Consider the following 56,741-nt stretch of genomic DNA (forward strand, 5'->3'; position numbering starts at 1 on the left):
GGGGGGCCGGGCAAGCGGCCCCCTTTGGCTCGCCGGCGAAGGCGAAAAGCGAATCGGGAAGCTCCACCGACAAACAGCTGAAAACGGGGGCGAGAATATCCACTTGCGACGAATGCCCCCGCCACCTCACGCCGGCTGCCCAGCCTCTTCCAGCTCCTCACCAATAAAGCCACCGGACTGACGCGCCCAGAGGCGAGCATAGACGCCGTTTTGCTCGATCAGCTCGGCGTGGGAGCCTTGCTCGATGATATTGCCGTGCTCCAGTACCACCAGGCGGTCCATCTGCGCGATGGTGGACAGGCGGTGGGCGATGGCGATAACGGTTTTGCCGTCCATCAGCCGGTTCAGGTTCTCCTGAATCGCTGCTTCTACATCCGAGTCGAGCGCCGAGGTGGCTTCGTCGAGAATCAGAATGGGCGCGTCCTTGAGCATCACCCGCGCAATGGCAATCCGTTGGCGCTGGCCGCCGGACAGCTTCACGCCGCGCTCGCCCACGTGGGCATCAAAGCCGCGGCGGCCCTTGGCGTCTTCCAGCTCGGTAATGAACTGATCGGCCTCGGCGTTGCGCGCGGCCAGGTGCATCATCGGTTCATCGGCATCCGGGCGGCCGTAGAGGATGTTGTCACGTACCGAGCGGTGCAGCAGCGAGGTGTCCTGGGTGACCATGCCAATGTGCTCGCGCAGACTGTCCTGCTGCACATCGGCGATGTTCTGGCCGTCGATTACCACGCGACCGCCCTCGACGTCATAGAAACGCAGCAGCAGGTTGACCAGCGTGGATTTGCCGGCGCCTGAGCGGCCGACCAGACCGATCTTTTCACCTGGGCGAATGTGCAGGTTGAGCTGCTCCATCACACCGCTGCCCTTGCCGTAGTGGAAGCTGACATTCTCGAACCGAATGTCGCCCTGGCTCACGACTAGCGGCGCTGCGTTCGGGCGGTCAAGTACCAGTTGCGGACGGGAGATAGAGTTGACGCCGTCCTGCACCGTGCCGATGTTTTCGAACAGGGCGGACAGCTCCCACATGATCCACTGCGACATGCCCCACAGGCGCAGCACCAGCGCGACCGCCACGGCCACCGCACCGACGCTGATCGAATCCTGCACCCACAGCCACAGCGCGAGGCCGGCAACGCCAAGCAACAGCAGGGCGTTGAGCACGTAGAGCAGGCTGTACAGGGTGGTGACCAGCCGCATCTGCTTGTATACGGTGACCATGAACTGGTCCATGCCCTCGCGCGCATAGGCCGATTCGCGGCGGGCGTGGGAGAACAGTTTGACCGTCTGGATGTTGGTATAGCTGTCGACGATACGGCCCGTCATGACCGAGCGAGCATCGGCCTGCACCTTGGCGACCTGGCCCAGCACCGGAATGAAATAGCGCATCAGCAGGATATAGCCGACCAGCCAGCCGAGCATCGGCAAGGTCAGGCGCCAGTCGGCAAAACCGACCAGGATCAGGGTGCCGATGAAATACACACAGATGTAGTTGAGTACGTCGATCAGCTTGATCACGCACTCGCGTACCGCCAACGCCGTCTGCATCAGCTTGGTGGCAATGCGTCCGGCAAACTCGTCCTGATAGAAGGCCATCGACTGCTTCAGCAGATAGCGGTGCACCAGCCAGCGGATGCGCATGGGGTAGTTGCCCATCAGTGTCTGATGGGTCATCAGGCTGTTGACGAAGATCAACGTGGGCAGGGCAACCAGCACCACAAAGGCCATGCCGGCCAGTTTCCATGCTTCTGTCTGCAGAAAGGTCTCGCGATTCTGCTCCGACAGCCAGTCGACAATGCTGCCGAGAAAGCCAAATAGCCAGACCTCGGCGATGGCGATCCCGGCCATCAGCAGCGAGGCCATGATGATGTAGGGCCATGCGCCCTTGGTGAAGTGCAGGCAGAAGGGCAGCAGCTTGCGTGGCGGCTCGCTCAGCTCTTCAATGGGAAACGGATCAAGACGGTTTTCAAACCAGCGGAACATGCGGCGGCCTGCGGAATAACGAGGGGGGAAGGCCGTGCATTATGAGCGCCAAGGCGGCGGGGCTCAAGCGGACACGGCAAGCCGTGTCCCTGAGTTTGAGAGGAGAGCCCGGCACACCAGGGACATGTCGTGTCCGGTGACCCGGCCCTTCCGAAACATCAATCCAGCGCTTGCAGGATCTTGTCAGCCAGTACACGGGAGCCGGCGGCGGTCGGGTGGATACCGTCGCTGATGATGTACTGAGCCTCCTTGCCGGCAAAGGCGGCACGCACATCAACAAACTTCACACCCATGCCCGGATAGGCCGCGGCCTTGTAGTTCATGCTGTAGTTGTTGATGTCGTGCAGATCGATGGCGCTGCCAACGGCGTTGTAGTAGCCGAGGAAGATGATCTCTTCGATGCCGTCGTTGCGCATCTTCTGCACCAGCGCGGCGATGCGGTTTTCCAGGTCGTTGAGCAGTGGCATGCAGGCGCTCAGCGACGGACGGCAGCTGTTGAGCTGAATGTCGTTGCCGCCGCCGTTGAAGATCACCGTGCGGATGCCGCTCTTGTCGGCGCGGGCGTACTGGTTTTCGACCGAGTACAGACGTGAACAGAGAATGTTGCCGCCGGTCAGCTGGCAGCCCGAGCGGGCGTAGGTGTCGATGTTTTCATCCAGGTCCGCTTCCAGGTTTTCGTGGATATCGCCGGACAGGGCGAAGATCGAGTCGCCGAGGATCATGGTGTCGGGGGAGCTGATCGGGTTGGTTGCCAGCGCTGGCAGGCTGAACACTGCGCTGAGGGTCAGGGCGGCGAGGCCGCGTTTGAACAACGTGTGCATGGATATTCCTTCTTTTTGTTGTGCAGGCCGGTCCCCGATAAGGCTGAATCTGGTATTGAAACAAAAGGAGACATTTTTGCGTTGTGCATCGCGCATCTTAGGCACAGAGGCGGGTTAAACAAGCACCCAAACGGGCGAGCACGGCGGGGAACTGCGTGCACCATTGCGGACGCGGCGCGGGCTTGATGCACTGCGCTGGTTCGCGGGCGGGCGTTCCGCTGGGCTGCTTTCGAATCAGTTTGTTTTTATTAAGTCATTATTTATCAATGTCTTATATGCGTTTATGGGGTTTTATTAAAAGCTGGCACGGCTGTTGCTGAACAGATTCGCAGGGCCGCTAGCGAGTCAGGCCCCTTGCTCAGGCAGCCGGCGCACAGCGCCCCAGCCGAGCAGCACAATTCGAGAATCCAAGGCAAAGGCGCCTGCAACTGGAGACAGTTGCAGGCGCCTTTTTTGTTGTCTGCCGAAAAAAAGCAGACCCGTGATAGAGGACTGGCCATGAATGCGTTCGTCGCCCCGATCAAGAAAGAAACGCTGATCATTATCGGCAATGGCATGGTGGGTCACCATTGCATCGAGCAGCTCGTTGAGCAGGGTGCACTTGCCCATTATCAGGTGCACGTGTTTGGCGAAGAGCGCCAGCGGGCTTACGACCGTGTCCACCTGTCGGAGTACTTCGGTGGGCGTGATGCCGAGTCGCTGGCGCTCTGCGCTGCGGACTATTACGGCGAGCACGGCGTGCAGGCGCATTTGCATGAAGCGGTGCTCGAGATCGACCGCGCGCAGCAAGAGGTGGTGACCGCCAACGGCCGCTTCGCCTACGACAAGCTGATTCTGGCCACCGGCTCTTACCCCTTTGTACCGCCGATTCCGGGCGCCGAGGGTAACTCGCGGCTGGTCTACCGTACCCTGGATGACCTGGATGCGATTCGTGCTGCGGCGGCTGGTGCGCGCCGGGGCGTGGTGGTCGGTGGCGGCCTGCTCGGGCTGGAAGCAGCCAACGCGTTAAAGTCGCTGGGGCTGGAAGCGCATGTGGTCGAGTTCGCGCCACGGCTGATGCCGGTGCAGTTGGATGAAGACGGCGGCGCGGCGCTCAAGGCGCGGATCGAAGCGCTCGGTGTTGGCGTACACCTGTCCCGCGCGACCAGCGAGATCGTTGCCGGTGAGGATTACGCCTATCGCATGAACTTCGCCGACGGCGAATCACTGGAAACCGACCTGATCGTCTTTTCCGCTGGCATCCGCCCGCAGGACACCCTGGCGCGCTCTGCCGGGCTGGCCGTTGCCGAGCGCGGCGGGGTGGTGATCGACGACGGCTTCTGTACCAATGACCCGGCCATTTTCGCCATCGGCGAATGTGCGTCCTGGCAAGGCCGGGTATTCGGTCTGGTTGCGCCGGGGTACAGCATGGCGCGCAATCTGGCGGCCAGTCTGGTGGGGCGTCCGCACGAGGCGTTTTCCGGCGCGGACATGTCGACCAAGCTGAAACTGCTGGGCGTCGACGTCGGCTCCATCGGCGACGCCCACGGCGCTACCGAAGGGTCGCGCAGTTACCGCTATATCGACGATGTGACCAACAGCTATCGCCGTCTGGTGGTGTCGGCCGATGGCAAGCGGGTGATCGGTGCGGTGCTGGTTGGCGACAACAGCTACTACGACACTCTGCTGCAGTACGCCCTGAACGGCATCAAGCTGCCGGCCGATCCGGCCAGCCTGATTCTGCCGGTCGGTGAGGGCGCGCCGACGCTGGGCGCCGATGCGCTGCCGGATACGGCGACCATCTGCTCCTGCCATAACGTCAGCAAGGGGGCGATCTGCTGTCAGGTCGATGCCGGCTGTACCGATCTGGGCGAACTCAAGGCCAGCACCAAGGCGGCGACCGGTTGTGGCGGTTGTGCGGCGCTGCTCAAGCAGGTGTTTGAGCACGAACTGTCGGCCCGCGGCGTCGAGGTCGACAAGAGCCTGTGTGAGCACTTCGCGCACACCCGTCAGGAGCTCTACGGCATCGTTCGCGTCGAGGGCATCGAGAGTTTCGAAGAGCTGCTGGCCAAGCACGGTCGTGGTCATCACGGCTGCGACATCTGCAAGCCGGCAGTGGGGTCGATTCTCGCGTCCTGCTGGAACCAGCCGATCACCGATCCGGGGCTGATTCCGTTGCAGGACACCAACGACACCTTTATGGCCAACATGCAGAAGAATGGCACCTACTCGATTGTGCCGCGCATCGCCGGGGGTGAGATCACGCCGGACAAGCTGATCGTGCTGGGGCAGGTTGCCAAGAAATACGACCTCTACACCAAGATCACCGGCGGTCAGCGTATCGACCTGTTTGGTGCCGAACTGCACGAGCTGCCCGATATCTGGGGTGAGCTGATCGAGGCGGGTTTCGAGACCGGCCACGCCTACGGCAAGTCGCTGCGTACCGTGAAATCCTGCGTCGGCAGCACCTGGTGCCGCTACGGCGTGCAGGACAGCGTCGGCATGGCGCTGACCCTGGAGGATCGCTACAAGGGCCTGCGCTCACCGCACAAGATCAAGTTCGCCGTGTCCGGCTGCACCCGCGAATGCGCCGAGGCGCAGAGCAAGGATGTCGGTGTGATCGCTACCGAGAAGGGCTGGAACCTCTACGTGGCCGGCAACGGCGGCATGCGTCCGCGCCACGCCGAACTGTTCGCCACCGACCTTGATGACGCGACGCTGATCAAGTACATCGACCGCTTCCTGATGTTCTACGTGCGCACCGCCGATCGCCTGCAACGTACCTCGGTCTGGCGCGAGAGCCTGGAAGGCGGGCTGGAATACCTGCAGGACGTGATCATCAACGACAGTCTGGGCCTGGGCGCCGAGCTGGAAAGCCAGATGCAGCTGGTGGTTGACCGCTACGAGTGTGAGTGGGCAAACGCCATCAGTGATCCGGAGAAACTCAAGCGCTTCCGTACCTTCGTCAACGACGAGCGTAATGATCCGGATATTCACTTCGTCAGGGAGCGCGGCCAGCGTCGCCCGGTCAAGGCTTCCGAACTGCACCTGATTCCCGTTGCCGAGGAGGCCGCGCAATGACCCGTTCCAGCACATCTTCGCAAACCGCTCTGCAGTGGCGCCCGCTGTGCGCCCGTGACGACCTGGTTACCAACTCAGGCGTGGTGGCCTGGCTCGATGGTGAGCAGGTAGCGCTGTTCCACCTGCCGAGCGAGAACCAGCTGTTTGCCATAGCCAACCGTGACCCCAAGTCCGGCGCCAACGTGATCGGCCGCGGCATCGTCGGTCAGCTCAAGGGTGAACTGGTGATTGCTTCGCCGCTGTACAAGCAGCACTTCCGTCTGACCGACGGCCAGTGCATCGAATACCCCGACCAGCGACTGCAAGTGTGGCCTGTCCGCCTGCAGGGCGATCAGGTCGAGATCGGATTGGCGGTCTGAAGCCGCCAGCCACACCGCGTTTCACTATCTGGAGAGTTGAATCATGTCTTACCTGATTCCTACCGAGTTTGTGACCAAGATGGTCGACTCCGGTGAGTCGAAAATCTTTATGTCGACCCGCGACACTCTGATCCGCGCCTACATGGCCGGGGCGATTCTGGCGCTGGCGGCGGTATTCGCCATCACCATCACAGTGCAGACTGGCTCGCCGCTGGTCGGTGCGGCCTTCTTTCCGGTCGGCTTTATCATGCTGTATCTGATGGGGTTTGACCTGCTTACCGGGGTCTTTGTGCTCTGTCCGCTGGCGCTGCTGGACCGTCGCCCGGGAGTGACCGTACAAGGCGTGCTGCGGAACTGGGGGCTGGTGTTTGTCGGCAACTTTGCCGGGGCCCTGACAGTGGCGGTGATGATGGCCTTTGTCTTCACATACGGGTTTTCTGCAGCGGCAGGTGAGGTGGGCGAGAAGATCTCCCACATCGGTGAGAGCCGCACCCTGGGCTACGCCGAGTACGGTCTGGCCGGCTGGCTGACGATCTTTCTGCGCGGCATGCTGTGCAACTGGATGGTCTCGATGGGCGTGGTTGGCGCAATGATCTCCACCACGGTGGGCGGCAAGGCCATCGCCATGTGGATGCCCATCATGCTGTTCTTTTATATGGGCTTTGAGCACTCGGTGGTGAACATGTTTCTGTTCCCCTTCGGCATGATCATGGGCGGTGACTTCTCCGTCATGGATTACATGATCTGGAACGAAATCCCGACTGCGCTGGGTAACCTGGTTGGCGGTCTGGCGTTTACCGGTCTGACCCTCTACACCACTCATGTCCGCACTGCACCCAGTCGCGCGCTCTGAGAGCGCGTTGGCTATGGCGATCTTGCAGCTGTCGCTGGGGCAGTGCTCCAGCGCCGGCCGCAAGGCGTTGAACCAGGATCACTGCACGGCGCAGATTCCTGACGGGCCGCAACTGACAGCCAAGGGCGCGGTGCTGGCGCTGGCCGATGGCATCAGCTCCAGCGTGGTCAGTCAGGAGGCCGCGCAGGCGGCGGTGAACGGCTTTGTGCAGGATTACTACTGCACGGCCGATCCCTGGTCGGTCAAACAGGCGGGGGAGCGGGTGATCAGCGCGCTCAACTCCTGGCTTTACGCCCAAAGCAGACGCAGTCAGTATCGCTACGACCGTGATCGTGGTTACGTCTGTACCTTCAGCGCGCTGGTGGTCAAATCCACCACGGCGCACCTCTTTCACGTTGGCGACGCGCGGGTCTATCGCGTTCACCGACGCAGGCTTGAGCAGCTCACTGTCGATCACCGGGCCTGGCTCGGTGAGCAGAGCCAGCTGACTCGGGCTCTCGGCGTTAATGAGCGGCTGGATATCGACTATCAGTCGCTGGCGCTGGAGGTGGGAGAGGTGTTCCTGCTGGCAACCGACGGGGTTTACGAGTTCATTGACCCGGCACGCGTCGGTGAGTTGATCGACGCCCATGACGGCGACCTGCAACGCGCTGCCGATGCGCTGGTGGCCGAAGCGCTGGCCAATGGCAGTGACGACAACCTGACCGCGCAGTTGCTGCGTATCGACAGTCTGCCTAATGGGCAGGCGGCGGAACTGCACCGCCAGTTTGCCGATCTGCCGCTGCCACCGGTGCTGGAACCGGGCAAGGTGATCGATGGCCTGCGGGTGATTCGCCAGCTGCACGCCAGCGCGCGCAGTCATGTGTATCTGGTGGAGGATCAGACGAGCGGCGCGCAGCTGGTGCTTAAGGCACCGTCGGTTGAGCAACAGCACGACCGGGTGCAGTTGGAGCGTCTACTAACCGAAGAGTGGGTCGCCCGCCGCATTGATAACCCTCACGTGATGAAGGCCGCGTCGGCAGGGCGGCCGCGCAGCTATCTCTATTGCCTGTGTGAGTACATCGAAGGCCAGACCCTGGCCCAATGGATGCGCGACAACCCGCAACCCTCGCTGGAGCGGGTGCGCGATATCGTCGAACAGATTGCCCGCGGCCTGCGGGCCTTCCACCGGCTGGAAATGCTGCATCAGGATCTGCGCCCGGCCAACATCATGCTCGATGCCGATGGTTGCGTGCGGCTGATTGACTTTGGTGCTGTGCAGGTGGCTGGTCTGCTGGAGGCCGGTGTGCAGCAGCCGAGCGCGCGTCTTGGTACCGCTCAGTACAGCGCGCCGGAGTACTTTGTCGGTGAGCAGGGCACCGCGCGCTCGGATCAGTTTGCGTTGGCTGCGATCACCTATCAGATGCTCAGTGGCGAGCTGCCCTATGGCGCTGAGCTGGCCCGAGCCCAGAGCCGCGCAGCCCAGCACCGGCTGCGTTATCGCTCGGTGCTGGACCCGCAGCGCAGCCTGCCGGCCTGGCTGGACCCAGTATTGCGCCGCGCGCTCAATCTGGACCCGTACAAGCGGTTTGAGGACTTGTCAGAATTCGTCTTCGAACTGCGTCAGCCAAGCGCCGCGATGCTCGCACAGGGTCGTGCGCCCTTGCTGCAGCGCAACCCGGTGCTGTTCTGGCAGCTCACCTCATTGGGGTTGGGGGTGGCACTGCTGGTCAGCCTGTTGCGCTGAATCGGCTCGCTTGAGCTGATGATCCCACGCCAGCACCGCGAGCGCGGCCAGTCCAAACCCGACGCCGACGGCACAGGTGCCGGTCCAGCCAGCATGACTCCAGGCACTGACGCCCAGTGCCGAGCCACTGGAGGCACCAGTGAAGTAGCACGTCATATAGACGGCATTGACCCGCGCGCGGGCCTGCGGCGCCAGTTGGTAAATCACGCTCTGGTTGCTGATATGCACGGCGGGGAGGGCGACATCCAGTACCAGCAGCGCGAGCAGGAAGCTCAACAGCTGCTCGCTGCCCAGATACAGCCCGGCCCAGCCGAGCAGTAACAGGCCGATAGCGGTCAGCGAGACGGCTTGGCCCAGGCCGCGATCAGACAGTCGTCCGGCCAGACTGGCGGTGATCACCCCGGCGACGCCGATCAGTCCGATCAGGCCGATCTGGCTGTCACTCAACCCGAACGGTGGTGCCGACAGCAGCAATGCCATGGTCGAGAACAGCGCGCTGACCGAGCCAAACACCAGACCACCCAGCAATGAACGTGAGCGCAGGCGAGGGTGTTCGGCGGCCAGTTTCAGCAGCGAGCGCAGTGTTGCCGCATAGCTCTTGGGAGCCGGGTTCCGCGCCTGCGGCAGCGCGCGCAGCAAGATGGCGGCCAGCAGCACCATCAGCACGGCGCTGACCTGGTACACCGTCTCCCAGCCGCCGAGCTCCGAGAGCAAGCCGGCCGCCGTGCGGGCCAGCAGAATTCCGGCCAGCAGGCCGCTCATCACCAGCCCGACGGCGCGTCCGCTGCGTAGTGGGTCAGACAGGTTGGCGGCCATCGGCACCAGTGTTTGCGCGGCAACCGAGAACACGCCGGTGATCAATGTACCGACAATCAACAGCGAAAAACTGCCGCCCCAGCCGCTGATCGCCAGCCCGGCTGCGGCCAACAGCATCAGGCCGACCGCCAGGCCGCGTTGCTCCAGCTTGTCGCCCAGCGGGACCAGAAACAGCAGGCCGAATGCGTAAGCCACTTGCGAGAGGGTAACGGTGGAGGCGGCCAGCCCTTCGCTGATATTCAGGGCACTGGCCATTGAGGACAGCAATGGCTGATTGAAATAGTTGGCCCCGGCGCATAGGCCGGTCGCGGTGGCCATTATGAGCAGCGTCGCGGTGGACAGATAGCTGTCGTGGTTCTCGCTCATGCCCTGTGCTCCTCGCTGGCGGGCAGGCAGGCAACCGCGTCGATCTCGATCAGCATGCCATCCAGTGCCAGACGCGGTACCGGGATCAGCGTGCAGGCTGGCGCCGGGTTGTCTCCGGCAGCTTTGGCCAGTGCGGCGCTGATCAGCGCCAGCCGGGCTTCGCTGTGATCAACCACCAGAACGGTCAGCTTGGCCACCTGGCTGAAGTGCGCGCCACCTGCGGCCAGGGCGTATTGCAGGTTGCTGAGGCAGTGCGTGAGTTGATCGGCAAAGTCGTCAGGCAGTCTGCCGCTGACGTCTTCCGCCCCCTGACCGGCGACGAACAGCCAGCGCACGTTGGTTGGTGTGAGCATGAGGTGGGAGTAGCCGTTGGGCGTTGGATCGTACAGGCCGGGTGGGTTGATTGCTTGCAGGGGCTGCGTGGGGCGCTGATCGGGCATGGCATCGAGTCCTTGGGTTGCGGTTGGGTGTGAGACCTGCGCACTCTAAAACCTGAGGTTAACTTGAGGTCAAGCGGGGGCGGTGTGAAATATGCACCAAGTTGGCGCGTCAGCAAGAGCCGACTACACTCGCTGGATACCTACAAGAACAGTGATGCCCGCAGCGCGGTGTGGTGCGGGGCAAGGAACGCCATGGCTCAAGACCTTTTTCTGTATGAAACCCTGTGCGAACAGCTGGCGGTGCGGATTCGCGGCGGCGGCTTTGCCCCGGGCGAGCGCCTGCCTTCGGTGCGGGCATTGAGCAAAGCCTTTGGGGTGAGCATCAACACCACGGTTCAGTCGCTGCGCAAGCTCGAACTGGACGGCTACATCGAGGTGCGCGAGCGCTCAGGAGCCTACGTACGCGAGCGTCTGCCAGCGAACGAGAGCACCGGTGTCGTCAGCCACTTTCCGTTGTTGCCGGTTGAGGTTTCGCTCAGCGAAGACATTTTGCGCTACATGGAGCCGCATACGTCCGAGCAGACGCTGCATCTGGGGATCGCCTTGCCCGATGCCAGCCTGATGCCCGTCGACCGCCTGATGCGGTTGTGGCGCGACAGCAGTCGGCGGCAGGCCCGTGTGCTCTGGGACTACAGCCACCCAAACGGTCTGCCCAGGCTGACGCGCCAGTTGTCCCAGCGCAGTATCGGTTACCCCTCAGCGATTCAGGAGCAGGACATTCTGGTCACCAATGGCTGCATGGAGGCCATGGAGCTGGCGCTGCGCGCGGTCAGTCGGCCGGGCGATGTGGTGGCTGTCGAGTCGCCAACCTACTATGGCACCCTGCTGGCGCTGGGGGTGTTGAACCGCCGGGTGCTGGAAATATCCACCCATCATCGTGACGGCATTTGTCTGTATACCCTGGAGCAGGCGTTTCGGCGTGGGCAGGTCAAGGCCTGCATTGTGTCGTGCAATGCGCAGAATCCGCTGGGCTTTGTCATGTCGCCCGAACGCAAGCAGCGCCTGGTCGAGCTGGCGGTCCGCTATCAGGTGCCGCTGATCGAGAACGACATCTGGGGCGATACGGCCTATGCGGGAGAGGCGTTGCCGGCCAAGGCCTTTGATCAGCAGGGCATGGTCATCTATTGCACGTCCTTTTCGAAAACACTCATGCCCGGGCTGCGTCTTGGGTGGGTGGCCGGTGGGCGGTTTCATGATCGTCTGCGCGAGCTGAAGCAGATCAGCAGTATCACCACTGCGGCCGCGCCGCAGTTGGTCATGGCGCGGTTTCTGGAAAGCGGTGCTTACGCCCAGCACCTGATTCAGTTGCGTGGCCAGCTGCAGCAACAGGCGCTGGATGCGCTGGCGCTAGTGCGGCAGTCATTTCCGTCCGGTACCTGGGTGCAGCCGCCTGAGGGTGGTTGTGTGCTGTGGCTCAGGTTGCCGGAGCGGCGTGATTCCCGGGATCTGTTTCAGCAGGCCCTGAACGATGGCATCCATATCTTTCCGGGCAGTGTGTTTTCCGTTGGGCCTCGGCATTTCGATTTCCTGCGCATCAATGTGGGTAGTCCGCTGACCCTGCAGGTACGGGAGAAGCTGTTACGTCTGGGTGAGTTGGCGACCGGGCTTGGGTAGAGGTGGGTATCTGTGCCAGTCAGATGCACCAATCTGTACCTGTTTTCGATCACGCGGGCCGCACTAGCATGGGGCGTTGCACTTAAGGAAGCACTGATTAATTCAACATGCCCTCTTGCGTTCAGGCTGGGCCGCATCCGGCTGCACATCGCGCCTTGCATCTGCACGCTTGAGCACTCGCAGAAAGCGTGTGGAATTGATCAGCGCTTCCGTGGAAGAACAAAAAGCCCACTGCCAAAGAGGGATGATTTATGGCACACCTGCGTAAGCTTGCACCCGTCTTTTCACTCAGCCTGCTGACCCTGGCCCTGTCCGGGTGCCTGAGCAGCGACTCCGATTCCGATGACCCGGTACGCCCCGACCTATCGCTGGGCGTGTTGTCCAGCGCGCTGGATCAGGTAACCGGTGATGACGTGCTGGTCACCATTGAGGGCGATCTGAATGTCATCGATGAGCAGCTCGACAACCTGGAACTGTGGCTCAACGATACCGAGATCGAGCCGACCCGGATGGTCGAGCGCAATGGCCGGATGGAGGTCCTGATCGAAGGGCTGACACTCGGCGAAAATCGCCTGGAGCTGCACCACAGCCGCTTCGGTGAGCTCTACAACATGACCCTGACCGCCTACCCGGAAACCGGTCCGATCTTCTCCGGTCCGCAGCAATATCCCTTTGTCTGTACCGTGGCGGCAGAGCTGGGTATCCAGCCGCTGGTGGACAATCAGGAAGGCGGCTTCCCGGTCTACGAGGGCGAAACCGTCGTTGGCTACAGCCGCGACTGCAGCATTGAGCCGCAGGTGCAGTTTCTCTACATGACCACCGAGGGTGAGTATGCCGAGCTGCCGGCTGATCGCAGCCGTCCGGCCAACATGGCCACCACGACCCTGACCGATGGCCGCGAAGTGGACTTTGTGGTGCGCCGGGAGGTAGGCACCCTCAACCGCTTTATCTACAGCTTTGCCACCCTGGCCGATCGCGCCGACGCCGATGATGCTGCCAGCACCGATCTGTGGAACGGTCGCCTGCTGTTTCACTTCCAGGGTGGTGTAGGTATTGGTCATAGCCAGGGCCGCCCGAGTGGCGATGCGCTGACGCCGGAGGTGCTGGGGTTGGGTTACGCCGTGATCTATTCCACGGGTACCCGGGCCAGCACGCACTACAACCTGCAGGTGGGTGGCGAAACCGCGCTGATGACCAAGGAGCACTTCGTCAAGCGCTTCGGCGTGCCCGAGTACACGGTTGCCATTGGTGGCTCGGGCGGGGCGATTCAGCAGTATGTCTACTCGCAGAACCATCCGGGGCTGATCGACGCGGGTGTGCCGCAGTATTCCTACCCGGATATGGTGACGCAGACCATTCACGTCGGCGATTGCGAGCTGCTTGAGTACTACATGGATGCCACCGATCGCAGCAACACGCGCTGGCAGACTACCGAGAACCGCAGCTTGCTGGTGGGTTTGCATGCCACCGACGCCTACGCGGATCCGCTGTATGACAACAAGCTGGCGCTCGGCTATGCCAGTGCCCCGGGCATGACCGAGTGCATCCCGGGCTGGCGCGGCCTGACGCCGCTGACCATGAATCCGAACTATGGTCAGGCGCCGTATCAGGACCAGATGCAGCCGCCGGAAATCATGGCTGATGTGCACTGGACGCACTTTGATGACCTGCGCAATGTCTATGGCGTGGACGAAGAGGGTGAGCCGCGCACGCTGTTTGACAACGTTGGCGTGCAATACGGTCTGCTGCCGCTGCGCCGGGGTGAGATTACCCCCGCCGAATTCCTGCGCCTGAATACGCTGGTGGGCGGCTGGAAGCAGCCCAGCGAAATGGTGCAGGAGGGCTCGCCGTTCCTGCCGCCGCACACGGCTGCCAACTTCGACCCATGGAGCAGCCGCAACATGAACCTCAGCGCCGACGGTATCGCGCCTGCGCCGCGTACCGAGGGTGACCCGCTGGCCATGAATGCGGCCTACGAGCAGGGCATCGTGTTTGACGGGCAGCTGAACATTCCGGTTATCGATTGGCGGCACTATCTGGAGGAGGTGCTGGACATGCACAACAGTCACCAGTCGTTCTCGTCGCGTCAGCGCATCCTCAACAAGATGGGCAACGCCGATAATCAGGTGATCTGGTTCACCGATGCCCGTCCCACCGATACCAGTGACCCGGAGGAGCCCGAGGCTCAACGTAACTTCGATCAGACCTGGATGGCGTTGGAGGTGCTGGATGAATGGTTGACCAACATCCGCGAAAACCCGGAGCAGAGTATCGGTGAGAACCGGCCGGCAACCGCGCTGGACAGCTGCTTTAATACCGACGGCAGCCTGATCGCCCAAGGTGACAGCGTCTGGGACGGTATCATCAACGAGCAGCCGGCGGGCACCTGTACCCAACAGTTCCCGACCTACACTACCTCGCGGATGGAAGCCGGGGCGCCGATTGAAGGCAGTATCTTCAAATGCGCACTGAAGCCGGTAGCGACGGCGCTGAGCGACGGCACCTATGGCACCTGGATACCGGATGCCGGTGAGGTTGAGCAGCTCAACGCGATCTTCCCGCAGGGGGTGTGCGACTACAGCCAGCCCGATCAGGGTCGGCCGGACAGTTGAGGTGATGTGGCGGTCGGGCCTTGGCCCGACCTGGCAAAAAGGGCGCCGCAAGGCGCCTTTTTTGTGCGCGCAATTTCCTTCAATACACAGCCGGCCATTTGCCGCAGCATGTCCTGACTAATGTAATGAGGGTGCATGATGCTGTCGCTGTGGTTGTCGATGTTGGCCTTTACCCTGGTGGGCTCGGTTGCGCCTGGGCCGGTTTGCGTGGTGACGGTCAGCAGCGCGGCGCGCGCCGGCATGCTGCGCGCCATGCCTTATGTGCTGGGTGCATCGCTTGGCTACGCGCTGATGGTGTTGCTGCTGGGGCTGGGGCTGCTCGGCAGCCTGGCGCAGAGCCCGGCAGTGCTGCAGGGGCTGGCCTGGGTCGGCGCGGTGTACCTGTTGTATCTGGCCTGGCGTATTGCGCGCGCCGAACCGGGGCTACCAAGAATGGCCGGGATTCGGGTGCCGGGCTTCTGGGCCGGCGCGCTGGCGCAGTGGTTAAACCCCAAGGCCTGGCTGTTTTCGTTATCGGGTTTGAGCATGTTTGTCAGCAACCAGGCGCAACCACTGGCGGTCTTCTGTATCCTGTCACTGGTGGTCTGCCTGTTCGGCGTTGGCTGCTGGGCGTTGCTGGGGCACCTGCTCGGTGGGCGTTTACCGGGTGCGCGGGCAATGCGAATATTCAATTTGGTGATGGCGCTGCTGCTGGTGCTCAGTGTGGTGCTGATTCTGTTGCCGTAACCGGTTTGAGGTGTGCATGTCGCAAGAGCAGTTTCTCCAGCGTAGCCCGGCGCTGCCGGTGATCGAGCTGCGGCAGGCTGATCGTTCGACAGCCTGTTATCAGGCGCACACCCACGACGAGTTTTCCTTTGGCGTGATCGATCAGGGTCATACTGCCTATCGCAACCGGCAGCGCCTGGAACGTATCGGTGTCGGTAGCATGGTGACGGTCAATCCGGGAGAGGTGCATGCCTGCAACCCGGCTGCCGGCCAGTGGTCTTACCGGATGCTGTTTGTTGATGCCAACTGGCTGGGCGCGCTGCAGCGTGACGCCTTTGGCGGTAGTGCCGACTATCAGTGTTTTCCAGACATTTGCAACCCGGCGGCCAGCGCCGAGTTTGATGCCCTGTTTGCCAGTTTGCGACGCAGCGATGGTGCGCTGGAAGCCGAAGGGCGGCTGGTCGAGATGCTGCAGCCGTTGTTTGCCCAGCAGCAGGAAGGGCCGCAAACCCTGCACCAGCGCGGTTTGCTGCGTGCTCGGGAATTGATCATGGATCGGCTCGGCAGCAACCTGCAGCTTGATGAGCTGGCCGAGGCGGCGGAGCTCAATCGTTACCAGCTGATTCGTGGTTTTAAGCGCCTCTATGGCCAGGCACCGCACGCCTATCAGCTGGATGCTCGGATCAAGCTGGCGCGTTCGCGCCTGCGAGCCGAGGCGGTCAGCCTCAATCACCTGGCGCTCGATCTGGGGTTTGCCGATCAGGCGCATTTTCAGCGTCACTTCAAATTGCGCACGGCACTGACACCGGGACAGTACCGGGCGTTTCATCAGACGGGTTGAGTCGTCGAGAGTAAAAACAAGACAGGCGCCGTAAAGGGCGCCTGTCTTGTTTGCAGCAACGTCAGCCCATTAGTTCACCGACAGATCTACTTCACGGATGTACAGGCGACCAGCATCGATGGTGGCTTCGTCGAGCATCTTTTGCTCCAGCACGCCGCCGGTGGACCAGGTGGCGAAGTCATCGTCGTTCAGGACGCCCAGGTGGCTGTCGTCGATGCGCCACAGGCCTTCCATCTTGTCGTGCGGGTAGTTGGCTTCAACTACCATGTCCAGCGCCAGTGTCTTGTCTACCGGATAGATGCCGACTGCAGCCAGGGCCTCCCAGCCACCGTCGAGCACGACTTCTTCCAGCGTCTTGCCGTTGATGGTCAGACCCAGATCCGGGTCCTGCACCATGCCGGGCTGCAGGGCGACGGTTTCCAGGTTGGTGCCGGTGGACAGGTCGATGCGGTAGACCTGTTTCTGTGCGTTGGGCGACACACCGGCCGCGCCGTTCGGACCGCCATAGAGGAAGCTGCCGTCGCGCTCGAGCACCAGGAAATCGGTACTGCTCAGACCGACCATTTCCGAGTTGGAGTTGGCGGGTTTTTCCTGCTGGTACAGATACTGGCCGATCTCGTCGGTCTCGAGATTCACTGTCACGATGCGGGTAATGGTCTGCGCGCGGACGGCCTTGGTCGGCAGGTCCATGGTGGACTGCATCAAGCCGACCAGGGTGCTTTCGTCTGGGGTGATGGCCAGGCCTTCCATGCCGCGGTTGGCGCGGCGATAGGCGTACTCTGCCGGAAGGTTAATGCGGGTGCGTGTATCGGCTGTGAACGGATTGATACGGTCGATCTCGCGGCCTTCAGCATCAAAGTGCACCATGTGCGGACCGTATTCGTCGCTTGCCCAGAAGCTGCCGCCGCGCAGTGCGACCAGGCCTTCGCCATCCAGGCCGTAGTCGTCGAGCTTGAGCGGATTGGTTACCGCATCGTAGGGCAGGGTGGGGTCAACCACGACCGGTGTACCATCCGGGTTGTAGGGCGTCTCACCGGTGCCGCCCAGCGCCGAGGTATTGGGCAGGCCGGTGATCAGGGTGCCGTCCGGGCGTTTGAGCTCAATGGTGGCCAATTGCTCGACCCCGCCGCTGGCGGTGATACGAAAGTGCCCGATACGTGGCGTGTAATCGGCGACCGGGAATGACTTGCCGGAGCCGTAGGCGCCACCGACAAAGTCGGCGTTGGGGCCGCGGTCGGTCATGGCGTAAAACTCACCCAGGTTGCTCGGGTGCGCGGTCATGGCCGAGCCGTAGCCGCCATTGCGCACCTCGAACGGCGCCATGGTCTTGCCATCGATCAGGTCATCACGCAGTATCGCGAAGGGCAGTTCAACCCCTTCTTGCGGGAAGGCAGCCAGGCGTGCTGCCAGCTCCTGCTCGGGGGTGATTGCAGCGTCGTCATCATTGTCGCTGTCGGAGTTACAGGCGGTCAGCAGCGCACTGCCCAGCAGCAGCGCAGAAAGCACTTTCCAGTTGGTCATGTCATCGTCCTTGTCATCGGCAGGGGGCCGGCGGTTGCCGGCGAGGTAGACAGGGACAATAAAGACGACAGGTGACAGCGCCGCGAAGAATTGATGACGGTTTGTGTGAGGCTATTTCAGACCCTAGGGTCTGTTGCCGTTTCGTTCGCCCGCCTGTTGCAGCCTGTAAAGCCGCCAATCAAGGAGCGAGAAGCGTAGCGTGGTCATTCCACGTGAGCGACGAGCCCCGTAGCATGGAGAACCGCGCAGCGTTCTCCGCCCTACGGCAGAGCCGCAATGCGCAGGCCCGCCGGGCCGTTGCTTATTGGGCCAGTTCGATATGCTCCGAATGAATCCGAATAACGCCCTTTTTCATCAAACCGCCAATGGCTTTTTTGAAGTTGCTTTTGCTGACGCCAAAGGCGTCGCTGATGGCCTCGGGGCTGCTGCGATCACTCAGGGCCAGGTGGCCACCGCTGGCGCGCAGGCGGTCGAGAATCTGCTGCTGCAGTAGGTCAGCGGCCTGGGTGCCGACCGGCTGCAGGCTGAGGTTGATCTTGCCGTCGGGGCGGATTTCGCGAATGTAGCCCTGCTCCTTGCGGCCGAGCTTGATTGGCCGGAAGGCCTCGTTGCGGTGGATCAGGCCCCAATGCTCGCCATTGATGATGGCCTTGTAGCCCAGATCAGTACGCTCGACCAGCAGCAAGTTGACCGCATCGCCCACCTGGTAGCGCGCCGGGGTCTTGTCCAGATAGCGGTCCAGGCGGGTGGTCGCCAGCACCCGGCTGGTGTGCTTGTCCAGATACAGGTAGGCGACGCAATACTGGCCTTCCTCCAGCGGCTTTTTTAGCTCGGCGAAGGGCAGCAGCACATCCTTGGGCAGGCCCCAGTCGAGGAACAGACCGACCTGGCTGCGTGCTACGACCTTGAGATTGGCAAAGTCGCCGACCTGTGCGCGGGGCCGCGTAGTGGTGGCAATGATGCGGTCTTCGCTGTCGAAGTAGACAAACACCCGCAGGCGGTCGCCCACCTCGGTGCTCTGGTCCTTGGGCACATAACGGTTGGGCAGCAGAATCTCGCCATCTTCACCACCGTCCAGGTAGAGCCCGAAGCCGGTGTGCTTGGTGATTTCCAGATTATTGAAACGCCCGATGTCGGCCATGCTGCTGCTCCTGATTGCTATAGCGGCGTATTCTAGCAGCCTCAGGACTGCCGTTTGGCTTGTTCGATCATGTCAGCCACGCTGCGCGCCTCGATGCGGTCGGTGTCGAACAGGTTTTCCAGATCGGCACGGGCCTGACGGGCGGTCTGCATGACAGCGGTGGCGTCGTCGTACACCGCGTGCTGGGCCGCCAGGACCTGTTCGTCGTGGCGCCGGAAGCGCGCCAGACGCGAGTCCGCCTGCTCATCGCTGAGGCCCAGTCCGGTAAGAATCTGGCGGCTCATTTCCAGACTGGAGTGAAAGGTTTCACGCACCGGCAGTACGTTCAGGTCGATCAATTTGTGCACGTGCTGGCGATTGCGGGCACGGGCGATGATGGTGATCTGCGGATACAGTCGGCGCACGGTTTCGGCGGTGCGCAGGGTGATGTCCGGGTCACTGCTGGTGATGATGAAAAACTGTGCCTTGTCGACCTGAGCGGCCCGCAGGATCTCCGGGCGCAGGGGATCGCCGTAGTAGATCGGCATCTCGGCACTGATGCTGCGCGACATCTCGATGCTGTCGACCGAGGTGTCCAGTGCAACATAGGGCACGCGCTGGGCCCGGAGCACACGGGCGATGATTTGCCCCATGCGGCCCATGCCGGAGATGACCACACGCGGGCTGTCGGTATCGATCTGCTGATACTCCTCGGGCACCTTGCGCGGCGTGGCCTGCTCTTTGGGCAGCAGTGCTGCGAGCAGCAGAATCAGCAGCGGGGTGACGGCCATCGACAGGGTAATGGCCAGTACCAGCAGATTGTGCTGGGTGGCGCTCAGCAACTGGTGCCCGCTGGCCAGTTGAAAGACGACAAAGGCGAACTCGCCGCCGGCTGCCAGGACCATGCCCAGCCGCAGTGCGCTACGGCGATCAAGCCCGGCGGCCAGGCGCCCGGTCAGGTAGATCAGCGGCAGCTTGAGCACAATGATCAGCGTGGTCAGCAGCGCGACGGCCAGGCCGTTGGACTGCAGCAGCGATACGTCGGCCTGCATGCCGACGGTGATAAAGAACAGCCCCAGCAGCAGCCCTTTGAACGGCTCGATCTGCGACTCCAGCTCATGCCGGTATTCCGAGTCCGCCAGCAGTAAGCCGGCCAGAAAAGCGCCAAGGGCCATGGATACGCCGACCGACTCCATCAGCCAGGCCGTGCCGATCACTACCAGCAGGGCGGTGGCGGTGGAGACTTCCTGCAGGCCGGTGCGGGCGACGATGCGGAATACCGGGCGCAGCAGGTAGCGTCCGCCGACGATGATCACGGCGATGCTGCCCAGCACCTTGAGCGTCTGCAGCAACAGGTTGCCGTCGGCGCTGCTGCCGGGTTGGCTGCCGAGCAGCGGGATCAGTGCGATCAGCGGAATGGCGGCCATGTCCTGAAACAGCAGCACGGCAAAGGCCTGGCGGCCGTGGGGGCTGGTCAGCTCGCGGCGCTCTGCCAGCAACTGCAGGCCAAACGCGGTGGAGGACAAGGCAAGCCCCAGACCGAGCACTAGCGCGGTTGCCGGCGGCTGCTCAAACAGCAAGAGGGCGAGCAGACCGATGACGCTGGCGCACAGGCCGACTTGCAGCGCTCCGGTGCCGAACACCGCCCGGCGCATCACCCACAGCCGGCGCGGCGACAGCTCCAGGCCGATGATGAACAGCAGCAGGACCACGCCCAGTTCGGACACATGGCTGATGTCTTCGGGGTGCGGTACCAGATCCAGCGCCCAGGGCCCGATGATCACGCCGGCAGCCAGGTAGCCGATGACCGCGCCCAGGCGCAGGCGCTTGGCTACAGGCACAGCGATGACGGTGGCGAGCAATAGAACGACGATAAGCTGCAGGGCGCTGCCGGAGGGGTGCATGTGAAGGGGTACCTGAACAGAGGATAAACGACCTCTGCAGTTTAAGTGACGGCGCTGGCACTGTGGCGGAAAATCTGTCGCGTGGTTAGGCAAAACTGCTACTGTGCCGCGCAAAGAAGAGGATAGGGAGTACGGCGGTGGCAGGATGGCGGGGCTATCTGCAGCAACTCGGCTGGTGGCTGGCGCACCGCCTCGGGCGTGAGCCGGAGCGCGTGTTGGCGCGTGAGCATGATGCACTGGGCGAGCTGCGGGTAACGCAGGCAGGCGAGCTACGTTACCTCTACTTTGGCGAGGAGACTGAACAGAGCTGCGCGCTGATCGGCAACCCGGCCTGGCTGGAGTACGACTACACCCGCGCGATGCTGCTGGCGGGGTTCTGGCTGCCACAGATCGAGCGAGCGCTGGCGTTGGGGCTGGGCGCCGGCAGCCTGGTCAGTGCGGTGTTGCAGCACCTGCAACCGGCTCAGATGCGCGCGGTAGAACTCCGTCCTGCGGTGGTGGAGCTGGCTCGGCGCTGGTTTGCGCTGCCGCAGGTGCCCGAGCTGCAGGTGGTGGTAGCAAGCGCCGAGCAGTACATGGAATCGCTGACCGAGCCGGTCGACCTGCTGCTGCTTGATCTGTATCTGGAAGACGGTATTGCCGGCGCCCAACTGCACATGGACTTTTTGCAACAATGCCACGCGGCGCTGCGCCCGGGCGGGCTGATGGTGGTCAATCAATGGCAGCAGGGCAGCAGTGGCAAGCCCTACGCCGTCCACCGTCTGCGCGAACTGTTCGGTGAGCGCTACCTGCAGGTGGAGGTAGTGGAGGGCAATATCCTCCTGTTTATCCCGCAGGCGGGCGAGCTGGCGCTGGACCGTCAGGCCATGAATGTCTGGGCCGACCGGCTGACGGCGCAATTGGGCTACAGCCTGCGACCCTATATCGAGGGGCTGCGGCGAGCGGGGTAGCACCTAAACCTGCTGGCTCTTGCCGGTGAAGTGCAGCGCATCGCCACAGCGCCGACACAGGTAGCGGTTGCCCTTTTTCACCAGGGCGTGACGGCGTGCGGTAAAGGGCATGTGCTCGGCGCAGCCGCAGCGATACAGGTACTGGGTGCTGCGTCTGCGGGCGACCGCGTAGTTGTGGCAGCGGTCTGCGGGCAGGCCGAACAAGCCGGTCATCAGGGCCTGCCATTCACGGCCGTGCGGGCGGATGCGGTGTCCGTACAGTTGGTGGGCAATCAGGTGGGCGACTTCATGGGCTACCGTCTGCCGTAGAAAATGCTCGCTGTTGTCGCGATACATCTGGCCGTTGAAGCGCAGCAGATTGCGATCCAGATAGGCCACGCCGGCGCGTTGGCCGCGCAGGTCCAGGTGGATAGTGGGGCGCGCAAAGGTGCGACGAAAATACTGCTCGGCCTGCGCGTAGCAAGTCTCGGCACGGGCGATGATGCGTTCCATCAGAATACCGCGTTATCGAGTCCGGCAGCCATGTACAGGCCCAGCTCCTCGACCTGCTGTTCAAAGTCGTTTTGCCAATCACCGCGCAGAGTCAGTGGCGCCTGTACCCAGTTCCAGCGCAGGCCAGTGACAATCGACTCCACCGCGCGGCGGGTGCCGGTGCCGTCCATGCCGGCACGGATGTAAAGCGCACAGGGCAGTCCCTGCTTCTCTTCCAGTACCGGGTAGTAGCAGCGATCGAAGAAATCCTTAAGCGCACCACTCATGTAGCCCAGGTTTTCGGTGGTGCCCAGAATAATGGCGTCGGCCTGCAGCACGTCTTGCGGTTGGGCCTCCAGTGGCGGCACCCAGCGGGTCTCGACCTGTTCGATATCCGGATGGCGCGCGCCGCGCAGAGCTGCTTCGGCCAGCTTGCGGGTGTTGGGCGAGGGCGCGTGCGCGACGATCAGCAGTTGTTTGGGTGTCATACCTTAGGGTCCGTTGACGGTTCGTTCACCAGCCTGCCGGAGGCCATTTTTCGGCCAGGCAAGGCGGAAGGAGCGCAGTGTGGTCGCTCCACAGAAGCGACTGACAACGCAGCATGGCCGAAAAATGGCCCCGGCCCTGCGGGTGGGGCCGCCGAGGTTGTGCCTGTAAAGCTGCCACTCAGCGTCCCTCGTCGTTTATTTGGAATGACCACAAAAACGCCGGGAGCGTTTTTGTGCGCTAGCCCCGAAGGGGTGAAGCACAGGGGTGTGCTGAACAAACTACATTCCTCGCTCCTTGATTGGCGGCTTTACAGGCAGCAACGGGCAGGTGAACGAACCGTCAACAGACCCTAGCCCTGCCGGCTATTCCACAGCCGGGCAACCGCGCGTTCGCTGCCCAGCCAGGCGACCAGCAGGCCAAGTGCCCCGAGCAGCCCGAAGACGGCGACGGGCAGGATGAAAAACGGATCGCTGCCGGCCGGCAACAGCAGCCCGAGCGCACTGGCCAGGGCGATGAACAGCAGGCTCATGATGACCAGAATGGCGCGGCTCTTGGGTGCGTAATGGTACGGAGCGTCACCGGCTTCCAGCGGGTTGAGCAAGGGCGCGCAGAGGCGGCGGGCGTGGTCTTTGATGGTAGCCATGGCGGGGCGAGATTCCTGTCAGCGATTGTTGGCCAGTGTAGCGTCATGTGCCCTGTGTTTTGAAGGTACAGACAATCCGGACTGGCCAGCACGGCCCGGATTGCGGTAGGGTGTTTACAGCTGAATATAAATAGTACGCATAAATTTACACCCCCAAATCCTGCCTGGACCCGACGCCACCAAGGAGATTCGGTTCCATGCTTCGACTTGTAGTGCCCATCGCGGCCCTGCTGTGCGGCATCGCTCTGTTGCTGCTGGGTACCGGCCTGCTCAATACGCTGCTCGCCCTGCGCGGTAGTGCCGAAGGTTTCAGCGACCAGACCCTCGGTCTGCTGGGTTCCGCCTACTTTGCCGGTTTTATTCTCGGTACCTGGTTGTGTCCGCGGCTTATTCGCCGCATGGGGCATGTCCGTGCCTTTACCTTTCTGGCTGCTGCCGAGGCGGCCTGTGTGCTGATCCACCTGTTGTGGATGCTGCCCGGTGTCTGGTTGCTACTGCGGGTGATGACCGGTGTTGCGCTGGTCGGCATCTACACCGTGATCGAAAGCTGGCTCAACACCCAGGCGCCGCCCGAGCGACGCGGACAGGTGTTTGCCTGCTATATGGCGATCAACCTGGGCTCGCTGGCGCTGGCCCAGCAACTGCTGAACTGGGATAGCCCGCTCAACTTCACGCTGTTTGTGATTGCCGCGATGTTGGTGGTACTGGCCGTCATGCCGGTATCGGCCACTCGCCTGTCGCAACCGGTCATTACCGATACCCCCGCCTTGTCGCTGCGCCGTCTCTGGGAGGCCGCGCCTGTCGCCTGCGCCGGGGCCTTGCTGTCGGGGCTCGGCATGGGCGGCTTCTGGGGGCTGGGCGCGGTATACGCCACGCGCATGGGCATGGACACGGCGCAGATCGCCGGATTCGTCTCGCTGGTGATTGTTGCCGGAGCGCTGGCCCAGTGGCCGATGGGGCGGTTGTCGGACAGCATCGACCGCCGCCGGGCGCTGGTCATCATCGCCGGCAGCGCGGCGCTGGGTGGGCTGCTGATGGCGGCGCTCGGGCCGTTCGGGTTGTGGCTGCTGGTGGGGGCGGTGGTGTTCGGCGCCGGTTCGTTTTCGGTATACCCCGCCGTGGTGGCGCATCTGATCGATCATTTACACCAGGAAGATATTCTCTCCGGCAACGCCGCCCTGTTGATGCTGCACGGGGTGGGCGCGGCGATCGGTCCTGCGCTGGCAGGTGTGCTGATGAGCGTGACGCCGGTGGCCTTGCCGCTGTTCTTCACCCTGATGTTCGCGCTCTGTGCGCTCTATGCCGGCTGGCAGCTGCGTGCCGGTCGTGACCGAATTGTCGATGGTGCGGCGCATCAGGTGCCGATGGTACGCACGTCAACCGCCGTGCTGGAGATGATGCTGGAGGACGCCGGTGGTGACGACGCCGCTGCTACCGCCGATGCGATGTCTGAGCAGGCAGCGCCCAAGCAGGCTGCGCCCGACACCGACACCGATACCGATTCCGATTCCGATGTAACAGGGAGACCTCAACCATGATGTTGGCAACCGATCTGGATGGAACCTTTCTTGCGGGCGACCCGGATAACCGGCAGCGCCTCTACCAGCTGATCAGCGCGCACCCGGGCATCACCCTGGTGTTTGTTACCGGTCGTGGCCTGGAAGTGGTGGTGCCACTGCTGTCTGACCCGGCGATACCCCAGCCCGACTACATCATCTGTGATGTGGGGGCGACGGTAGTCGACGGCAAGACCCTGCAACCGGTCTACCCGGTGCAGAGCGAGATTGAGGCGCGCTGGCCGGGCGAGCAGCTGGTGCTGCAGACGGTGGCGGCGTTTCCCGGACTCGAACGCCAGCAGGTACCGCAGCAGCGCCGCTGTTCCTGGTTCTGTGAGCCGGACGCGGTCACCGACGAACTGCGCGCTGCCGTCGAGGCGCTGGACTGCGACCTGCTATTCTCGGCCGGCATGTACCTGGATTGCCTGCCCCGGGGCGTCAACAAGGGCAGTACCCTGCAGCGTCTGGTCGAACATCTGGATGAGTCGCTGGACGATGTTCTGGTGGCGGGCGACACCCTGAATGACCTGTCGATGTACGAGCAGGGCTTCAAGGGCGTGTGCGTCGGTGAGTCGGAACTGGCGCTGCTGGAGGCCACCAGTGACCGCGCCAAGGTACTGCACGCCCGTCTAAGTGGCTGCGGCGGGATTCTTGAAGCGGTCTCGCATTTCGGCTTTCTCGGCCCGCTGGGCGTGGATTCGGAGCTGCGCGACCTGCAGATCAAGGGCAAGGCGGATCTGGTCATGGTGTATCACCGCCTGCCTTACGAGGAGGTAAAGCAGGACGGCAAGGTAATACGCCGTCCACCGTCGTCGCCCAACGGTATTCTGCCGACCCTGCTGAGTTTTTTTGCCGGCGATCAGCAGGGCTCCTGGGTGGCCTGGTCGATTCATGATCCGCGTCGGCGTGAAGGCTTTGAGGTACACACCAAGGTGGATGCCGAGCGCTACCCCAACCTGGTTGCGGCCAGGGTCGCTTTGACCAAGGATGACGTGGATGTGTTCTACAAGCGCTTCTCCAAAGAGGCGTTCTGGCCGACCCTGCATACCTTCTGGGAGCGCGCCGTGTTCCGTGAGGAGGACTGGGCGGTGTTTCTCAAGGTCAACCGTCTGTTTGCCGAGCGTACTGCCGCCGAGGCGGCGCAGGGCGCGGTGGTCTGGCTGCACGACTATAACCTGTGGATGGTGCCGGCCTTCCTGCGCCCACTGCGCCCGGACCTGAATATCGCCTTTTTCCACCATACCTACTTCCCCTCTGCCGACGTGTTCAACGTGCTGCCGTGGCGCCGCGAGATCATCGGCAGCCTCTTGCAGTGCGATTACATCGGTTTTCACATTCCTCGCCAGGCGGAGAACTTTGTCGATGTGGTGCGCGGGGTCGCGCCGCTGGAGGTACTGGAAGAAACCGGCTGCGCGCCGCGCTATCTGACCTACGGCTGCGCGGTGGGGCTGGACCGCATGGCCACGCGCATCAACGTGCACGGCCGCGAGATCGGCCTGGGCGCGCACCCGGTCGGGCTGGATGTCGACCGTGTGCAACAGGTGCTCGACAGCGATGTGTGTCAGGAGCAGATCAGCATGCTGCGCAAGGAGCTGGAGGGCATCCGCGTGGTGCTGTCGGTGGAGCGGCTGGATTACACCAAGGGTACCTACGCCAAGCTGCTGGCGTTTGAGGCATTGCTGGAGGCCCATCCGGAGCTGATCGGCAAGGTCAGCCTGATCACCATCTGCGTGCCTGCGGCGCGCGAGATGACCATTTATGCCGAGTTGCTGGGGCAGATCGAGCAGGCGGTGGGGCGTATCAACGGACGGTTCTCACGGGTGGGCTGGACGCCGGTGCAGTTCTTCTATCGCGCCGTGCCCTTTGACCAGTTGGTGGCCTATTACTTGATGGCGGATGTGATGTGGATTACCCCGCTGCGTGACGGGCTGAACCTGGTGGCCAAAGAATACGTGGCAACCCAGGGGCTGTGCGGTGGCGCCGGGGTGCTGGTGCTGTCCGAGTTTGCCGGGGCGGCGGCCGAGCTGCACGGCGCACTGCTGACCAACCCGCACGATCCGCATGATCTGCGCGATGGCCTTTATATCGGGCTGACGCTGGGCAAGGCAGAGCGCGAAGCGCGGTTGCGGGAGTTGTTCGGGATAGTGCAGCACAACGATATTCGTCGCTGGGGCGATGAGTTTTTGCAGGCGGTACGTGGAGTGCACCGTGAGGCGCTGGAGCATAGCGACGAGGTGGCCTAGCCGGAAATGAACAGGGCCGGCTAGATGGCCGGCCCTGTGGGCTAACAACGTGTCAGCACAGCTGTGTTACGGCAGTACCTGATTGATCTGGTACACCGTGGTGGTGCCGCTGACTTCGTGACCGACGATCAGCAGAGCTTCACCGTTCGGTGAGTCCTCGGCAGAGACAAACACCAGACCTTCCGGCCCCAGGTCACCGGCATCGGCCAGCACGGATTCGGTATCTTCCGTGGTCCAGTCGGCGCGGGTGTTCAGGTAGTCCACCATCTCAGGCGCGGTCGGGTCGGTAATATCCCAGACCATCACACCGCCCATGCGCTCCAGACCGATAAAGGCAAAGGTCTTCTCGCCCAGCTGGCCCAGGGTGACGCCTTCGGGCTCCGGGCCCTTGTTGTCACTGCGGTTGTCGAATACGTCACCTTCATCGTGGGTCGAGTTGAAGTAGTCGGCGCAGGGAATATTGCGGTTGGCGCCCAGCATGCACTCGGCGCTGGCGATGTACTGCTCGAAGGCATCACCCGAATCCCATACCAGCGTACCATCGGCATCGCGGATGGAGAAGGAGCGAGCGCCGTAGGCGTACAGGTTGTCGTACATCAGACGGTCCCCCGCGACGTTTTCATTGCCGGCGGCATCGAACATCACCGGGTTGCCGGCATCGTCTTTGCGATAGCCATCGGTCCAGGCAATGGTCAGGCGGCCCAGGGTTTCGTCTTCGCGGCAGTCGCCCGGATCAGCGGCGGTGGCGCCGCAGTAGCTGAAGGTCGTCGGGTTGAGCAGGGCGCCTGCTGCCAGTTCACGCAGCTGCGGCGGCAGGTCGTCGCCGGCGCGGCGGTCAAAGCCGCCGGTGTGGAGCAGGTGTTTGGCGCGAAACTCCTCAACAAAGCCCTTGCTGGCATCGCCGGCCCAGTAGGCGTCGTCGTCCTCGCCCCAGGCGCGGGCGTCACCCTCGTTGGCGGCGACCAGGTAGGTGCTGCCACCTGCGTTATAGGCGGCGATGGCATCAGGCTGGTACATGCCCAGCACTCCAGGCCAGGTGGTGATGTTGATTTCGCCGTCTTCGTCACTGGCATCAATGCCGTTGCCAGCCACGCCGTGGTCCTTGTAGCCCAGCGGCAGAATGTCGGTGACGGTGGCGCTGGCAATGTCGATCTTGGCCAGGGCGTTGTTCTCTTGCAGGGCAACCCAGGCGGTGCTGCTGTCGTCGGAGATGGCGATGTATTCCGGCTCCAGGTCCTGCTCGACGCTGGCACCGGGGCCAAAGATGCGCACGCCAGTGGCGACCAGCTCGTCGCGACGGGCGTTGAAGCTGCTGAAGGTGGCGGTTCTGACCTCGACGATGTCGTCGTCGGTCAGGCTGAGAATGCTGATGGAGCCGACCGGGTCGACGCTGTAGTCGTTGCTCGGCTCGCCCTCGTTGGCGGTCAGCAGGTATTTGCCATCAGGGCTGAAAGCCAGCATGTCGGGCTGGGCGCCAACCTGTTCGGAGCCGAGCAGCTCCAGAGTGGTGGCGTCATACAGGGCAACGTAGCCGTTGTCGGTCTTGGGCGAGGCTTCGATGGCCACGGCCAGGTAGCCGCCCTTGTAGGCGATGCTGTTGACCACGGCGTCGGCGGCAATGCCGGTGGCGGTCAGGGTCTCGATCAGGGTCGGGTTGGCCGGGTCACTGGCATCCAGTACGTCGACAGCGCCTTTCTGCGCGTTGACGATGAAGATGCGCTTGTTGACCGGATCAAAGGCCGGAATCTCGGCGGCGCTTTCGGCGAAGATGCCGGCACTGTAGCGACCCAGGAAGCTCAGATTGATGCTGTCAGGGGTGACTACCGCTGGCGGTTCGACCACGGCGTCGTCATTGTCACTGTCGCTGTTGCAGCCGGCCAACGCGGCCAGCATGGCGCTGGTCGTCGCGGCGAGTACCCATCTGTTCATGTGTTCTGTCCTTGCTGAGGTCTTGGAAGGTGACAGTGATACGCACTTGGCGTGACAGGGGGTTGTCGCTTTGATGGCAAAGTGATGACGGTTTGGGCTGGGTGACGGGCACTGATACACTCCAGCGATGACCGAGGTATACCCGCAAGACCTAGTGCCGGATGACTTCAGTGCGCAGCTGCGCGCGATGCTGCAGGCCCACCCCCAAGGCGTGAGTGAACATCAGTTACTGCAGTTGCTGGCCCGGCAGTTGCCCAACTCATTGTTTGCCGAGCCCGGTGCACTGCGCGATCCCCTGCAGCTGTTTCGTCTGCACTTTCTGTTGTTCAACCGCCTATATGATCTGGCCGACCAGCTGGCCGATGATCAGCTGGCGCTGGATATTCATGTGCTGAAGATCGTGCTGGTGCCCCGAGCATCGGGCGACGCAGCGCTGCAGCCTGAAGACCCGCTGCGGCGGTATTATCTGGACTGGAATCAGTGGCGCCAGACCAACGCGGACGACGTTCAGCGACTGCTTGATGGTTTCTGGCGCGGACGCGGCGCGCTGTCGGATGGCGAGGTGGCAGAGGCGCTGGAGGTGATGGGCTTTGATGCCGAGCCCGCGCCGGCTGCATTGAAGCAGCGTTATCGCACGTTGCTCAGCCGCCACCATCCTGACCGCGGCGGCTGCACTGCGCGAGCGCAGGAGATCAATCGCGCCATGCTAATTCTGCAACGCTATTACGGCAAAAACTGAAGTTGCCAATCTCTCTAAGCAGGGTCTGATCTGCCGAGCGCTTTTTGACTATAGTCAATGCAGGGCGCTGCCACGGCGCGCTCGGTTCTCCGATCGGAGGTGTCCGGCCGGGGCTCAATAATAATGAGGAGGTCAGACCATGATCCATCACGTAGTGGGGCTGTTTACCCATCCTGACGAGGAGTGGAAGGAAATCAGAGGTGAGGAGGAGAGCATCGGCCACATGTACCTTACGCATGTGTTGCTGCTGGCAGCTATTCCCGCCGTGTCCGCCTATATAGGCACCACCCAGATCGGCTGGACCATCGGCACGCCGGAAGCGGTCAAACTGACCCAGGCCAGTGCGCTGCAGATGACGGTGCTGTCCTACCTCGCCATGCTGGCGGGTGTAGCGGTCATGGGAGCCTTCATCCACTGGATGGCGCGCACCTACGATGCCAGCCCAACCTTTAATGATTGCGTGATCTTTGCTGCCTACACCGCAACACCGCTGTTCATCGCCGGGGTGGCGGCACTCTACCCAAGTCTGTGGCTAGGTATGCTGGTGGGCACCGCAGCGATCTGTTACACGGTCTATCTGCTCTACCAGGGCATTCCCATCTTTATGGATATTCCCAGTGACGAGGGCTTCCTGTTCTCCAGTTCGGTGCTCGCGGTTGGACTGGTAGTGCTGGTAGCGATGATGGCGACCTCGGTCATCTTCTGGGGCTTTGGCGTAGGGCCTGTGTACCTGCGTTAGTCAAGCCTATTGCGCTATCTTCTCCAGGCCTGCCTGAGCCGGCATCAGCCCCCGTCAGTCGCACTGACGGGGGCTGATGTTTTTATGCTCAGCGCTTTCCAGTAAAATGCCGGCTTTTGCCAGACCGGTGCCCTGTCCATGAGTCGTCTCAGTGTCAACCAGAACAAGTTGCAGAAACGTTTGCGTCGTCTGACCGCCGAGGCGGTGACCGACTACAAGATGATCGAGGATGGCGACAAGGTGATGGTCTGCCTGTCAGGCGGCAAGGACAGCTACACCATGCTCGACATGCTGCTGTACCTGCAAAAGGTGGCGCCGATCAGCTTCGAGATTGTCGCGGTCAACATGGACCAGAAGCAGCCGGGCTTCCCGGAAGAGGTGCTGCCAGCCTACCTTGAGAGTGTGGGTGTGGCCTATCACATCCTTGAGCGTGATACCTATTCGATCGTCAAGGAGAAGATTCCCGAGGGCAAGACCACCTGCTCGCTGTGTTCGCGACTGCGCCGGGGCAATCTCTACACCTTCGCCGATGAAATTGGCGCGACCAAGATGGCGCTCGGGCACCACCGCGACGACATTATCGAAACCTTCTTCCTCAACATGTTCTACGGCGGCAACCTCAAGGCCATGCCGCCCAAGCTGCTGTCTGATGACGGCCGCAATGTGGTGATTCGTCCGCTGTCCTATTGCAATGAGGCGGATATCGAGGCCTATGCCGAGCTGCAGGGTTTCCCGATCATTCCGTGCAATCTGTGCGGCTCGCAGGAAAACCTGCAGCGCAAGGTGGTCAAGGATATGTTGCAGGGCTGGGAGCGTGCGACGCCCGGTCGGCTGGAAAACATTTTCCGCGCCCTCAGGCATGTGCAGCCGTCGCAGCTGGCTGACACGGCGTTGTATGATTTTGCCAGCCTGCGTATCGATGAGCAGGCTGCGTCCCGTGTGCTCAACGTCATGAACCTCTGAGGCGGGAGCTGTCGATGCAGGACTACCGCTGGCTGCATGAGTACTGCCTGAATCGCTTTGGCTCGGCGCAGGCGCTGGAAGCGCTTTTGCCCCAGCCGCGAACCGCAGATGAGCTGCGTACCATTGCTGATGATCGCTATCTGTCGACCATCGCTTTGCGGGTATTTCGTGCGGGGCTCAGACATAGTCTGGTGGATGCCAAATGGCCGGCCTTTGAAGAGGCCTTCTTTGGGTTTACCCCGGAGAAAGTCGTGCTGATGAGCGCCGAGCACATCGAGCGGCTGATGCAGAACACCCGCCTGATTCGCCATCTTGGCAAGTTGCGCAGCGTGCCGCGCAATGCCCAGCTGGTGCTGGATATCCGCGCCGAGTACGGCAGTATGGGCAACCTGATCGCTGACTGGCCGGAGGACGATATCGTCGGGCTCTGGCGTTTGCTGGCCAAGCGCGGCGCGCAGCTGGGCGGTCAATCGGCACCGCGCCTGTTGCGCATGCTGGGCAAGGACACCTGGGCTCCCAGTGAGGATGTGGTGGCCGCGCTGAAGGCACAGGGCATCATCGACAAGATGCCGACCAGCCAGCGTGACCAGGCCGCCGCCCAGACGGCTTTCAATCAGTGGCGCGCGGACAGCGGACGGCCGTTATGTCAGCTCTCTGCGATGCTGGCGTTTACCGTGAACCATTGATCAGAAAAAGGCAGCTGATCTGTGGCTTGGCGCGGCAAGTTAAAGTAAATTCTTGACCTTGGGCGCTTGAGCGTCCATTTTTTAATTAAACCCCTCGGGCTGGAGGTCGCCGGATGCGGCACAGTGCGCTGTTGATCCTGTTTCTGACCGCTGTTTTGGCAGGCTGCTCCAGTGCGCCCAAAAGCCCTCCCGTTGCGGTGTCTGCACCGGCGCGCACCTTGCCCTCGGTGACCCCCTCCGACTCCTCTCAGATTCTTGGCAATGACGTGGTCTTTCAGGCTTTCAGTCTGGTGGGCACCCCGTATCGCTGGGGCGGCACCTCGCCCGAGACCGGTTTTGACTGCAGTGGCTTGATTCAGTACGTCTACCGCGAAGCGGCCGGCATGAGCCTGCCGCGCACCACCTCCGATCTGTATAACCTCAACGTGGCTCGCCCCGCCGAGAGCGCGCTGGCGCCCGGAGACCTGGTGCTCTTTGCCATGAACGGCGGACGCGTCAACCACGCTGGCATCTATATTGGTGAGGGGCGCTTTCTGCATGCGCCCAGTACGGGCGGCGTGGTGCGCGTCGACGAGCTGGAGTCGTCGTTCTGGCAGCGTACCTTCAAGGGCGCACGCCGGGTGATCGGTAGCCACTGACCCGCTGCCTGGAGTCAAACATGTTTATCCAACCTGGGCCCCTGCTGGGCCAGCACGTATTGCTGGAGCCGCTGGCGCTGGAGCATACCGCTGCGCTGCAACGCGCCGTTGCCGATGGAGAAAGCTGGAAGCTCTGGTACGCCAGCGTGCCGACGCCTGACGCCATGCCTGAGTACGTTCAGCGCGCATTGCACGGTATGGAACAGGGCAACCTTGCCTACGCGGTGCGCAGTCTTGCCAGTGGGGAGATCGTTGGCTGCACGCGCTACTACGACGTAGATACCGCCAATCGCCGCGCCTTGATCGGCTATACCTGGTATGCCGATGCCGCTCGGCGAACGCCGATCAACAGCGAGAGCAAGCTGCTGCTGTTGCAGCATTTGTTTGAGGCGGCCGGTGCCATCGCGGTCGAATTTCGCACGCATTTCTTCAATCAGGCATCGCGGACGGCTATCGAGCGTTTAGGCGCCAAGCAGGACGGTGTGCTGCGCAGCCACCAGATTCTGCCCGATGGCTCGATTCGCGACACTGTGGTGTATTCCATCGTCGCCAGCGAGTGGCCGGCGGTGAAGAACAACCTGCTGAGCCGTCTGGCAGGCTGACAAGTGCAACTGGCGCCTGCGGGTAGTGATGCGGCCCGTTGTCCTTTCTGCGCGGGCGCCAATGCCTGCGCTGCCGAGTCGGGGAGCTGCTGGTGCTTTAACCTGTCCGTTCCTGAGGCTCTGCTGGCGCTGGTGCCGACAGAGCAGCGTCATCGCGCCTGTATCTGCCAACACTGTGTGCGCGCCTTTACCAGTGACCCTAACGGCTTTGCAGGGCGCTACCGCCTGCGCTGAATCAGCGCTTGCGCAGTAACACGACATCCGCCCCCACTATCTCCAGCTCGGCCTGCCAGTGTTGCGCCAGCCAGTGAAAGCTGTGTTCGCTGAAAAAGCTGATATGGGTCGGGTCGCTCTTGTAGTGCCAGGTGCTGAAGGCCTCCGGGCTAGTTACCCGCTTGGTCATCAGCCCGAGCCAGCCGTCAGTCTTGAGGCAACGCCAGAGTTGCTCCAGCACCGCAAGCGGCGCAGCCAGATGCTCCACTACCTCGGTTGCGGTGATGAAGTCCCATTGCTGTTCAAGCGCGGCCGGGTTGGGGTGGTAGTAGAGGTCGTGCAGGGTCACCTGATGCCCGTGCTCACGCAGCATCAACGCGAGGGCCGGGCCGGGGCCACAGCCAAAGTCGAGACCGCAGCTGGCTGGCGGCAGGCGCTGCAGCAGTGGCTCAGCCAGACGTGAGAGAAAACGCCGATAGCCCGGGTCATCGGGGTGGTTCTCGTGGCGGTCGTACTCGGCCTTTTCCTGCGCGGCGGTCAGGTGCCATTGCGCCGGTACGTGCACCATCAGGCACTGTTCGCACTGCCAGTAGCCGCGCTTGCGGTCACTGAGCATCCAGTGGGAGGGCGAGCTGCAGAGCGGGCAGGGCAGGGCCTGGTGCTGCGCAGTCACAGTGGCTTGATACGGTCTATCAGTTGTCCGGAGTCGGCCAGCTCCAGGAATTCGTCGCCCATGCGCTGGCTTTCGCTCATTGCCTTGCGCCAGTACTTCTCGCGGCCATCGTTGTCGTACACGTAGCGATTGAAGTCCTTGCGATCCGGTAGCTTGCGATGCGGCAGGCGCTCCAGGTACTCGGGCGAGGGCGCCAGCAGCAGCACGTCGCGCAGTTGCTGGGCGTTGTGCTTACGCCACGGCATGCTCTTGTCGAACCAGCCGGGAATCACGCGATCGATGAAGTGCGGATAGAGAATGACCCCGGGCGCGGTGTAGGGCAGGTCGAGGTGATAGTCGAGCAGGCCGCCATCGCGGTACACACCGGGTTCGGCGCCAGGTATGTCGCGGACCGCCTCCATCACCATCGGAATGGAGCCGGAGGCGAGCAGCGCCGAGCGCAGGTTTTCGGCTGTCAGTTCGACATGGGCGCTGGTGAAATCGCGCAGCTCTTCCAGCGCGGGCAGTTGACGCGGGTCATGCAGGATCACGCGTTCAAAGAAGCGGCCGAGGTGCCGACGGCCCAGCAGATTGGCGCCAATGACGCCGCCCAGGCCGAGCGCCAGGCGCGTGCGCGAATCGTCGCGCAGCAGGCCGCGGCTCTTCACTACGACGATGTTCAGACGGTAGTGCGGATTGCTGAGAATGGCATCAAACTGCCCCTGCAGCAGCTCGTCGATCATCTGGCCGCAGGCAGCGCTGATGGTCTGAATGGTCACGCCCTTGGGGAAGCGCATGGCGGTGTACAATTCGCCGAGTTGACGCAGCGTGTGCACAGGGTCTGGCATGCAGGCGCTGGCAAAACGCCAACTGCCGATGGAGGCGCCGATCAGGCTGCGGGGTTGCGGCGCGCGCGGCAGCCATTCGCCGAACAGCGCCAGGTCCAGTCCCTGAATGCCCAGTGCCTTGGGGCCACCGGCGGCGCCGGGAATCATATGTACATCGGCCGGCTGCAGGCCGTTCTCGCGGATGTGCTGAAGGGCGCGCTGCCCTGCGCGGAGCGTCAACGCCGGTGTTTTAACCTGTATCGCTGTCATGCTGAGCGGGTTCCCTGTGGCTGCGCGCCCGATTTTAAGGTTGGTTTCAGCTGGTGGCTATAGTCTGTACTTGTCAGAAGGCGGTACCGAACGGTTCGGCATCGCTCCACATAAAAGAGGAAACGACTATGTACAAGCAACTTGTTTCGCTGTCTTGCGCCGCCATCCTGGGGCTGGGTAGTGCTGCCGTGCTGGCAGACGACGATGTACGCATGGATGAGGTCCCCGGTCTGGTTGAGCAGGGTACCATTCAGTCCCTGGAAAGCCTGAACGAAAAGGCGCTCTCGGTGCAACCTGGCACCATCACCGATACCGATCTGGACAAGCATTATGGCCGCTATGTCTACGAAGTTGAAATTCGCGATGCCCAAGGGCAGGAGTGGGACCTCGACCTGGATGCGAGCAATGGCGACGTTCTGGAACACCGCCGCGACGATTGATCCGCGGCGCATCAGCCGCCCGCTGGTATGGGCGCTGGTGCTGATTCCACTGAGTGTCAGCGCGCGCGACCTGAGTCAGGACGAGGCGCTGACGCTGACCGAGCAGGGGCACATTGTGCCCCTGCAGGTGCTTGTGGATGACGCCCTGGAGCGATTCCCGGGCCGCCTGCTGGAAGCCGAGCTGGAACTTGATGACGGCATCTACATCTATGAGATCGAGGTGGTGACCCACTCGCGGCGGGTCATGGAACTGGAATACGACGCTACCACTGGCGATCTGCTGGACGTAGAAGAGGACGATTGATGCGGCTGTTACTGGTTGAGGATAACGTGGCGCTGGCCGACAGCCTGCTGGCCGTACTCAAGCGTGCGGGCTACGCAGTGGATTGGCGTGCTGATGGACGCGATGCGCTGCTGCTTGGTGAGCAGGAACCCTACGACCTGGCCATTCTTGACCTCGGCTTGCCGGGCATGGATGGCCTGGACATCCTGCGCACTTGGCGTGCTGCCGGCAGCTCGCTGCCGGTGCTGATCCTCACGGCTCGCAGCCGCTGGACCGAGCGCGTTGAAGGGTTGCAGGCCGGTGCCGATGATTACCTGACCAAGCCATTTCACAATGAGGAGTTGCTCCTGCGCGTGCAGGCACTGCTGCGTCGTGCCCATGGCCGCGAGCCGCAAACCCTGCTCAGCGCTGCCGGCCTGCAGCTGGATGAAGCGCAGCAGCAGGTGGTGCGCGACGGGCAGGCGCCGGTCAGCCTGTCGGCGAGCGAGTTCAAGCTGCTGCGCTACTTTATGCTCAACCCGGGCAAGGTGCTATCCAAGACCCGGTTGGCAGAGCACCTCTACGATTATGAAGACGAGCGCGACTCCAACGTCATTGAGGTGCTGATCAACCACCTGCGCCGTAAACTGGGCCGTGAGGCGATTGAAACGCGCCGTGGTCAGGGTTATGTGCTGGTGGGGGCGGATGCGTGATATCCATCAGCCGCCGTTTGACGCTGAGTCTGGTACCGCTGCTGCTGGTCAGCGTGTTGCTGATTGTGCAGGGCGGTGTCTGGTTGTATGACCAGGCGCAGCGCGACTACCTGACCCAACTGCTGCAACGTGAAGCCGACAGTATGCTGGCTGCGCTGACCCGGGGCAGCGACGGTCTGTTTCTGGACATGGATAAGGTTGACCCTGACTATCGACGCCCCTACTCGGGGCGTTATTTCGTTGTGCAGGGAGCCGAAAAATGGCGCTCGCGCTCGCTCTGGGATCACCGTTTACCGCTGCCGGGCGACGGCCTGCAGGCTGAATTGCTGCCCGGGCCGGATGGTCAGGAGCTGCTGGTCTGGTCCGGTGAGTACCTTAAGGGCGGCGAGCGTCTGACCATCAGTGTGGCCATCGACTATCAGCCGTTGCTGGGTGAGTTTCGCCAGGCCAGCTGGTGGCTTACCGGACTCGGGGTGCTGGTGGTGCTGCTAGCTGCGGCGTTGCAGCACTGGTTTCTGCGCCGTTCGCTAGGGCCGCTGCGCAGGGTGCAGGGCGAGTTGGCAGAGTGGCGCAGTGGGGAGCGTCTGCAGTTGAGCGAGCAGGTGCCGGAGGAGCTGGCGCCGCTGGTGGCTGAAATCAATCATCTGGGCCAGCAGATAGAGTCCGTGCTGGAGCGCGCGCGCAATAGCGCGGGTGATCTCGGGCATGCCTTGAAGACCCCGCTGGCGGTCATCGAGAGCCGTCTGGAGAGCTTGTCCGGGCAGCTGCCGCATACCGATTGGCAGGAGCTGCAGGAGCAGGTGCAGAGCATCCGTACCCAACTGGAGCGCACACTGCAGCGTGCGCGTCTGGCACCGGATCAGGCGCGTGGGCAACGCTTTGCGCCGAGCACCGACCTCACCGCTTTGGTGCAGACGCTGCAGAGCCTGTATCCAAATGGCCCGCAGATTCAGCTGCAGGGGGAGTTGTCCATCAGTTGGCCCTTTGACCGGGAGGATCTGCTGGAACTGCTGGGTAATCTGCTGGATAACGCCTGCAAATGGGCGCGCGCCGAGGTACGTGTTGCTTGGCAACTGCGTGCCGACCAGCTGGATCTGGAGGTGGCAGACGACGGTCCCGGGATCGCGAAGGCAGAGCGTGAGCAAGTACTTGGGCGGGGCGCGCGCCTTGACCAGCAGGCCCCCGGGCATGGGCTGGGCCTGGCGATCGTACGGGATATGGTAGCCACCTATCAGGGCACGCTGGCGCTGGAGCAGGCCCCGGAAGGCGGGCTGCTGGTGCGTATCAGCCTGCCACTGCAGCGCCGCCGGGGCAGCGCCTGAGCAAGCGTCAGAGTGCGGAGGCGTCGATATCGACCAGCAGCAGGTGGCGGCTATCGTCGATGAACAGTCCGGACGTCATGCAGTACTGGTTAGTGGTAGCGTCGCGGTAGCGGTTGGACAGGATCACGCGGCTGTCTTCGCCGGCCTCGGCCAGAATCTGATAGAAATACGGCCGCCAAGACCAGTTGTGGTCCAGGTAGCGAGGGTCGGTCTGCCAGGTGCCGTCGCGCCAGTCAAAGTTGGGGGAGATCTGCGTGCCCTCGGCATCACACAAAAAGCAGCGCAGCAGCCACGGATAGTTGCGCGGGTCGGGCAGCCGCGTCGCTTGAGCGCCCTGTTGCAGCCATTGACGCAGTTCGGCAAACAGCTCTGCCAGCGAGCGGCGCAGGTGGGCCAGCTTTTCGCGCTCGGCCAGCTTGGCGTGCACGTAGTGATCGCGCATCCGCGAGAACTGCTGCTGCACGGCTTCGCCAGGCAGAAAGTTCTCGGCCGGCTGGCCAAACAGGTAGCCCTGCACGTAGCGGGCGCCGCACTCCAGCGCAAAGTGCAGTTCCTGCTCGGTCTCCACGCCTTCGGCGATGATCCAGCACCCGCTTTTTTCCGCCATCAATGCCAGTGCGCGCACAAAGTCGCCGCTGTTACCGTTGCCGGCGGCCGCCTGACGGAACAACTGGATATCCAGCTTGAGGATGTCCGGCTCCAGCGCCAGCACCCGGTCAAGCATGGAGTAGCCGGCACCGAAGTCGTCAATGGCGATGCGAATGCCAGCGGCGCGGTAGCGCTGCACGACTTCGCGCAGCTGCTCGATGCTGCCCTGCAGCTCGGTGATCTCAAACACCACCTGATCGCTGGCAATGCCCATTTCTTCAAGCAGTTGCAGGCTGGGCAGCGGCTTGCCCGGTTGCAACTGGCTGATCCAGGCGGGCGAGATGTTCAGACTGAGAAACCCCTCGGGCGTATCGCGGAAGCGCTCCAGCGCCTGTCGGCGGATGGCGCGGTCCAGCTCCAGCAGGTCTTCCTGCGGCGTGGCCGGGTCGGTGAACAGCGGGCCGGCGCTGCGAACATGTCCTTCATCGTCGCGCAGGCGCGCCAGGGCCTCGTAGCCGGCAATGCGGCCAGTGGCGGTGTCGATCAAGGGCTGGAAGTAGGGCAGTGGCTGGCCTGTAAACACATCATTCTCCGGGGTCGGGACGTCGGGCGCTGACAGTATGCAAGATTATAGCCAAGCGGCTGGATGCTGCCGTGCCCAAGGACTTTGGGTCCGAGTGGCTGTCATCAAAGCGTCATTGTGCGCTTGCAGTGCACGATTCTGCGCTTTTGGTATGACGATTGCACTAATCAGGGGAGGTGCAAGCTTGATTGCGCGCCAACATGGTGCCTTGCTGTTATGGGAAACAGCCAAGATTGCATCTAACGCTATGAAAAATAAATACAAATTAAACAAACCCTGAAAACCCGGCCGCAGCGACTTATTTTGCTGTCCGGGAGATATTGCACCAAATGTATGCAGCGTAAAGCGCTGTGCACGCATGGGGTGCGCATTGTTTGCAAGAGGCTGCTTGAATGGAAAACCTGCACAGCGCTGTTGAAACCCTGGTTCACGGTGCAAACACCCTGTTTATTCTGATGGGCGCGATCATGGTTCTGGCCATGCACGCCGGCTTTGCCTTTCTTGAGGTGGGTACGGTGCGGCAGAAGAACCAGGTCAACGCGCTGTCAAAGATCATCAGCGACTTTGCCATCTCCTGCCTGGCGTATTTCTTCATTGGTTACTGGATCGCCTACGGCGCAACCTTTTTCACCGACGCGGCCACGTTGTCGCAGAACAACGGCTATGCCCTGGTCAAATTCTTCTTCCTGATGACCTTTGCCGCAGCGATTCCGGCCATCATCTCCGGCGGCATCGCCGAGCGCGCCAAGTTTGCTCCGCAGCTGTGTGCATCGCTGCTGATTGTCGGCGTGGTCTATCCGTTCTTCGAAGGCATCGTCTGGAATGGCAACTACGGCTTCCAGGGCTGGCTTGAAGCGACCTTTGGTGCCGGTTTCCATGACTTTGCCGGCTCAGTCGTTGTGCACGCGGTAGGGGGCTGGATTGCCCTGGGCGCTGTGCTGCTGCTGGGCGCGCGTAACGGCCGCTATCGCGGTGGCCACGTGGTTGCGATGCCGCCCTCCAATATTCCGTTTCTGGCGCTGGGTGCGTGGATTCTGACCATCGGCTGGTTTGGCTTCAACGTGATGTCGGCGCAGACGCTGGAGGGTATCAGCGGTCTGGTGGCGGTGAATTCGCTGATGGCGATGGTCGGCGGCACCCTGGTGGCGCTGCTGGTTGGCCGCGCTGACCCGGGCTTTATTCATAACGGTCCGCTGGCGGGGCTGGTGGCGGTGTGCGCAGGCTCGGACCTGATGCATCCGCTGGGCGCGCTGGCCACCGGCGCGGTCGCCGGCGGACTGTTCGTCTGGACCTTCATCCTGACCCAGAATCGCTTCAAGATCGATGACGTGCTGGGTGTCTGGCCGCTGCATGGTCTGTGCGGTGTGTGGGGTGGTCTGGCGGCCGGTATCTTTGGCACCGAAGCGCTGGGCGGTCTGGGCGGCGTCAGCTTTGTATCGCAGCTGATTGGCTCGCTGGCTGGTGTGGTGGTTGCCTTTATTGGCGGTCTGCTGGTCTACGGCGTGATCAAGTCGGTGGCCGGCCTGCGCCTGAGCGAAGAAGAGGAATATCAGGGCGCCGACCTGTCGATCCACAAGATCGGGGCGACCTCGGAAGATTGAATGCGCGATACCGTTGTAGGGCGGGCAAAGCGAAGCGTGTCCGCCATTGGCGCCACGCGGTATCGGCGGCATAAAGCATAAAAAAACCGGGCTGAGTCGCCCGGTTTTTTTATGCCCGAAAACAGCCGCGGCTTAGTCTTCCAGGCCACCCATGGCGGTGATGTTGAAGCCACCGTCAACGTAGGTGATTTCACCGGACATGCCGGAGGCCAGGTCGGAGCAGAGGAAGGCGCCGACGTTGCCGACCTCTTCGATGGTGACGTTGCGACGCAGCGGGGTTTGTGCGGCGTTGTGGGCCAGCATCTTGCGGAAGCTCTTGATGCCGGAGGCTGCCAGGGTGCGGATCGGGCCTGCAGAGATCGCGTTGACGCGGGTGCCTTCCGGGCCAAGGCTGGTGGCGAGGTAGCGAACACCGGCTTCCAGGCTGGCCTTGGCCATGCCCATCACGTTGTAGTTTGGCATGGTGCGCTCGGCGCCCAGGTAGGACAGGGTCAGCAGGCTGCCGTTGCGGCCTTTCATCATTTCACGACCGGCCTTGGCCAGTGCGACGAAGCTGTAGGCGCTGATATCGTGGGCGATACGGAAGCCTTCGCGGGTGGTGACTTCGGCAAAGTTGCCGTCCAGCTGGTCGCCCGGGGCGAAACCAACGGAATGCACGATGCAGTCCAGACCGTCCCACTTCTTGGCCAGCTCGACGAACACCTGCTCGATTTCGGCGTCATCGGCGACATCGCACGGGAAGCACAGCTCAGGACCGGAGCCCCAGCCGGCAGCGAATTCTTCAACCCGGCCTTTCAGCTTTTCGTTCTGATAGGTGAAGGCCAGTTCGGCGCCCTCGCGGTGCATGGCCGCGGCAATGCCGGAGGCAATGGACAGTTTGCTGGCTACGCCAACGATGAGTACGCGCTTTCCGCTGAGAAATCCCATAGTACTTTCCTGTTTAGTGCATGGCCGTATCGGCCCTGTTATCGGTTTGCGGCAGGGCAAAGGCCGCTTCCAGCAGCTGACGGGTATAGTCATGCTGCGGTGAAGCGAAGATTTCGCCTGCCGGTCCCTGTTCGACTACTTCGCCCTGGCGGATCACCATCAATTGATGGCTGAGAACCTTGACCACTGCCAGGTCGTGACTGATAAACAAATACGTCAGATTGTACTTCTGCTGCAGACTGCGCAGCAGCTCTACCACTTGCCCCTGTACCGTGCGATCCAGTGCCGACGTTGGTTCGTCGAGCAGGATCAGCTTGGGCTTGAGCACCAGTGCCCGGGCAATCGAGATCCGCTGCCGCTGGCCGCCGGAAAACTCATGCGGATAGCGGTGGCGGGTCTCTGGATCCAGGCCGACTTCTTCCAGCGCCTGAATCACCATCTGTTCGCGCTCCTCGTCCGTGCCGATGCGGTGGATCTCCAGCCCTTCGCTGATGATCTGACCCACTGACATGCGCGGGCTCAAACTACCATACGGGTCCTGAAACACCACCTGCAGCTCGCGGCGCAGCGGACGAACCTGCTGCTGACTGAGACCATCGATCCGCGTGCCGTCACATTCAATCAGGCCCTGACTGTCGATCAGTCTGAGCAGCGCCATACCCAGCGTCGTTTTGCCTGAGCCGCTTTCGCCAACGATGCCCAGCGTCTGGCCCCGGGGCAGACTGAAGCTGATGTCGGTGACGGCCTTGACGTGGTCTACCGTACGGCGCAGCACGCCTTTCTTGATCGGAAACCAGACTCGCAACTGCTCTGCACGCAGAATCTCGGCGGCGTCTGGATCAACAGCAACCGGCTCTCCACGCGGGTCGGCTGCGAGCAGCTGACGGGTGTATTCGTGCTGCGGAGAGTTGAACAAGGTAGCGCAGTCATTTTCTTCGACGACGTTACCGCGGTACATGACACATACCCGGTGGGCAATTTTACGCACCAGATTCAGATCGTGGCTGATCAGCAGCAATGCCATGCCCAATTTCTGCTGCAGTTCGCGCAGCAGTTCAAGGATCTTCAGCTGCACGGTCACGTCGAGTGCTGTGGTCGGTTCATCGGCAATCAGCAGTTCCGGCTCGTTGGCCAGCGCCATGGCAATCATCACCCGCTGGCGTTGGCCGCCGGACAGCTCGTGCGGGTAGGCGCCCAATCGCTTGCGCGGCTCCGGAATGCCCACCAGATCCAGCAGCTCCAGTGTGCGTTCACGCGCCTGGAGCTTGTTCAGGCCTTTGTGCAGCGCCAGAACCTCACCGATCTGGCGCTCCACGGTGTGCAGTGGGTTCAGTGAACTCATCGGTTCCTGAAAGATCATCGAGATGCGGTTGCCACGTACCTTGCGCAGGTTTTTTTCGTCTGCCTTGAGCAGGTCTTGTCCGCTGAACTCAATGACGCCGCTCGGGTGTGATGCGGTCGGGTAGGGTAACAGGCGCAGAATGGAGTGGGCGGTTACGGACTTGCCAGAGCCGCTTTCGCCGACCAGTGCCAGCGTCTGGCCCGGACGAATATCAAAGCTGACATCCTTGACCGCCATGGTCTGATCGTTGCCCTGACGGAAGGCGACGCTGAGATTGCGGATACTGATCAACGGTTGTTCGCTCATCTCATTTCCTTGGGTCGAAGGCATCGCGCAGGGCCTCACCGATAAACACCAGCAGGCTGAGCATCAGCGACAGTACGACGAAGGCGGTGATCCCCAGCCATGGGGCCTGTAGGTTGGATTTGCCCTGGGCGATCAGCTCGCCCAGCGACGGCGCGCCCGGCGGCAGGCCGAAGCCGAGGAAGTCGAGAGAGGTCAGGGTGATGACGCCGCCGGTCAGAATGAACGGGAAGAAGGTCAGGGTAGCGACCATGGCGTTGGGCAGAATGTGCCTGAACATGATTACCTGGTTGCTGGCGCCGAGGGCGCGAGCGGCGCGCACGTACTCCAGATTGCGACCACGCAGGAATTCGGCACGCACCACATCCACCAGCGCCATCCAAGAGAACAGCAGCATGATGCCCAGCAGCCACCAGAAATTGGGTTGTACGAAGCTGGCCAGAATGATCAGCAGGTAGAGCACTGGCAGGCCCGACCAGACCTCGATGAAACGCTGGCCGAACAGATCGATGCGCCCGCCATAGAAGCCCTGCACTGCGCCGGCAATCACGCCGATGATCGAGCTGAAAATGGTCAGCGTCAGCGCAAACAGCACGGAGATGCGGAAGCCGTAGATCACCCGCGACATCACGTCCCTTGCCTGGTCATCGGTGCCCAGCCAGTTGTCCGCCGACGGCGGTGCGGGGGCGGGCACCTGCAGGTCGTAGTTGATGGTGTCGTAGTGATAGGGGATCGGCGGCCAGAGCATCCAGCCATCGCCGGCGTCGGTGATCAGCTCCTGCACGTAGGGGCTACGGTAGTCGGCTTCGATCGGAAACTCGCCGCCAAAAGCGGTTTCCGGATAGCGCTTGAACACCGGAAAGTACAGCTCGCCCTGATAGCCCACGGCCAGGGGCTTGTCGTTGGCAATCAGCTCGGCGCCCAGACTCAGTACAAACAGCACCATGAACAGGTGCAGCGACCACCAGCCACGGCGGTTGGCACGAAAGCGAGCAAAGCGGCGCTGATTGAGCGGGGACAGATTGAACAGGCGCATGGATCAACCCTCCCGGCTGCTGAAGTCGATGCGCGGATCGACCAGGGTGTAGGCGATATCGCCGATCAGCTTCACCACCAGGCCGACCAGGGTGAAGATGTAGAGGGTGCCGAACATGACCGGGTAGTCGCGGTTGATCGCCGCCTCAAAGCCGAGCAGGCCGAGGCCGTCGAGGGAGAAGATCACCTCGATCAGCAGCGAGCCGGTGAAGAAGATGCTGATCAGCGCCGAGGGGAAGCCGGCAATGATCAGCAGCATGGCGTTGCGGAACACGTGGCCATAGAGCACGCGGCGCTCGGACAGGCCCTTGGCGCGGGCGGTGACCACGTACTGCTTGCCGATCTCGTCGAGAAAGCAGTTCTTGGTCAGCATGGTCAGGGTGGCAAAACTGCCCACGACCATGGCAAAGATCGGCAGCACCAGATGCCAGAAATAGTCGAGTATCTGCTCGCCGGTACTCATCTGCTCGAAGTTGTTGGAGGTCAGCCCGCGCAGCGGGAACCAGTCCAGATAGCTGCCGCCGGCGAACAATACGATCAGCAGGATCGCCAGCAAAAAGCCGGGGATGGCGTAGCCGACAATGATCAGCGAGCTGGTCCACACATCAAAGGCTGAGCCGTGCTTGATGGCCTTGCGAATGCCGAGCGGAATGGAAATCAGGTAGGTCAGCAGGGTGGTCCACAGCCCCAGCGAAATGGAGACGGGCATCTTCTCCAGAATCAGATCGGTTACCTTGGCGTCGCGGAAGAAGCTGTCGCCAAAGTCGAACTGCAGGTAGCCCTTGATCATCAGCCAGAAGCGTTCATGGGCGGGCTTGTCGAAGCCGTACATGCGCTCGATCTCGGCAATGATGTCCGGGTCCAGTCCCTGCGCGCCACGGTAGTTGCCGCCGCTGGCGACTTCGCTGCCGCCACCACCGACCCGGCTGGTAGCGCTGCCCTCAAAGCCTTCAAGGTTGGCAATCATCTGCTCGACCGGGCCGCCAGGCGCCGCCTGGATGATCAGGAAGTTGATCAGCAGGATGCCGAACAGCGTCGGGATTATCAGCAGCAGGCGACGGATAATGTAGGCGAGCATGCTTATTCGGCCTCTGGCGCGGCATCGCCTGCGTTGTCTGCGGCTGCGGCTTGTGGTTCCGCCACTTGTTCCTGTTCGCTGCGCAGACGTTCATCCTTGGCGGGGTCTACCCACCAGGTGTAGAGCCCAAGGTCGTACTTCGGCGGTTGCTCCGGATGCCCGAACTTGTTCCAGTAGGCGGCGCGATAAACCTTGGTGTACCAGTTGGGTACGACCAGGTGCAGCGAGCGCAGCGCGCGGTCCAGGGCGTGGGTGTAGGTGACCAGTGACTCGCGCGAGTCGGCTTGGATCAGGCCCTCAACCAGGGTGTCGATCGCCGGGTCTTTCAAGCCCATCAGGTTGCGACTGCCCGGGTTGTCTGCACTGGAGGAGTGCCAGTATTCGCGTTGCTCATTGCCCGGTGAATTTGACTGGCCAAAGCTGGTGACCACCATGTCGAAGTCGCGTGAACGCAGGCGGTTGATGTATTGCGATACATCGACGCGGCGCAGCTCCATGTTGATGCCGAGCGAGGCCAGGTTGCGCTTGAACGGCAGCAGCACGCGCTCAAACTCTGCCTGTACCAGCAGGAATTCAAATTGCAGGGGCTCGCCTTCGGCGTTGACCAGTTGATCGTCGACAATCTGCCAGCCTGCCTCCTGCAGCAGTGCATAGGCTTCGCGGCGCTGCTCACGAATAGTGCCGCTGCCATCGGTTTTGGGTGGCGTCCAGACCGGCCCGAAAACGCTGGCTGGCAACTGGTCGCGCAGTGGTTCAAGTAGTTCCAGTTCGTCAGCGTCAGGTTCGCCTTGGGCAGCCAGTTCAGAGTTGTCGAAGTAACTGGTGGTGCGAGTGTAGGCGCCATGGAACAGCTTGGCGTTCGACCATTCGAAATCGAACAGCAGAGCGATGGCCTGGCGCACCCGTGCGTCGGCAAAGTAGGGCTTGCGCATGTTGAAGACGAAGCCCTGCATGCCCTGAGTGTTGTTGTTCGGAATCTCTTCCTTGATGATCCGGCCGGCCTCCAGTGCCGGGCTGCTGTAGCCGGTTGCCCAGTTTTTGGCGGCCATTTCCTGGTTGAAGTCGAACTGGCCGGCCTTGAAGGCCTCCAGCGTGACGTTGCCGTCGCGGTAGTAGTCGACGACGATCCGGTCGAAGTTGTAGAAGCCGCGCTGCACCGGCAGGTCTTTGGCCCAATAGTCTTTCACTCGCTCAAAACTGACACTGCGACCGGGGTGCACCTGACCAATCTGGTAGGGGCCGCTGCCTAGTGGCGCTTCCAGCGAGCCCTTACTGAAGTCGCGACCTTCCCAGTAGTGTTTGGGCAGTACCGGCAGTTGGCCCAGCACCAGCGGTAGCTCCCGGTTGCCGCTGTGTTTGAAGTGAAAGGTGACGCTGTGCGCATCGTCGGCGACGACCCTATCCACATCGTCGTAGTAGGCACGATAGAAGGGCGCGCCTTGCTCGATCAGGGTGTTGAAGGTGAACACCACGTCGTCGGCGGTGATCGCTTCGCCGTCATGAAAGCGTGCTTCGGGGCGGAGCTTGAATCTGACCCAGCTGCCGTCCTCGGCCTTCTCGATGCTTTCGGCAACCAGCCCGTATTCGGTGAAGGGCTCGTCGAGTGAGTGGAACGTCAGGGTGTCGTAGATCAGGCCAAGTTGCTCGGCAGATGTGCCGCGGCTGATGTAGGGGTTGAGCGAGTCGAAACCGCCAAAGCCGGACAGTCTCAGTGTGCCGCCTTTGGGCGCGTCCGGATTGACGTAATCGAAGTGAGTGAAGTCGGCGGGGTACTTGGGTGCCTCATCATAGAGCGTAACGGCATGTTGTGGTGCGGCCTGCAGGGCGCCTGTGGCACTCATCAGCAGGGCCAGGCTGCAGGATTTCAACGAGAGTCGCATTCAGGTCCCTTGTTCTTCTATTGTTGCGCCGGCGCCTGCCACCAGCTGCGGATCGACAGCGAGTAGGGCGGAATCTCCGGGGTGCGGAGCCAGCTGCGGTAGGCGATGCGGTGGTAGTCGATATACCAGTTCGGAATCGTATAGTGCTGCCACAGTAATACTCTGTCGAGGGCGCGTGCGGCGGCAACCTGCTCACTGCGGCTGCTGGCGGCGCCCAGGCGCTCGACCAGCTGGTCGACCACCGGGTTGTTGATGCCCGCATAGTTGCGGCTGCCTTTGACGTTGCGCTGGCTGGAGTGGAAATAACCAAACTGTTCCAGTCCCGGCGACAACCCTTGGGGCAGGGTGGTGAGGATCATGTCGTAGTCAAACTGATCCAGCCGTGCCTTGTACTGCGCCCGATCCACGGTGCGAATCTGCATGTCGATCCCCAGGCGCGCAAGGTTTGCGCGATAGGGTTGCAGGATGCGTTCCAGGCTTGAGTTGACGAGCAAGACTTCAAAGCTCAGCGGCTCGCCGTCATCGTTTTCCAGGCGCCCGCGGCGCAGTTCCCAGCCCGCTTCGGCAAACAGCTCCACGGCCTCGCGCAGGGTGTCGCGTGGGATTCCCCGGCCATCGGTCTCAGGTAGACTGAATGGCTCAAGAAAGAGTTCCGAGGGCAGTTGATCGCGAAACGGCGAGAGGTAAAGAAACTCTTGCCCGGCCGGAATGCCGGTAGCGCTGAAGGGACTGTTCGGGTAGTAGCTCAGCGAGCGCTGATAGGCATCGTAGAACAGCACCCGGTTGGACCATTCAAAGTCGAACAGCATGCCCAAAGCCTTGCGCAGGGCCAGGCTGTCGAAGGGCGTGCGGCGGGTATTGAAGAACATGGCCTGGGTGGGGCTGGGGATTTCATGCGGCACGGCGCGTTTGATTACCTCGCCATTGGTCACCGCAGGGAAGGCGTAGGCGTTGGCCCAGTTGCTGGCTTTGTGGTCGATGTAAATGTCGAATTCGCCGGCTTTGAAGGCCTCAAAGGCGACGCTGTTGTCGCGATAGAACTCCACTTCCATACGGTCGAGGTTGTACTTGCCGCGGTTGATCGGCAGGTCGCGCCCCCAGTAGTCCTCCACGCGCTGAAAGCTGATGCGCCGGCCCGGGTCCACACTGCTGACCCGGTACGGGCCGCTGTTCAGGCCGGCCTGGAAGGTGGTGCTGGCAAAGTCGCGCCCCTGCCAGTAATGCGCTGGCAGCACCGGCAGTTCGCCCAGGCGCAATATCAGTAGCGAGTTGCCGGGGCGGTTGAAGACAAAACGGATACGTCGCTCACCCAGAATGTCGATGCGGCTGACGTCCTGCAGCACCGAGCGATAGTTGGGGTGCCCCTGTTCCTTCAGCAATCGGTAGGAGAAGGCGACGTCCTCGGCGGTAATCGGCTCGCCGTCGTGAAAGCGCGCTTCTGGCCGCAGGTTGAATACGACCCAGCTGCGGTTGTCGGCAAACTCCAGGCTTTCGGCAATCAGGCCGTAGGCCGAGTACGGCTCGTCACCGGAGGGGTCGTAGACGCCGCTGCCCACCATCAGCGGCTCGTTCAGCTCGCTGATGCCAAATTGGCCAAAGTCGCCGGTGTTGATCGGGCTGGTGCCCTTGAGGGTGTACGGGTTGAGCGTGTCGAAGGTGCCGCTGCCCATGACCCGCAGGGTACCGCCCTTGGGCGCGTCAGGGTTGACGTAGTCCAGATGCTCGAAGTTGGCGGGGTACTTGGGTTGGCCGTAGAGCGAGTAACCATGCTGGCGGTAGAGGGTCGCCCAGGCGGGTTGGGTGAGGGTAAACAGCAGCGCCAGGCACAGCATTCGAGACAGCAGGGGCATGACTTTTCGCACGATAAGGTGGCCGATGGCTGACGGCATTGCCCGGGCTGCACGTCGATTGACAGCTGGTGTCGGCGCGCCGTCAGCGATGGTGCCAACGCTACCATTGTGCGACGCCGGGCGGAAGCCCGGCACCGTGTTTAGGGAAACACTGATTAACTCGGCCGATCCTCCGGCCCGAGCGCCCCGCGGGGCGAGCGGCGTTTTGCGCTTGCTTAGCGCACGAACAGAGTGAGCTGCTGACCCGGTTGCAGGTAGCGACCCAGCTGGTTCCAGTCGCGGATCTTGTCGATATCCACATTGAAGCGTTGGGCGATGGTGTACAGCGAGTCACCGGAACGCACGGTGTAGGCCACACGGCGCGTATCGCCATCAGCGCTGGTGCCAGCGGTCTGCAGTACCAGGGTGTCACCAACAGTCAGGCCGTTGCTACTGAGGTTGTTGTCGCGCTTGATGCGGTTGACCGTGGTGCCGTGGGCGCGGGCAATGGTCCAGAGGTTGTCGCCGGGCTGGATGCGGTAGCGCAGCGAGTCGGCGCCAGCCAGCGTGTTGGTAGCCGGCGCGGCGGGGCTGCCGGCCAGTTGCGGCAGCATCAGCGTCTGACCCACGCGCAGCAGGCTGCCATTGATGTCGTTGACGTCGCGAATCACGCTGACGCTCAGCTGGTGACGTTGGGCGATCTGGGACAGGGTGTCGCCGCGGCGTACCCGGTAGTGCTGGTAGTTGACGCGCTCGTTGGCTGGCAGGCTGGCCAGCGCGGCGGTGAACTGCTCCACATGGTCGACCGGAATGAGCAACTGGTACTCGCCGTTTGGTGCGGTCACGCGTTGATTGAAGGCCGGGTTCAGGCTGAGCAGCTCGTCGGTGGACAGGTCGGCCAGTTCGGCGACCTTGTGCAGGTCGATCTGCTGATCAATGGCCACGCCAGCGAAGTAGGGCTCGTTGGCCAGGCTGGGCAGCACAGTGCCGTAGGCGGTTGGGCTGTCGACGATCTGAGCCAGGGCCAGCAGTTTGGGCACATAGTTCATGGTTTCGCGCGGCAGCTGCAGGTTCCAGTAATCGGTCGGCAGGCCGAGGGCTTCATTGCGCTTGATGGCACGGCCAACGCAGCCTTCGCCGCAGTTGTAGGCAGCCAGGGCCAGCAGCCAGTCGCCATCGAAGTAGCCGTTGAGCAGCGTCAGGTAGTCAAGGGCGGCGGCGGTGGATGCGGTAATGTCGCGGCGACCGTCGTACCACCAATCCTGACGCAGCGAGAAGTTGCGCCCGGTAGAGGGGATGAACTGCCACAGGCCGGCGGCCTGGGCACTGGAGATCGCCTGCGGGTTGTAGGCGCTCTCGATAAACGGCAACAGGGCCAGTTCCAGTGGCATCTGGCGCTCGTCCAGTTGCTCAACCACGTAGTAGAGGTAGCGTTGGGCGCGTGCAGAGGTCAGCTCGAAATAGCGAGTCTGGCTGGCAAACACGATACGTTGCTGGTCGATGCGCGGGTTGTCGATAGAGGCCGGATCGAGGGTGAAGCCGGCGCGAATGCGGCCCCACAGGGTGTGCGGTTTGCTGGCTTGGGGAATCGGTTCGAGAACGGAGGGGGGGACAACGGGAGCGGGGAAAGGTGACGCGGCGAGTGGCTCGACGGGCTGGTCGAGCTGTCCCGTCTGCCGGTAGCCCTGGCTGTCGGTGGTTTGACAGCCACTGATCAGCAGCATCGCTCCGAGGGAGGCTGCTGACAGCAATTTGGGCAAGATGGCAGATTCCGTGATTCGCATGTAGGACCCCAAAAAAATGAGGTCGATTCTATGGGCGGGTTTTTAACCGGTCAACGGTTAAAAACTGTCCTTCCATGACCTTACAGTTGCAAAGGTTTCTACGCCCGGCTTCAGGTCGCGATTTGCCTGCCTGCTGGCGGCCTGCGTCACAGCGTCGCACTCGGCCCGCAGGAACGGATTGGTGCGTTTTTCCAGAGCCAGATCGGTTGGCAGCGTCATGCGGTCGGCGGCGCGCAGCTCTTCCACGACTTCCAGGCGTACACGAATATCGGCGTTGTCCGGCTCTACTGCATGGGCAAAGCGCAAGTTGGCCAGGGTATATTCGTGGGCGCAGTAGATGCGGGTGTTGTCTGGCAGCGCAGCCAGACGTGAGAGCGAATGGTGCATCTGCTGCGGCGTGCCCTCGAACAGGCGACCGCACCCGCCAGCAAACAGGGTGTCGCCGCTCAGCAGCCAGGGGTCGCCAGCGTTGTCGCAGAAGAAGGCAATGTGGCCGAGGGTGTGGCCGGGTACGGCAATCACCTCCAGCTCCAGGCCGAACAGGTGCAGGCGATCGCCGTCGCTGAGGGCACGGTCGCGGCCGGGGATGTTCTCGTCTGCGGGGCCCCAGACGCGGCACTCGGTGGCCGCCTTGAGGGTGTTGACGCCGCCAACATGGTCGGGGTGGTGATGGGTCACCAAAATGTGGCTGAGGCTGTATTCCGGGTGTCGACCGAGCCAGGTGATTACCGGCCGGGCGTCGCCCGGGTCAACCGCGGCAACCTGCTGGCGCTGCTCGTCGATCAGTAGCCAGATATAGTTGTCATTGAAAGCCGGTAGCGCGATAAAGGTAGACATGGGCAGGCTATTCCTCGAGATATTCTTGGTTTCGTTGTCGACCAGGGTGCAGCCTACCATTGCACGACCCCGATGTACTGGTTCGGACAAATACACAGAGTGGGGTGATACCCCGGTGGAGATGACATGGCTCGCGGTGAGGCGGCAGGGTCAATAAGCCAGGCTGATCTGATGCGATTGCTGCAGGAGGCGCGCCAGTGGCTGGCGTCGCCGGCCGGTTGCATGCTGTTGGACGCCGAGCGGCAAGTGCAGCGCGAGGTGCTGTCGGCGTGTTTTGGCCAGCACCTGGTGCAGTACGGGCTGGCTCCCCAGCTGTTGACGCCGGAGGTGCGGGTGCTGCGCCATTGCTGGTTGCTGGACATGCGTGGCGAGGGTGAGAGTATTGCTACCGAGGAGGCTCGTTGGCCTTTTGCACCGCAAGCGCTGGACGTGGTGGTGTTGCATCATGGGCTGGACTTCAGCCTGTCGCCGCGCGCCTTGCTGCGCGAGGCCAGCCAGGCCGTGCGGGCTGGTGGCCACCTGCTGATTTTTGGCTTCAACCCGCTGAGCACCTGGGGCTGGCAACACTACCTGGGGCGTGACTGGTTTGGCGAGGCCGGCTTTGTCAGTCCGGCGCGGCTGGAGGACTGGCTGGAGCTGCTGGGGTTTGCGGTGGAGAAACGATTGGATGGGTGTTATCGTCCGCCGCTTGCATCGCCGACCTGGTTGCGACGCCTGGCTTTCCTGGAATCCTTTGGACAGCGTGGCGGGCTGCCTGGCGGCGGATTCTACTGCCTGCTGGCGCGCCGCCAGATGCTCGGCGCCACGCCGCAGCGTGAGCGCGGCCGGGTCTTCCCTACGCTGGTGATGCCGCCCTTGGCTGCCGGCAGTCGGCAGGCGCATAAACGGAATGGCCGATGACCCAAGCGATTGAAATCTTTACCGACGGTGCCTGCAAGGGCAATCCTGGCCCGGGCGGCTGGGGCGTGTTGCTCCGGCTGGGCGAGCATGAAAAGCGTCTTTACGGCGGCGAGCTGGACACCACCAACAACCGCATGGAGCTGCTGGCTGCCATCCGCGGTCTGGAAGCGCTCAAGCGACCCGCTTCGGTGATTTTGACCACCGACTCTCAGTATGTCATGAAGGGCGTGCGCGAGTGGATGCCCAACTGGAAAAAGCGTGGCTGGAAAACCGCCAGCAAGCAGCCAGTGAAGAACGTCGATCTCTGGCAGCAGCTGGATGCGCTGGTCAGCCAGCATGAGGTCGAGTGGCGCTGGGTACGCGGCCATACCGGCCATCGCGAAAATGAACTGGCCGACGAGCTGGCCAATCTGGGTGTCCAGTACATCCTCAGTGAACGGAAGGGTTAACGCATGCGTGAAGTGGTACTGGATACCGAAACCACGGGTATCGAGCACAAGGAAGGGCATCGGATTATCGAGATCGGCTGTGTCGAGGTGATTGGCCGGCGCCTGACCGGGCGGCACTATCACGTCTACATCAACCCGCAGCGCGACATTGATGAAGGCGCCCAGGCGGTACACGGCATTTCCGCCGAATTTCTCGCAGACAAGCCGCTCTTTGCCGACATCGCCGATGACTTCATGAACTTCATCAGCGGCGCTCGGCTGGTCATCCATAATGCCGCGTTCGACGTCGGCTTTATCGACAGCGAGCTGACCCGTCTCAATCGTGGGCACGGTGTTGTGGCAGACCATTGCTCGGTGCTGGATACCCTGGCGATGGCGCGGGAGAAGCACCCGGGCCAGCGCAACAGCCTGGATGCCCTGTGCAAGCGCTACGGCGTGGACAACTCTCAGCGCGACCTGCACGGCGCGTTGCTGGATGCCGAGATTCTGGCTGATGTCTATCTGACCATGACCGGTGGCCAGACGGCGCTGTCGCTGGCAGCCAACGGCCAGGGTGATGGTGAAGGGGGTGATACAGCCAGCGCGATTCGGCGCATCGACCCGGCGCTGCGTCAGCAATTGCAAGTGTTGCGCGCCAGTGACGCCGAGCTACAGGCCCATGAGGCGCGACTGGACGCGCTGGAAAAATCAGCCGGCTTTGCCTTCTGGCGCGGTGCGCCGGAGCAGCAGGGGTAATCGCCGGGATTCAGCCCTGCCGGCACAGACAAAAACGCCCCGCTCAGCGGGGCGTTTTGCGTTGATGAGGTTGCGATTACAGCCAGTAGGTCACCGCAAACAACCCCACGCCACCCAGCACCAGCGTGTAGGGCAACGCCATAAAGACCATGCGGCCATAGGACAGGCGCACCAGCGGGGCAATGGCGGAGGTCAGCAGGAACAGGAAGGCCGCCTGGCCGTTTGGCGTCGCCACACTCGGCAGGTTGGTGCCGGTATTGATGGCGATGGCCAGGTGCTCAAACTGCATCGGCGTGATCTCGCCCGCATCCAGTGCCTGCTTGACCTCGCTGATATAGACGGTGGCGACGAACACGTTGTCGCTGATCATCGACAGCACGCCGTTGGCGATAAAGAACATGCTCGGTTGCTGCTCTGGCGGCAGCGCCAGCACGGCGTGGATGATCGGGCTGAACAGATGCTGTTCATGGATCACCGCAACAATCGCGAAAAACACCACCAGCAGCGAAGTGAAGGGCAGCGCCTCCTGGAAGGATTTGCCGATTTGATGTTCGTCGATGATGCCGTTGAACGACGCAATCAGGATGATCACCATCAGGCCGATAAAGCCGACTTCCGCCAGGTGTAGCGCCAGGCCAACGACCAGCAGCACGGCGGCCAGGGCCTGAATCAGCAGGGCTGCACGTTGCGGGCCGCGACGTTTGGCTTGTTCGCTGGCGGCAAAATCCTCCAGTACGCGGCGTACTGGGCGGGGCAGGCGAGCGCCGTAGCCGAACCAGCTGGTTTTCTCCAGCAGCAGGCAGGTCAGCAGTCCGCAGGCCAGTACCGGCATGCTGACCGGCGCCATCAGCAGGAAGAACTCGACGAAGTCCCAGCCGGCTACTCCGGCAATCAGCAGGTTCTGGGGTTCACCGACCAGTGTGCAGACGCCGCCCAGGGCGGTACCCACCGCGCCGTGCATCAACAGACTGCGCAGAAAGGCGCGGAACTGCTCCAGGTGCTCGCGGTGGCGCGGGTCTTCGTCAGGGTCGAGGGTGCTGCCGTCACCGGGGCCAGCAGAAGCCACCTTGTGATAAACCCCGTAAAAGCCGACTGCAACGGTGATAATCACGGCGGTCACCGTCAACGCGTCGAGGAAGGCCGACAATACCGCCGCCACCAGGCAGAACAGTAGCGCAAGCACGGATTTGGAGCGCACGCCAAGGATCAGCTTGGTGAACGTCAGCAGCAGCAGGTCCTTCATAAAGTAGATGCCGGCGACCATGAACATCAACAGCAGGATCACTGGAAAGTTGCCCAGTACCTCGCGATACAGGGCGTCTGGTGTCGTCATGCCGATGACCAGGGCCTCCAGTGCGAGCAGGCCGCCGGGTAACAGGGGGTAGCACTTGAGGGCCATGGCCAGGGTAAAGATGAACTCCACCACCAGCAGCCAGCCTGTCAGGTAGGGGCCGAGCAGCCACATGGCGAGTGGGTTGAGCAATAGAAAGGCGACAATGGTGCGCTTGTACCAGCCCGGCGCCTGGCCGAGAAAGTTCTGCGCCAACGCCGGGAGGAGGGCATCAGACATGGTGAAAGTCCTGTTTCAAGTGGGAAAGTGCGTTGAACAGAATGCTGGAGTGGGTCAGTGGCCTGTTCGACGTACTCTCACCAAGGCGCCGGAAGCTTACCGCAAATTGCCGTGTGGTGTGGCCCCCCGATAGTCGATGTTGCAGGGGTCTTTGGTCCCGGCCGGCGTGAGCCGGCGCAGGAGCCTTTACCAAGTCGCATTTTCAGTATCTTAGGCGGGTTTGCTGAGTTTTTGGTTATGGTGTTTGCCTGTCGGCTTGTTATAGTCACGTTACTCTATTCGTCTGGTAGTGGTATCTGATTTGGATCATGTTCAGATCGGCTGCCGGATGCATCCTCAAAAAAAGAAGGTCTGAAAATGCCGGAGTTCAAGACACTGCTGGTGGAGCAACTGGGCAAGGTGGCTCACATCCAGATTAATCGTCCCGACAAGATCAACGCGATGAACCGCGCGTTCTGGGAAGAGATGATCCAGCTGTTCGACTGGATTGACGAGACCCCTGAGATCCGTTGTGCGGTTATTTCCGGCGCGGGCAAACACTTTTCCGCAGGGATCGACCTGCAGATGCTGGCCGAAGCTGCTGCTGGCATGGACCCGGATATCGGTCGCAAGGCCGAAGCGATTCGACGCAATGTATTGAAGCTGCAAGAGTCCTTCAACGTGATTGATCGCTGCCGCAAGCCGGTCATTGCTGCGATTCACGGCTATTGCATTGGCGGTGCGATTGATCTGATTTCTGCCTGTGACATGCGTTACAGCACGGAAGATGCTCATTTCTCCATCAAGGAAATCGACATGGGCATGGCCGCCGACGTCGGCACCCTGCAGCGATTGCCGCGCATTATTGGCGATGGCATGATGCGGGAGATGGCCTACACCGGCCGTGCCGTGCTGGGCACCGAGGCCGCACGCATTGGTCTGGTCAACCGCACCTGGGCTGATCACGAGCAACTGTTGGCTGGCGTGCTTGAACTCGCGCAAGAAATCGCCAGCAAGTCACCATTGGCCATTCGCGGCACCAAGGAAATGATTCGCTTCAGCCGCGATCATAGCGTCGAGGACGGTCTCAACTATATTGCGACCTGGAATGCAGCCATGCTGCAGTCTGATGACCTCAAGAACGCTGTGATGGCACACATGAGCAAGCAAAAGCCGGAGTTTGCCGACTGATCGGCCAGGGCGCAGCGCAGGGACGGTGGGGGACTGAAAGCTATG

Annotated in this window: 50 protein-coding genes; 27 read left to right on the forward strand and 23 right to left on the reverse strand. The window is 62.2% G+C overall.

The annotated features are described in order from the left end of the window. Positions 1-126 precede the first annotated feature (126 nt). Complete coding sequence (locus ASB58_RS04405; protein WP_118129477.1) at positions 127-1,980, reverse strand: ABC transporter ATP-binding protein; 1,854 nt, start codon at positions 1,978-1,980, stop codon at positions 127-129. 158 nt (positions 1,981-2,138) lie between these two features. Continuing rightward, positions 2,139-2,801, reverse strand: coding sequence for an SGNH/GDSL hydrolase family protein (locus ASB58_RS04410; protein ID WP_165771224.1), 663 nt, complete (start codon positions 2,799-2,801; stop codon positions 2,139-2,141). A 498-nt stretch (positions 2,802-3,299) separates the two neighbouring features. Between ASB58_RS04410 and nirB the strand changes: the two genes are divergently transcribed. From nirB to ASB58_RS04430, 4 genes are read left to right on the forward strand one after another with little or no spacing between them, the layout of a single operon-like run. Further along, a complete protein-coding gene (gene nirB, locus ASB58_RS04415) occupies positions 3,300-5,861 on the forward strand; it encodes a nitrite reductase large subunit NirB (protein WP_118129479.1) in 2,562 nt (853 codons plus the stop codon). Further along, complete coding sequence (nirD, locus tag ASB58_RS04420) at positions 5,858-6,220, forward strand: nitrite reductase small subunit NirD (RefSeq protein WP_118129480.1); 363 nt, start codon at positions 5,858-5,860, stop codon at positions 6,218-6,220. The genes nirB and nirD overlap by 4 nt, the downstream gene beginning before the upstream one ends. Positions 6,221-6,263: 43 nt before the next feature. Then, positions 6,264-7,073: a formate/nitrite transporter family protein gene (locus ASB58_RS04425; protein ID WP_096003728.1), complete on the forward strand. Its 810-nt coding sequence runs from the start codon at positions 6,264-6,266 to the stop codon at positions 7,071-7,073. A gap of 13 nt (positions 7,074-7,086) precedes the next feature. After that, positions 7,087-8,799, forward strand: coding sequence for a bifunctional protein-serine/threonine kinase/phosphatase (locus tag ASB58_RS04430; RefSeq protein ID WP_118129481.1), 1,713 nt, complete (start codon positions 7,087-7,089; stop codon positions 8,797-8,799). On the opposite strand, the gene ASB58_RS04435 is transcribed toward ASB58_RS04430, so the two are convergent. Together ASB58_RS04435 and ASB58_RS04440 are read right to left on the reverse strand one after the other, a co-directional pair. After that, positions 8,755-9,981 carry an MFS transporter gene (locus ASB58_RS04435; protein ID WP_118129482.1) on the reverse strand — a complete coding sequence of 409 codons (1,227 nt, stop codon included), beginning with the start codon at positions 9,979-9,981 and terminating at the stop codon, positions 8,755-8,757. The two genes, ASB58_RS04430 and ASB58_RS04435, sit on opposite strands and share 45 nt — an antisense overlap. Further along, positions 9,978-10,421 carry a RidA family protein gene (locus ASB58_RS04440; RefSeq protein WP_118129483.1) on the reverse strand — a complete coding sequence of 148 codons (444 nt, stop codon included), beginning with the start codon at positions 10,419-10,421 and terminating at the stop codon, positions 9,978-9,980. Before ASB58_RS04440 ends, ASB58_RS04435 begins: the two co-directional genes overlap by 4 nt. Positions 10,422-10,613: 192 nt before the next feature. Here ASB58_RS04440 and ASB58_RS04445 point away from each other — a divergent pair, with 192 nt between their 5' ends. The 4 genes from ASB58_RS04445 (at position 10,614) to ASB58_RS04460 (ending at position 16,193) form a co-directional block, all read left to right on the forward strand. Then, entirely contained in the window at positions 10,614-12,035 is a 1,422-nt protein-coding gene (locus tag ASB58_RS04445; RefSeq protein ID WP_118129484.1) for an aminotransferase-like domain-containing protein, read from the forward strand. A gap of 251 nt (positions 12,036-12,286) precedes the next feature. After that, the gene (locus ASB58_RS04450; protein ID WP_118129485.1) at positions 12,287-14,647 is read left to right on the forward strand and encodes a DUF6351 family protein; all 2,361 of its coding nucleotides are present in this window, start codon (positions 12,287-12,289) and stop codon (positions 14,645-14,647) included. A gap of 135 nt (positions 14,648-14,782) precedes the next feature. Further along, positions 14,783-15,373 (forward strand): LysE family translocator, encoded by a 591-nt coding sequence (locus tag ASB58_RS04455; RefSeq protein WP_096004581.1) that lies wholly within the window; start codon positions 14,783-14,785, stop codon positions 15,371-15,373. Between the two features lie 16 nt (positions 15,374-15,389). After that, the gene (locus tag ASB58_RS04460; RefSeq protein WP_118129486.1) at positions 15,390-16,193 is read left to right on the forward strand and encodes a helix-turn-helix domain-containing protein; all 804 of its coding nucleotides are present in this window, start codon (positions 15,390-15,392) and stop codon (positions 16,191-16,193) included. 69 nt (positions 16,194-16,262) lie between these two features. Here the strand turns inward: ASB58_RS04460 and ASB58_RS04465 are convergent, their stop codons facing one another. The 3 genes from ASB58_RS04465 to ASB58_RS04475 form a co-directional block, all read right to left on the reverse strand. Continuing rightward, on the reverse strand, positions 16,263-17,714 hold the full coding sequence (locus ASB58_RS04465; protein ID WP_118129487.1) for an esterase-like activity of phytase family protein: 1,452 nt from the start codon (positions 17,712-17,714) through the stop codon (positions 16,263-16,265). A 301-nt stretch (positions 17,715-18,015) separates the two neighbouring features. Further along, positions 18,016-18,855, reverse strand: a complete 840-nt coding sequence (locus ASB58_RS04470; protein WP_096004584.1) for a CvfB family protein — start codon at positions 18,853-18,855, stop codon at positions 18,016-18,018. A gap of 41 nt (positions 18,856-18,896) precedes the next feature. Further along, the gene (locus ASB58_RS04475) at positions 18,897-20,738 is read right to left on the reverse strand and encodes a monovalent cation:proton antiporter-2 (CPA2) family protein (protein ID WP_096004585.1); all 1,842 of its coding nucleotides are present in this window, start codon (positions 20,736-20,738) and stop codon (positions 18,897-18,899) included. A 137-nt stretch (positions 20,739-20,875) separates the two neighbouring features. Here ASB58_RS04475 and ASB58_RS04480 point away from each other — a divergent pair, with 137 nt between their 5' ends. Further along, on the forward strand, positions 20,876-21,688 hold the full coding sequence (locus ASB58_RS04480) for a methyltransferase domain-containing protein (RefSeq protein ID WP_118129488.1): 813 nt from the start codon (positions 20,876-20,878) through the stop codon (positions 21,686-21,688). A 3-nt stretch (positions 21,689-21,691) separates the two neighbouring features. Here ASB58_RS04480 and ASB58_RS04485 read toward each other — a convergent pair whose 3' ends face one another. The 3 genes from ASB58_RS04485 to ASB58_RS04495 all read right to left on the reverse strand — a co-directional run bounded on the left by ASB58_RS04485 (position 21,692) and on the right by ASB58_RS04495 (position 23,291). Beyond that, a complete protein-coding gene (locus ASB58_RS04485; protein ID WP_407920655.1) occupies positions 21,692-22,180 on the reverse strand; it encodes a SprT family zinc-dependent metalloprotease in 489 nt (162 codons plus the stop codon). Continuing rightward, positions 22,180-22,647 (reverse strand): flavodoxin family protein, encoded by a 468-nt coding sequence (locus tag ASB58_RS04490; protein WP_118129490.1) that lies wholly within the window; start codon positions 22,645-22,647, stop codon positions 22,180-22,182. The genes ASB58_RS04485 and ASB58_RS04490 overlap by 1 nt, the downstream gene beginning before the upstream one ends. Before the next feature lie 350 nt (positions 22,648-22,997). Next, a complete protein-coding gene (locus ASB58_RS04495) occupies positions 22,998-23,291 on the reverse strand; it encodes a hypothetical protein (RefSeq protein WP_083728838.1) in 294 nt (97 codons plus the stop codon). Between the two features lie 197 nt (positions 23,292-23,488). Between ASB58_RS04495 and ASB58_RS04500 the strand changes: the two genes are divergently transcribed. Together ASB58_RS04500 and ggpS are read left to right on the forward strand one after the other, a co-directional pair. Then, entirely contained in the window at positions 23,489-24,829 is a 1,341-nt protein-coding gene (locus ASB58_RS04500) for an MFS transporter (RefSeq protein WP_118129491.1), read from the forward strand. After that, the gene (gene ggpS, locus ASB58_RS04505) at positions 24,826-27,090 is read left to right on the forward strand and encodes a glucosylglycerol-phosphate synthase (protein ID WP_118129492.1); all 2,265 of its coding nucleotides are present in this window, start codon (positions 24,826-24,828) and stop codon (positions 27,088-27,090) included. The genes ASB58_RS04500 and ggpS overlap by 4 nt, the downstream gene beginning before the upstream one ends. Before the next feature lie 66 nt (positions 27,091-27,156). Here ggpS and ASB58_RS04510 read toward each other — a convergent pair whose 3' ends face one another. Continuing rightward, positions 27,157-29,019 (reverse strand): choice-of-anchor I family protein, encoded by a 1,863-nt coding sequence (locus ASB58_RS04510; protein WP_118129493.1) that lies wholly within the window; start codon positions 29,017-29,019, stop codon positions 27,157-27,159. 127 nt (positions 29,020-29,146) lie between these two features. On the opposite strand from ASB58_RS04510, the gene ASB58_RS04515 reads away from it, so the two are divergent. The 7 genes from ASB58_RS04515 (at position 29,147) to ASB58_RS20420 (ending at position 33,620) form a co-directional block, all read left to right on the forward strand. Further along, positions 29,147-29,758 carry a DNA-J related domain-containing protein gene (locus ASB58_RS04515; protein WP_096004592.1) on the forward strand — a complete coding sequence of 204 codons (612 nt, stop codon included), beginning with the start codon at positions 29,147-29,149 and terminating at the stop codon, positions 29,756-29,758. Positions 29,759-29,897: 139 nt separating this feature from the next. Continuing rightward, complete coding sequence (locus tag ASB58_RS04520; protein ID WP_096004593.1) at positions 29,898-30,497, forward strand: Yip1 family protein; 600 nt, start codon at positions 29,898-29,900, stop codon at positions 30,495-30,497. Between the two features lie 138 nt (positions 30,498-30,635). After that, positions 30,636-31,460, forward strand: a complete 825-nt coding sequence (gene ttcA / locus ASB58_RS04525) for a tRNA 2-thiocytidine(32) synthetase TtcA (RefSeq protein WP_096004594.1) — start codon at positions 30,636-30,638, stop codon at positions 31,458-31,460. A 14-nt stretch (positions 31,461-31,474) separates the two neighbouring features. After that, positions 31,475-32,146, forward strand: coding sequence for a DNA-3-methyladenine glycosylase I (locus ASB58_RS04530; RefSeq protein ID WP_118129494.1), 672 nt, complete (start codon positions 31,475-31,477; stop codon positions 32,144-32,146). A gap of 113 nt (positions 32,147-32,259) precedes the next feature. After that, complete coding sequence (locus ASB58_RS04535; protein ID WP_118129495.1) at positions 32,260-32,784, forward strand: C40 family peptidase; 525 nt, start codon at positions 32,260-32,262, stop codon at positions 32,782-32,784. Between the two features lie 20 nt (positions 32,785-32,804). Then, positions 32,805-33,386, forward strand: coding sequence for a GNAT family N-acetyltransferase (locus tag ASB58_RS04540; protein WP_118129496.1), 582 nt, complete (start codon positions 32,805-32,807; stop codon positions 33,384-33,386). A 3-nt stretch (positions 33,387-33,389) separates the two neighbouring features. Next, the gene (locus ASB58_RS20420) at positions 33,390-33,620 is read left to right on the forward strand and encodes a cysteine-rich CWC family protein (protein WP_118129497.1); all 231 of its coding nucleotides are present in this window, start codon (positions 33,390-33,392) and stop codon (positions 33,618-33,620) included. 1 nt (position 33,621) lies between these two features. On the opposite strand, the gene ASB58_RS04550 is transcribed toward ASB58_RS20420, so the two are convergent. Both ASB58_RS04550 and ASB58_RS04555 read right to left on the reverse strand, forming a co-directional pair. Next, on the reverse strand, positions 33,622-34,272 hold the full coding sequence (locus tag ASB58_RS04550) for a class I SAM-dependent methyltransferase (RefSeq protein WP_202974586.1): 651 nt from the start codon (positions 34,270-34,272) through the stop codon (positions 33,622-33,624). Further along, complete coding sequence (locus ASB58_RS04555; RefSeq protein WP_118129499.1) at positions 34,269-35,348, reverse strand: patatin-like phospholipase family protein; 1,080 nt, start codon at positions 35,346-35,348, stop codon at positions 34,269-34,271. The genes ASB58_RS04550 and ASB58_RS04555 overlap by 4 nt, the downstream gene beginning before the upstream one ends. 128 nt (positions 35,349-35,476) lie before the next feature. Here ASB58_RS04555 and ASB58_RS04560 point away from each other — a divergent pair, with 128 nt between their 5' ends. From ASB58_RS04560 to ASB58_RS04575, 4 genes are read left to right on the forward strand one after another with little or no spacing between them, the layout of a single operon-like run. Then, a complete protein-coding gene (locus ASB58_RS04560; RefSeq protein ID WP_096004601.1) occupies positions 35,477-35,788 on the forward strand; it encodes a PepSY domain-containing protein in 312 nt (103 codons plus the stop codon). Next, complete coding sequence (locus tag ASB58_RS04565; RefSeq protein ID WP_096004602.1) at positions 35,754-36,092, forward strand: PepSY domain-containing protein; 339 nt, start codon at positions 35,754-35,756, stop codon at positions 36,090-36,092. Before ASB58_RS04560 ends, ASB58_RS04565 begins: the two co-directional genes overlap by 35 nt. Next, on the forward strand, positions 36,092-36,763 hold the full coding sequence (locus ASB58_RS04570) for a response regulator transcription factor (RefSeq protein WP_118129500.1): 672 nt from the start codon (positions 36,092-36,094) through the stop codon (positions 36,761-36,763). The genes ASB58_RS04565 and ASB58_RS04570 overlap by 1 nt, the downstream gene beginning before the upstream one ends. Next, positions 36,760-38,085 carry a sensor histidine kinase gene (locus tag ASB58_RS04575; RefSeq protein WP_118129501.1) on the forward strand — a complete coding sequence of 442 codons (1,326 nt, stop codon included), beginning with the start codon at positions 36,760-36,762 and terminating at the stop codon, positions 38,083-38,085. The genes ASB58_RS04570 and ASB58_RS04575 overlap by 4 nt, the downstream gene beginning before the upstream one ends. A gap of 7 nt (positions 38,086-38,092) precedes the next feature. Here ASB58_RS04575 and ASB58_RS04580 read toward each other — a convergent pair whose 3' ends face one another. After that, entirely contained in the window at positions 38,093-39,256 is a 1,164-nt protein-coding gene (locus ASB58_RS04580; protein ID WP_118129502.1) for an EAL domain-containing protein, read from the reverse strand. 392 nt (positions 39,257-39,648) lie between these two features. Here ASB58_RS04580 and ASB58_RS04585 point away from each other — a divergent pair, with 392 nt between their 5' ends. Next, on the forward strand, positions 39,649-40,857 hold the full coding sequence (locus ASB58_RS04585; RefSeq protein ID WP_118129503.1) for an ammonium transporter: 1,209 nt from the start codon (positions 39,649-39,651) through the stop codon (positions 40,855-40,857). A 132-nt stretch (positions 40,858-40,989) separates the two neighbouring features. Here the strand turns inward: ASB58_RS04585 and fabI are convergent, their stop codons facing one another. From fabI to gloB, 8 genes are all read right to left on the reverse strand, one after another. After that, positions 40,990-41,784 carry an enoyl-ACP reductase FabI gene (gene fabI / locus ASB58_RS04590; protein ID WP_096004607.1) on the reverse strand — a complete coding sequence of 265 codons (795 nt, stop codon included), beginning with the start codon at positions 41,782-41,784 and terminating at the stop codon, positions 40,990-40,992. Positions 41,785-41,797: 13 nt separating this feature from the next. Beyond that, on the reverse strand, positions 41,798-43,432 hold the full coding sequence (locus tag ASB58_RS04595) for an ABC transporter ATP-binding protein (RefSeq protein ID WP_118129504.1): 1,635 nt from the start codon (positions 43,430-43,432) through the stop codon (positions 41,798-41,800). A 1-nt stretch (position 43,433) separates the two neighbouring features. Further along, positions 43,434-44,465: an ABC transporter permease gene (locus ASB58_RS04600; RefSeq protein ID WP_096004609.1), complete on the reverse strand. Its 1,032-nt coding sequence runs from the start codon at positions 44,463-44,465 to the stop codon at positions 43,434-43,436. Between the two features lie 3 nt (positions 44,466-44,468). Further along, on the reverse strand, positions 44,469-45,542 hold the full coding sequence (locus ASB58_RS04605; RefSeq protein WP_083728983.1) for a microcin C ABC transporter permease YejB: 1,074 nt from the start codon (positions 45,540-45,542) through the stop codon (positions 44,469-44,471). Positions 45,543-45,544: 2 nt separating this feature from the next. After that, on the reverse strand, positions 45,545-47,422 hold the full coding sequence (locus ASB58_RS04610) for an extracellular solute-binding protein (protein ID WP_118129505.1): 1,878 nt from the start codon (positions 47,420-47,422) through the stop codon (positions 45,545-45,547). A gap of 17 nt (positions 47,423-47,439) precedes the next feature. Beyond that, the gene (locus ASB58_RS04615; protein ID WP_235827215.1) at positions 47,440-49,272 is read right to left on the reverse strand and encodes an extracellular solute-binding protein; all 1,833 of its coding nucleotides are present in this window, start codon (positions 49,270-49,272) and stop codon (positions 47,440-47,442) included. Positions 49,273-49,487: 215 nt separating this feature from the next. Beyond that, entirely contained in the window at positions 49,488-51,011 is a 1,524-nt protein-coding gene (locus ASB58_RS04620; protein ID WP_235827218.1) for a LysM peptidoglycan-binding domain-containing protein, read from the reverse strand. Between the two features lie 81 nt (positions 51,012-51,092). Beyond that, positions 51,093-51,872, reverse strand: a complete 780-nt coding sequence (gloB, locus tag ASB58_RS04625) for a hydroxyacylglutathione hydrolase (protein ID WP_118129507.1) — start codon at positions 51,870-51,872, stop codon at positions 51,093-51,095. Between the two features lie 126 nt (positions 51,873-51,998). On the opposite strand from gloB, the gene ASB58_RS04630 reads away from it, so the two are divergent. The 3 genes from ASB58_RS04630 to dnaQ are packed head-to-tail and all read left to right on the forward strand — an operon-like array spanning position 51,999 to position 53,956. Then, complete coding sequence (locus tag ASB58_RS04630; protein ID WP_096004614.1) at positions 51,999-52,772, forward strand: class I SAM-dependent methyltransferase; 774 nt, start codon at positions 51,999-52,001, stop codon at positions 52,770-52,772. Further along, complete coding sequence (gene rnhA / locus ASB58_RS04635) at positions 52,769-53,221, forward strand: ribonuclease HI (protein ID WP_096004615.1); 453 nt, start codon at positions 52,769-52,771, stop codon at positions 53,219-53,221. Before ASB58_RS04630 ends, rnhA begins: the two co-directional genes overlap by 4 nt. A 3-nt stretch (positions 53,222-53,224) precedes the next feature. After that, the gene (dnaQ, locus tag ASB58_RS04640) at positions 53,225-53,956 is read left to right on the forward strand and encodes a DNA polymerase III subunit epsilon (protein ID WP_118129508.1); all 732 of its coding nucleotides are present in this window, start codon (positions 53,225-53,227) and stop codon (positions 53,954-53,956) included. A gap of 76 nt (positions 53,957-54,032) precedes the next feature. Here dnaQ and nhaB read toward each other — a convergent pair whose 3' ends face one another. Next, positions 54,033-55,526 (reverse strand): sodium/proton antiporter NhaB, encoded by a 1,494-nt coding sequence (gene nhaB, locus ASB58_RS04645; protein ID WP_096004617.1) that lies wholly within the window; start codon positions 55,524-55,526, stop codon positions 54,033-54,035. Between the two features lie 357 nt (positions 55,527-55,883). Between nhaB and ASB58_RS04650 the strand changes: the two genes are divergently transcribed. Next, entirely contained in the window at positions 55,884-56,696 is an 813-nt protein-coding gene (locus ASB58_RS04650) for a crotonase/enoyl-CoA hydratase family protein (protein WP_118129509.1), read from the forward strand. Positions 56,697-56,741: the final 45 nt, after the last annotated feature.

The sequence above is a fragment of the Pseudomonas abyssi genome, assembly GCF_003444685.1.
Lineage (GTDB): Bacteria > Pseudomonadota > Gammaproteobacteria > Pseudomonadales > Pseudomonadaceae > Halopseudomonas > Halopseudomonas abyssi.

Coding starts and splice junctions, on each gene's coding strand:
- ASB58_RS04485 (WP_407920655.1), bottom strand. CDS start 22,180: ATGGAACGCATCATCGCCCGTGCCGAGACTTGCTACGCGCAGGCCGAG.
- ASB58_RS04405 (WP_118129477.1), bottom strand. CDS start 1,980: ATGTTCCGCTGGTTTGAAAACCGTCTTGATCCGTTTCCCATTGAAGAG.
- ASB58_RS04510 (WP_118129493.1), bottom strand. CDS start 29,019: ATGAACAGATGGGTACTCGCCGCGACGACCAGCGCCATGCTGGCCGCG.
- rnhA (WP_096004615.1), top strand. CDS start 52,769: ATGACCCAAGCGATTGAAATCTTTACCGACGGTGCCTGCAAGGGCAAT.
- ASB58_RS04440 (WP_118129483.1), bottom strand. CDS start 10,421: ATGCCCGATCAGCGCCCCACGCAGCCCCTGCAAGCAATCAACCCACCC.
- ASB58_RS04530 (WP_118129494.1), top strand. CDS start 31,475: ATGCAGGACTACCGCTGGCTGCATGAGTACTGCCTGAATCGCTTTGGC.
- ASB58_RS04475 (WP_096004585.1), bottom strand. CDS start 20,738: ATGCACCCCTCCGGCAGCGCCCTGCAGCTTATCGTCGTTCTATTGCTC.
- ggpS (WP_118129492.1), top strand. CDS start 24,826: ATGATGTTGGCAACCGATCTGGATGGAACCTTTCTTGCGGGCGACCCG.
- ASB58_RS04595 (WP_118129504.1), bottom strand. CDS start 43,432: ATGAGCGAACAACCGTTGATCAGTATCCGCAATCTCAGCGTCGCCTTC.
- ASB58_RS04515 (WP_096004592.1), top strand. CDS start 29,147: ATGACCGAGGTATACCCGCAAGACCTAGTGCCGGATGACTTCAGTGCG.
- ttcA (WP_096004594.1), top strand. CDS start 30,636: ATGAGTCGTCTCAGTGTCAACCAGAACAAGTTGCAGAAACGTTTGCGT.
- ASB58_RS04435 (WP_118129482.1), bottom strand. CDS start 9,981: ATGAGCGAGAACCACGACAGCTATCTGTCCACCGCGACGCTGCTCATA.
- ASB58_RS04450 (WP_118129485.1), top strand. CDS start 12,287: ATGGCACACCTGCGTAAGCTTGCACCCGTCTTTTCACTCAGCCTGCTG.
- ASB58_RS04465 (WP_118129487.1), bottom strand. CDS start 17,714: ATGACCAACTGGAAAGTGCTTTCTGCGCTGCTGCTGGGCAGTGCGCTG.
- ASB58_RS04570 (WP_118129500.1), top strand. CDS start 36,092: ATGCGGCTGTTACTGGTTGAGGATAACGTGGCGCTGGCCGACAGCCTG.
- dnaQ (WP_118129508.1), top strand. CDS start 53,225: ATGCGTGAAGTGGTACTGGATACCGAAACCACGGGTATCGAGCACAAG.
- ASB58_RS04535 (WP_118129495.1), top strand. CDS start 32,260: ATGCGGCACAGTGCGCTGTTGATCCTGTTTCTGACCGCTGTTTTGGCA.
- ASB58_RS04410 (WP_165771224.1), bottom strand. CDS start 2,801: ATGCACACGTTGTTCAAACGCGGCCTCGCCGCCCTGACCCTCAGCGCA.
- ASB58_RS04585 (WP_118129503.1), top strand. CDS start 39,649: ATGGAAAACCTGCACAGCGCTGTTGAAACCCTGGTTCACGGTGCAAAC.
- ASB58_RS04630 (WP_096004614.1), top strand. CDS start 51,999: ATGGCTCGCGGTGAGGCGGCAGGGTCAATAAGCCAGGCTGATCTGATG.
- ASB58_RS04565 (WP_096004602.1), top strand. CDS start 35,754: ATGGCGACGTTCTGGAACACCGCCGCGACGATTGATCCGCGGCGCATC.
- ASB58_RS04600 (WP_096004609.1), bottom strand. CDS start 44,465: ATGCGCCTGTTCAATCTGTCCCCGCTCAATCAGCGCCGCTTTGCTCGC.
- nirD (WP_118129480.1), top strand. CDS start 5,858: ATGACCCGTTCCAGCACATCTTCGCAAACCGCTCTGCAGTGGCGCCCG.
- ASB58_RS04460 (WP_118129486.1), top strand. CDS start 15,390: ATGTCGCAAGAGCAGTTTCTCCAGCGTAGCCCGGCGCTGCCGGTGATC.
- ASB58_RS04455 (WP_096004581.1), top strand. CDS start 14,783: ATGATGCTGTCGCTGTGGTTGTCGATGTTGGCCTTTACCCTGGTGGGC.
- ASB58_RS04520 (WP_096004593.1), top strand. CDS start 29,898: ATGATCCATCACGTAGTGGGGCTGTTTACCCATCCTGACGAGGAGTGG.
- ASB58_RS04560 (WP_096004601.1), top strand. CDS start 35,477: ATGTACAAGCAACTTGTTTCGCTGTCTTGCGCCGCCATCCTGGGGCTG.
- ASB58_RS04425 (WP_096003728.1), top strand. CDS start 6,264: ATGTCTTACCTGATTCCTACCGAGTTTGTGACCAAGATGGTCGACTCC.
- ASB58_RS04610 (WP_118129505.1), bottom strand. CDS start 47,422: ATGCGACTCTCGTTGAAATCCTGCAGCCTGGCCCTGCTGATGAGTGCC.
- ASB58_RS04490 (WP_118129490.1), bottom strand. CDS start 22,647: ATGACACCCAAACAACTGCTGATCGTCGCGCACGCGCCCTCGCCCAAC.
- ASB58_RS04615 (WP_235827215.1), bottom strand. CDS start 49,272: ATGCCCCTGCTGTCTCGAATGCTGTGCCTGGCGCTGCTGTTTACCCTC.
- ASB58_RS04650 (WP_118129509.1), top strand. CDS start 55,884: ATGCCGGAGTTCAAGACACTGCTGGTGGAGCAACTGGGCAAGGTGGCT.
- fabI (WP_096004607.1), bottom strand. CDS start 41,784: ATGGGATTTCTCAGCGGAAAGCGCGTACTCATCGTTGGCGTAGCCAGC.
- ASB58_RS04555 (WP_118129499.1), bottom strand. CDS start 35,348: ATGACAGCGATACAGGTTAAAACACCGGCGTTGACGCTCCGCGCAGGG.
- ASB58_RS04540 (WP_118129496.1), top strand. CDS start 32,805: ATGTTTATCCAACCTGGGCCCCTGCTGGGCCAGCACGTATTGCTGGAG.
- ASB58_RS04430 (WP_118129481.1), top strand. CDS start 7,087: ATGGCGATCTTGCAGCTGTCGCTGGGGCAGTGCTCCAGCGCCGGCCGC.
- ASB58_RS04500 (WP_118129491.1), top strand. CDS start 23,489: ATGCTTCGACTTGTAGTGCCCATCGCGGCCCTGCTGTGCGGCATCGCT.
- ASB58_RS04445 (WP_118129484.1), top strand. CDS start 10,614: ATGGCTCAAGACCTTTTTCTGTATGAAACCCTGTGCGAACAGCTGGCG.
- ASB58_RS04470 (WP_096004584.1), bottom strand. CDS start 18,855: ATGGCCGACATCGGGCGTTTCAATAATCTGGAAATCACCAAGCACACC.
- ASB58_RS04605 (WP_083728983.1), bottom strand. CDS start 45,542: ATGCTCGCCTACATTATCCGTCGCCTGCTGCTGATAATCCCGACGCTG.
- nhaB (WP_096004617.1), bottom strand. CDS start 55,526: ATGTCTGATGCCCTCCTCCCGGCGTTGGCGCAGAACTTTCTCGGCCAG.
- ASB58_RS04495 (WP_083728838.1), bottom strand. CDS start 23,291: ATGGCTACCATCAAAGACCACGCCCGCCGCCTCTGCGCGCCCTTGCTC.
- gloB (WP_118129507.1), bottom strand. CDS start 51,872: ATGTCTACCTTTATCGCGCTACCGGCTTTCAATGACAACTATATCTGG.
- nirB (WP_118129479.1), top strand. CDS start 3,300: ATGAATGCGTTCGTCGCCCCGATCAAGAAAGAAACGCTGATCATTATC.